Raw genomic sequence first — 57,671 nt, forward strand, 5'->3', positions numbered from 1 at the left:
TACTTCTAATGCGAAAACTGATAGTTGCCATTTTTTGAACATTTGAACATTGAACTAATAACGCTGTAAACATTTAAAAGCGCTTCTATAATTTTTTTTGACGCGGCTTTTGTTAACTCTATAAATCTTTTACATCAGCACCTTAGCATCATGCTTTGAATCCTGACCTAAGGCATATTTTTATAATTCCGACAAAAATCTTTAATTCATTGGGAAATACAGAAGATTAGAATATTTGTGTCATGCTAAACGGGTAAATCATAAATGAATGCTATTTGTCGAAAAAACTGCTTCCTCAAGGGAATCTAAAAAGTTAAAATCTCCTGAAGGCTCGAACCACTAAGCCAACTTGCTTAGGATGAGCGCCCACTTCGCCACTGCTAAAATCTTGAAATAAGGCTGCAGTCTCGAATGAGTTAGATCGCTCAGAAGAGCTCCAATACGGTAAGAACTGAAAGCCATTAATGTCTCCCAAAACTTCATTTACGATCTGAACATTGTTGTAACATTGCGCTAATTCACGTATTGCTGGCAAATACCAATCATTAAAACCGCCAGCATTATATGCTTCACATAAGCCAGCAGCATAACTTGTCCCCGTACCTGTTTGTGCAACAATTGCATTAGTATTACCGCGTCCATCTCGTAGACTTTCAGCTGTTGTTCCGATTGCTGTGTTTTGAAATTGTGGGGTTGTCCACGGTATTCCTGTATTTAAATCTGTTAAATCCGTTAAAGATGCAATTAAACCTCTTTCAACACCTTGTGCATCTTTCCAAACAGAAACTACGATACCACCTCCAAAAAGTTCTCCTATATAATGTGTAAAGCCAGCATTATTTTCAATTGTGCTTCCCGCAATATTGGCGTACAAAGCATACGGCACACTTAACAACTGCGTTGTTCCCATACTAACATAACCAGAACCTGTATTTAATTCAATACCTAAAAAGTAGTTGCCTGCTCCCCAGTTGATACTTGTGAAGGTGCCTAACGTAGCTGTTCCTGTGCCAATTACAAGATTTACTTGCCCTAAATCATCTGTAGGGGCTTGATGAGTTTCAGAATATATAGGTAAACTGGTTTGTGAATTAAACATAATATTGAACTTAAACAACACGTTTTGGTTAACTATTAACTCCCCTGTATTGTTTCTGACAGTGGCTTGATAGTTGAAGCCTTGCGGAGCTTGGGCAAATGTTGAGATTGTGATTACAAATGCAATTAGAGTAAGTAGTTTTTTCATTTTATTTTAGGTCTATTTTTTAATGATTTTATATGTGTTATTTTTTTTTGTTGCTGCATTTTCAACCGTTACAAGGTAAATTCCTTTGGTATAATTGGATACATCCAGCGCTTCCTCCTTATTGATGACGCCTTTATATAATTGTTTTCCATTCAAGTCAACAATAGTAATTCCAAATGAATTCATTTCTGGATGTGACAAAGACAGATATTGTGCGGTTGGGTTGGGATATACTTTGAGTCGCGCATAAAGCATGCTATCTTCAACACTTAGAGCTTGTAAATCCATTGCTTGATAATAACCATTACCCAATTGACTGCCGCCAGCGGTCATAAGACCAACAACGGGTTGGCCAACAGTATAATTTAATTTTAAGTAAGAATTGGATGAAGTACTGCCCGAGCTACCAATCACTTGTTTAGAGATAGACTGAGAGTAACTTGTAAGGGTAATCAAGAAAATGAATAGTGCTTTTTTCATGTTATATTGTAGATTTAGTTTAAAAAGCCACCCAACTAATTTTTAAGAAATCAAAATTTACTGATCGTAGTCATTGAGAGCATTGAACACTCAAATATAACTAATTGGAAAGTATTAAAAAATTCTGTTTTACTTATTGCCTAAATCGGACAAATCGAGCTACCTAAAAAAGGATAAAACAGAGCATTTTTAATATTGTTTGGCAAATGTTTGGCAAGTCAAAAATAAAAAACCCGAAAATAATTGTATTTCAATTACTTACGGGTTTTTGTTGTACTCAGAGCGGGACTTGAACCCGCACGAACATTGCTGTTCACTGGATTTTAAGTCCAGCGTGTCTACCAATTTCACCATCCGAGCGTATAGGTGGTTGAGCGAAAAACGGGGCTCGAACCCGCGACCTCGACCTTGGCAAGGTCGCGCTCTACCAACTGAGCTATTTTCGCATGAAATTGAAGAACTGCGCTACTTTTGTAATGCGAGGGCAAATTTACACCTTTCTGTGTTATTTGCAAGCACAAAATACAAAAAAATTGCAGCCGACCGCTAAAAGACTGACTAAAAATAGCTTAGCTCAATTCAATTTGTTTTCGACACCAAACGCTTTAACTCGTTAAGCTTCATTAAGGCTTCGATTGGTGTAAACGTATCGATTTGTATGGCTTGCAATTCCTCGCGTATCTCTTCCAATATTGGGTCGTCCATTTGGAAGATACTCAATTGCATGTCGTTTTCCATTTTTCGGATGTTATCCGATAAATTACCACCGTGTTCGCGTTCGAGCTTTGTTAGAATCTTTTTTGCTTTTTGCACGACCGTTTGTGGCATACCAGCCATTTTAGCCACGTGAATACCAAAGCTGTGTGCACTGCCTCCGGCTACCAACTTTCGCATAAACAGTACCGAATCTGGTAATTCTTTAACCGCAACATTGTAATTTTTGATGCGTTTGAAACGTTCCGACATTTCATTCAACTCGTGATAATGCGTAGCAAACAAGGTTTTCGGTGCAAACGGATGTTCGTGAATGAATTCGGCAATAGCCCAAGCAATCGAAATACCGTCGTAGGTGCTGGTACCCCGGCCAATTTCATCTAATAAAATTAAACTGCGATCCGACAGATTATTCAATATCGATGCGGTTTCGTTCATTTCCACCATAAAAGTCGATTCGCCAACCGATATGTTATCGCTAGCGCCAACTCGCGTGAAGATTTTATCACACAAGCCCATTTTTACTTGATCGGCGGGTACAAACGAACCCATTTGTGCCAACAACACGATTAAAGCCGTTTGACGCAATATTGCCGATTTACCCGACATATTCGGACCGGTAATCATCATGATTTGTTGCGTCTCGCTGTCTAGAGATAAATCGTTTGAAATATAGGGTGTTCCTGGTGGCAATTGTTTTTCAATAACGGGATGCCTTCCGCCGGTAATTTCTAGTCGGAACGATTCATCAATTTCGGGTCGGCTGTAATTGTTTTCAATCGCCAATAACGCAAACGAGCACAGGCAGTCGAGTTTTGCAACCAAACTCGCATTCAATTGTACGGGTTTGATGTAGGTACTCACCCATTTAATAAGGTCTTCAAAAAGTTGGGCTTCAATTTTAGAGATGCGTTCTTCGGCGCCTAAAATTTTAGTTTCGTATTCTTTGAGTTCTTCGGTAATGTAGCGCTCGGCATTAACTAGGGTTTGCTTTCTTATCCACGATTCGGGCACCTTATCTTTATGCGTGTTGCGCACTTCGATGTAGTAGCCAAACACATTATTAAATGAAATTTTCAACGAACTGATTCCGGTTGCTTCCGATTCGCGTTGTTCAATGCCTTGTAAGTATTGCTTGCCACTGCCTGAAATTTGGCGCAGTTCGTCGAGTGTTACATCAATACCTGAGGCAATAACATTCCCTTTGTTTAGTGCAACGGGAGCGTCGGGATTGAGTGTTTTTGCAATTTTCTCGCGCAGTACGTCGCAACTATTTAAGCTATCGCCAATGATTCGCAAAGCTTCATGTCCGCTCTTTTCAGCCAATTCTTTAATAGGAACGATTGCATCCAGTGAATGCTTGAGTTGCATTAATTCACGTGGACTAACGCGTCCGGTTGCCAATTTTGAAATGAGGCGTTCGAGATCGGATATTTGGCGGATTTGTGTTTGAAATTCTTGTAAAAGCGCTGTGTTCTTGGTGAGCAACTCCACAACATCGTGACGTTGTGTGATTGCTGCTAAATCTTTCAGCGGAAGCGCCAACCAACGCTTTAGCAAGCGACTTCCCATTGGCGAGAGCGTTTTATCAATTACATCCAGTAAAGTTACAGCATTGGGATTGTAAGAATGGTACAATTCGAGGTTGCGAATGGTAAATTTATCCATCCAAACATAAGCCGACTCCGAGATGCGTTGTATGGCATTAATATGTTGAAGCTTGTTGTGTTGGGTTTCGCTTAGATAGTGCAAAATGGCTCCTGCGGCAACAATACCTTCGTTAAGATCTTCGATTCCAAAACCTTTCAAGGTAATGGTTTGAAAATGCTGGGTTAATTTTTCAAAGGCAAAATCGTCTTTAAAAATCCAATCTTCTAAGAAAAAACTGTGGAACGACTCTCCAAATTGTGCGCGAAATGCCGCTTTATCGGGTTTGTTTACCAATACTTCGCTGGGCGCAAAATTCTGCATCAGCTTATCGATGTATTCTTGATCGCCTTGCGAAACGAGAAATTCGCCTGTAGAAACATCGAGAAAACTCACACCTATTCGCTGTTTACCGAAATGCAATGCGGCCAAAAAATTATTAGACTGCGCTTGCAGCACTTCATCGTTAAGCGAAACACCCGGCGTAACTAGTTCGGTAACGCCGCGCTTAACAATGGTTTTAGTGAGTTTTGGATCTTCCAACTGATCGCAAATAGCCACGCGCAAGCCTGCTTTCACGAGCTTAGGCAAGTAGGTGTTTAACGAATGGTGCGGGAAGCCCGCCAATGCCGTTTCGCTTTCGCTTCCGTTTCCTCGTTTAGTAAGTATGATTCCCAAAATTTTAGAAGCGCGAATTGCATCTTCGCCAAAAGTTTCATAGAAATCGCCTACGCGGAAAAGCAAACAAGCATCGGGATACTTTCGCTTAATTTCATTGTATTGCTTCATCAAAGGTGTTTCTTTGATGTCTTTAGTTTTTGAACTCAATCGAAAAAAGGTTTAGGATTTGAAAGGCTTGTTAACAATCATTAAATGAATTGTTAATCCCGGCCGATTTAACAAAAATTCTGTCTTCACAACGAAGGTATAAAGGTATAATTTATAAATTTGACCAAGAAATTAATTTTTAAAATTAAAAGAAATGAAAAAAAGTATAGTAGTATTAGCTCTTGCCTGCTTTGCATTTGCTGGGCATGCACAAGAATCGAGTAAAAAAGTAGCTCCGAAAGCTAAATCAGAAGTTAAAACTGTAGCTAAGCCAGTAAGTGCTGCTTCTAAACCAACTAGCGTACTTACAAAAACTAGTGGTCCGGGTATGGTTTTCGAAACTGAAGTGATTGACTACGGTACTATTGACAGAAATGCCGATGGAAAAAGAGAGTTTGTTCTTACCAACAATGGTACTGAGCCTTTGATTATTTCTGATGCAAAAGGTTCTTGCGGTTGTACAGTTCCAACCTTTCCTAAAGACCCAATCATGCCTGGTCAAAAGGCAGTAATCGGAGTTAAATACGATACGAATCGCGTTGGTGCTTTCCAAAAAACAGTTACTTTAACTACTAATTTACCGGAGGCTAACAAAACGCTTACTATTAAAGGTGTGGTTAACGATCCAAACCCAGCACCACCAGCACCGGCTCCAACTAAAAGCTAATTCATCTTATTTTTATACTTCAAGCCACCTTTAATCGGGTGGCTTTTCTTTGTTATTGAAGCAGCAACGTTTTTCAAGTACTGCTTCGCAAAAACAACTATATCCTTTGAAAATTATGCGCAAACTCGAGAATCACGAACTCAATCGAAAAGATGTTGAAGGCTTTAAAAATGCAGCTAAACTTCCTATCATTGTTGTCTTAGATCAAGTGCGAAGTTTAAATAACATCGGTTCCATTTTCCGTAGTTCCGACGCATTTCTAGTTTCCGAAATATTTCTTTGCGGAATTACAGCAACGCCTCCAAACAAGGAAATTCATAAAACGGCACTCGGCGCTACTGAGACCGTGAATTGGTCGTATTTTGAAACTACACTTGAAGCTGTCGCAGAATTAAAAAAAAGAAATGCCACTATTTTTGCCGTAGAGCAAACCGAGCAAGCTGCTTTCCTTCATCATGTAAATCCGAACCCAAAAGAACTTACCGCACTAATTTTTGGAAATGAAGTTTTTGGCGTCGAGCAGGAAGTGATTGATTCTTGCGACGGCGTTATTGAAATTCCGCAGCTCGGAAGCAAACATTCGTTAAACATCTCGGTATCCGCAGGAATTGTACTTTGGGAATTAGCTCGAAAATTAAACGCATTTTCCAACTAAACAATGTAATTTTTACAAAGTTATCTTTGTTGGATCAGTTGAAATTTGGGATTTAGCCGCTGTAAGAATAATTTATTGGGCAATGGCGTCGGCTATTTGATCGACAATCTGAAGATAGTCGCGCTGATTTTCAACAAAATCTAATTCGCTCACATCGATCACCAGTACACGCATTTGCGATTCCGATTTCAAAAAAGCCACGTAACCTGCATTGATCTTCTCTAAATACGACGCTTCTATATTTTGCTCGTACTCGCGACCGCGTTTCTTAATATTTTGAAGCAAACTTTCGGTGCTGCGATACAAATAAACGTACAAATCGGGTTTTGGAATTTCCTTGTACATAATGTCGAACAAGGTTTTGTACAATCGAAATTCGTCTTCATTTAGATTCACGTTGGCAAAAATAACCGACTTCAAAATGTAGTAATCCGCTACGATAAAATCTGAAAACAAATCAACTTGCAGCAAATCTTCCATCAACTGCCTGTAACGATCTGCCAAAAAAGACATTTCCAAGGGAAACGCATACCGCTGCGGATCGTCATAAAATTTAGGAAGAAACGGATTATCGGCAAAACGCTCCAATACTTGCTTGCCGTTGTAATCGGCCGCCAAACGAGCAGACAACGAACTTTTCCCTGCACCAATATTTCCTTCCACAACCAAATAGCGCAAATGCTCTTTCACTAATTTTTGAACGGGAAGATGAATTTGCTTTGCTGTTTTATGGATTTGCTGTTCGCGACACTTCGAAATAAGCTGATTGATGCTTTCGTTAATTCCTGGAATTTGTTGGGCATCGTAAACATCCGACAAAGGAAGCAAAACAAAAAGGCGTTCGTGCATGCGCGGATGCGGAACTATAAGCTCCGGTACATTTATATGCTGGTCGTTAAAAAGTAAGACGTCTAAATCGAGTGTTCTCGAACGATATCCTCCCGATGCGTCGCGCACTCTTCCATATTCTGCTTCTAGCGAAAGTAAACAACGGAGTATTTGCAAAGGCTCGTAAAACGTATGGACTTTGATTACTGCATTGAGAAATTCGGGGCCAGAAAATCCGACGGCAGCCGACATATAAATAGGTGAAATACCCACTACCGAACCTATTTGTTCGTGAATTTCGCGGACAGCCTGTTCGATAATTTCGAAACTATCGCCTTCATTACTACCAATCCCAATATATGCGGTGTGAATCATGATTTAATAACAGATGGCGAAATTACATAAAACCCGTTGGACAATTTGAGCTAATTTGCCGTAAAATTGTAACAGCGCCAGCAAAAAATCATCTAATAGGAAAAACATAGTATTAATGAAATTTTTAAGTAACGTTTTAGCTAGCATAGTGGGCATATTTGCCTTCTTCTTGCTACTTTTCTTTAGCTTTTTAGTGATCGGTGCCGTCTTTGGAAGCTCCGATGAAGGTGTTGTCAGCGTTGAAGAAAATAGTGTTCTCGAAATTGATTTATCGGATTTTTCTACTGATTATGTGGGAAAATACTCCGACCCGTTGGTAACTCTATTTGCTGGGAAAAATCGCGTAGGCGTAAGCGAGGCTTTAGAAGCGATTGCAGCAGCTGCCGACGATGACAAAATTGCGGGTATTTCGCTGTTAAATACTAAATCGGCACTAGGTATGGCGCAAACAAAAGCCTTGCGAGATGCATTGGTAGAATTCCGCAAATCCGGAAAATTTGTGTACGCATACAGCACCAACTACGACCAAAAAGATTACTACTTAAGTTCGGCTGCTCAGACCGTTTATTTGAATCCGGTCGGTTCTGTCGACTTACGCGGACTTTCCACAGAAGTGCTGTTCTTTAAAGATTTTCAAGAAAAAAGCGGTTTTAACTTTGAGGTTATTCGCCACGGAAAATACAAAAGTGCTGTGGAACCTTTTCTCGACAACAAAATGAGCGAGGCCAACCGAGAACAATTGACCGAAATGTTGCAATCGATTTGGGGAACCATGGCAACTGAAATAACACAATCGCGTAAAATTACAAACACAGATTTAAATCGAATTGCCGACAGTTTAGGTGGTACTTTTGCTACTGACGCGCTCCGTAACAAATTGGTAGATCAACTTATATACGAAGATCAATACACCGATATGCTCAAAAAGAAACTCGACGTACAAAAAGACGAAGAAATCAATAAGGTATCGCTTGCCGATTATGCGTTCTCAGTAACGAACACACCAAAATCAGTTGACAGTGACGATGTGATCGCGGTAGTTTACGCCCAAGGTGATATTTTACCTGGTGAAGGCGATGTAAACCAAATTGGCGATGGTGCCTTACGCAGAGCATTGCGCGAAGCACGAGAAGACGAAAACGTAAAAGCGGTTGTTTTGCGAGTGGATAGTCCGGGCGGCGATGCTACAACTTCGGAACTTATTTGGCGTGAAATTGCGCTCACTAAGAAAGTAAAACCAGTAGTGGTTTCTATGGGCAACTATGCGGCCAGCGGTGGATATTACATTGCCTGTGGTGCCAATAAAATCATAGCCGAACCCAACACCATTACAGGTTCTATTGGCGTTTTTGGTCTGCTACCTAACATGAGCAATTTAGCAGACAAAGCGGGAATTGATGCTGAACAAGTAAGTACGCACGCGCAATCGGCGAGTTACAGCGTTTTCACACCGATGAATGCACAAATGCGCAGTTATTACCAAAAACAAATTGAATTTGTGTACGATACGTTTATCACACGTGTTGCCGACGGTCGGAAAATGAGTAAAACAGCCGTAGATGCCATTGGGCAAGGACGTGTTTGGTCGGGCGTTCAAGCTAAAGAAAACGGCCTAGTTGATGCGCTTGGCGGTATGCCCTTAGCGTTAAAAGAAGCTGCGAAACTGGCGAAAATCAATGAATATAAGGTTCGAAATTATCCCGAATTCGATAAAACGATCGAAGACATGTTGGGCGCATTTGGTGTAGCTAAAGCTAAAGAAGATTTGCTTAGAAGCGAATTGGGTGAGCAAGAATATCAAGTTTACCAAAACTACCGCAAGCTTACAAAACAAAAAGGTATTCAGTTGCGTTTACCTTATGAGGTGAAGTTCAATTAACTTTGAATTCCTAACAAAAATAAAACCGCGACAAACGCCTTTGCGCTATAATTGACATTTAAAAGAAATTTTATGCTGAAGAAAATTCTGAAAATTACGGGTATAACGCTACTGATTTTAATCATCTTGCTTTTTAGTGCACCGATACTTTTTAAAGACCAAATCATTGAAAAAGTAAAAAAATCGATAAACGAATCGGTTGCTGCGGATGTGAATTTTAGTGATGTCGATTTATCGCTGTTGCGGAATTTTCCGAATGCATCGGTACGCCTAACCGATTTTAAAATCATCAATAAAGCGCCGTTTCAAGGCGATACGCTGGTCTCTATCGGTGAAATTTCTTTGAAGATGTCGATTTCCGAATTGTTCAAATCAGAAAACGAACCGATTGTTATTCAGTCTTTTGCAACAGAAAACGGCGTAGTTAACATTCGTTATAACAAAGACGGTATTTCTAATTTTGATATTGCTTTAAAAGACGAAAGTGAAAAAGATGACAAAGAAAGCAAGCCGCTGAATTTATCAATAGATAATTACGAAATCAAAAATTATAAAATCACTTACACCGACGAACGTTCGGGCGTTTTCGCGAAAATAGATAGCTTAAATCATTCGGGAATTGGCGACTTTGCCTCTGAAAAATTGGATTTAGAGACCAAAACTTCGGCAAAAATTACCGCTGGAATGAACAAAGACACCTATTTAAACAATGTGGCTTTCGGACTTGATGCGGTATTAGGTTTGGATTTGAAAAACAGTTTGTATCAATTCAAAGAAAATAAAGCTAAGATTAACCAATTGGAATTGAACTTCGACGGATCGTTGGCGATGAAAGAAAATCAACAGATTTACGATCTTACTTTCAGCACCTTAACATCCGATTTTGTAAACTTCCTCGCGTTAATTCCTGAGAAATATTCAGGCAATTTAAAAGATGTTTCGACCACAGGAAAGCTAGTACTAAAAGGATTTGCGAAGGGCGTTTTAAGCGAAACCGAAATTCCGAAATTCGCTGTAGAAATGAAAACCGATGGCGCTTCCTTCAAATACGCGTCGATGCCTAAATCGGTACAAAATATTTCTATTGATGCCAAAATTCAGAACGATAGCGGCAATACCGCCGACACGTATTTGGCGATAAATCAGTTTAATTTTCAGATCGATCAGGATGTTTTTTCCGCGAAAGCGACAGTGAAAAATTTAACTGGAAACCAGTTGGTAGACGCTGCCGTGAAAGGGAAAATCAACTTAAGCAATTTTGCAAAAGCGTATCCGGTGAAATTAGATACGCCGCTGAGTGGAATACTTACTGCCGATTTACAAGCTGCTTTTGATGTAGCTTCGGTACAAAACGCACAGTATGAAAAGGTAAAAAGCAGTGGTACGGCTTCGTTGAGCGGTTTTACCTACACGACCGAAGACAAAAAGAAATATTACATTAAAAACAGCAGTTTAGCTTTTAATCCGTCGCAAATTAAATTAGAGAATTTGGAACTAACGACCGGAAAAACCGATTTGCGTGCCAGTGGTGTGATTCAGGATTTTTACGGCTACGCTTTCGCGAATAAGAACTTGAAAGGAAATTTCACACTTTTCTCTAATTCGTTATCCACCAGCGACTTTATGTCGGCAACACCAGCCACAACAACTGCTTCGGCGCCAAAATCGGAATTAAAAATTCCCGCATTTTTAGATTGTAGTATTGCGGCAAAAATCAATACGTTGTATTACGACAATTTAACCTTGCGTAATAATTCGGCTACTGCAATTATTAAAGACGAGAAAATTCAGATTAAAGACTTCAAAACCAATGTTTTTGGTGGATCGATTGGTGCTAACGGTTCGGTTTCTACCAAAACGAAACAGCCGGTATTTGATATGGCTTTGAAAATGAATCAAGTAGACATCAACCAAACGTTTACGCAATTAGAAATGATGAAGAATTTAGCGCCGATTGCGGGTGCTGTAAACGGCAAAATCAATACCACGATTGATTTAAAAGGAGCATTAGACGCACAAGAAATGACTCCGGTTTTATCGACGATTACGGGCGATTTATTCGGGCAGTTTTTGTCGACGACTATTAATGAAAAGAATGCCGGCTTTTTAAATAGTTTATCGAGTTCGTTGAAGTTTATCGATGTATCGAAAATTAACCTCAACGATGTAAAAGCCAATTTATCGTTTGCCAACGGAAAGGTAAATATTAAGCCATTCAACTTGAAATACCAAGATATTTCGGCGGTTATTGGCGGTTCGCATGGTTTTGATCAGGTAATGAACTACGACCTGAAATTGAATGTTCCGGCTAAGTATTTTGGTTCGGAATTGAACAAACTCGCAGCTAAAATTACACCTGCCGACATGGCCAAGTTGGACAACGTACCGATAAATGCCGTTCTTACAGGATCTTTTAGCAAACCAAAGGTAAGCACCGACATGAAAGCTGCCGTTACGAACTTGACGAATCAATTGGTGAAAAAGCAAAAGGATAAGCTTATCGATAAAGGTACAACAGCCTTAGACAATTTGATTTCCGGCAGTAAGAAAGACACTACGAAGACCAATTCGACAAAGACTAAAGCCAAAAATTTGTTGAACGGTTTGTTGAACAAGAAGAAAAAGGAGTAAGTTGTTGAAAGTATTACTAGATTAGCATTGCTTTTAAACGCTATAAACCAATGCATGGATTTAGAAAGATTGCTTTTGTTTGCGCAGTAGCTGGCGCCGTTTTTTCGACGAGTAACTGCCATGCACAAGAGGTGCAAAAGACCTTATTTCAGGTTCAAACCGGATTTTTAGGGACGTGGGTTGGCGCTGAATTTCCCGTAACAAAAAACTTTATACTTCGGGCTGAGACAGGCTTAGATGCTGGTTTTTTCGGCGGAATAAGCAACGATGACAACGGTTTTGTTTTAGCTCCTGTGTTTACTATTGAGCCGCGCTATTACTACAATTTTGGGAAACGCACTGAAAAAGGAAAGCAAACAAGAAATAATTCTGGAAACTTTTTTGGAATCAAATCCTCGTATCATCCCGATTGGTTTTTGATAAGCGACGTTGCTGATGTAACAATCAATCAACAGCTAACGGTAATACCTAAGTGGGGCATTCGCAGAAACATAGGGAAAACGAACTTCAATTATGAAATTGGTTTTGGTATTGGAAGGCGATTTTACCGCAGCGAAAGCGAAACGGCTGCTGATTTACATATACGCATTGGATATACGTTTTAGGAAAATGAACCAATCTGATAAATGAAAAATTTCACAGGTTTTTTCGGATACTTTGTTATTCAAGATCGAGTATAATAGCGAGATTCATTTTAATAGTTTGAATTAAATCATGAGGTAAAACTCCTATTTTCTTTAACAATCTTCTGTTATCGACTGCTCGAATTTGATCAATCATCACGTCGCACTCTTCATGTAAATTACCTGTTCCTTTTTTCAAATAAACGCGCAAAATCTCAGAATCTCTATGAATCTTTGTTGTTAGAGGACAAATAATCGACGAAGGATGTTGCGTTTTATTTAGTAAGTCTGTTTGAACAATTAAGACAGGTCTTGTTTTTCCTGTTTCGGTTCCTATTTGTGGATTCAAATCTGCAATCCAAATCTCGTACTGCTTAATCAACATAGTCAATTCTTTCAAAATCTTCCAATACTCTCATGGAGTCATCTTTAACTAACGCCGACTCGACGCTAAGTTTCATTTCTATTATCTTTCTACGCTGTACCGTATTGTAATGTGCAATTGCTTCATTTATATATCGATTGCGAGAAATACTCATATTAGAAATAATTTTCTCTGTTTCTCCGAAAATAGAATCATCGATTTTTAAAGAAAGGGTTTTCATAACACAATTTTAATATTCCAAAAGTATGTCATTTTTTGAATGAAAAAGTAAAAAGATATTGTAATTTTTTTTAAAGAATCGACACACCGGTAACTCATGCCGCGGCCGCGATTGAAACGAAAAGCCGTGACGCCGAAAAGCGCTTGAAACCCGAGTTGTAGCGGCGACCAACGGAAGCCCCAACAACGCGCGGTTGAAACGTTTTTTGGCGACGCGCCTTGCAGTGTAAAGCGCGAAATGCCGCCCAAAAAAAATACGCTGAATTAAATTTCGATTTCCACTACGTAACCTTCGTTGCTGCGCACATTGAAGACATCGCCGTTTTCGAAAAGCAGATACTGCCCTTTTATTCCGCTGAGAACGCCTTCGATTTGTGGCGTTTTTTCTAAACTTTGCGATTGCAGCTTTTCGGGATACTTCAAAACCGGATAGTGCAATTGCGTAACTTCTGTAGACGTGTTGTTGATGAACGCCTGCGCTTCTGCGGGAATGAGCGATAAGGCCTGCGCTGCGAAATCGGGTAAGGAAATGTCGGCCACATCGTTTTGCAACATTTTTCGCCAATTGGTTTTATCGGAAAAAGCGGTTTTGAGGGCAACTTCGCAAATTCCTGCCAAGTATCGATTGGGCACTTCAAGCAGAGACATTGCTGCCGACGCACCTTGATCGATCCAGCGTGTGGGTACTTGCGACTTGCGCGTTACGCCCACTTTTACGCTTGAGGAAGCTGCCAGATATACGACATGAGGTTGTAATTGCACCTTTTGTTCGTAGGATAAATCACGATCGGCAATACCCAAATGCGCTTTGGAGAGCTCTGGGCGCATGATCCAATCGCCCGCAGCCGGCGCCGCAACAAAACAATCGTAGCAAAAACCTTGGCGAAAAATGCGTTTGGCTTTTCCGCAATTCAAGCATTGAAAACCTACCGCTTTGATTGATAGCTTTTTACCCAACTGCGAATTGAGTTGCAAAAAATCGGATTCGAAAACCAGATAATAGTTTATGGGATTCGAAAATTCAGTCTGCATTTTCTGCAAAGTTCCTCGATAAAGCATAGCTTAGCGTTTGTTGGATTGCTGTTGTGATTGCAAGCAAAGTTGACATTTTTTTTTATTTTTGAAAGCCTTGAAAGCAATAATACTGTTGTTGCTTTTTTAACCCAGAGCCCTATGCCCTTACCTATTATCAATTCTGTTGCCTCGTGGATTCTCAAAAAGCGCATTCACCAGATTGAATTGTTTATCAAGTATCCGCACGAAGTTCAAGAAGAGCTTTTGCTTTCGTTGGTTCGAACTGCCGAACACACGGTTTTAGGGAAGAAATACGGTTTTGGTTCTATAAAAAGTTATGCGCAATTTGCGCGTCAGGTTCCGGTGGTGCAATACGAAGATTTCGAGCCGGAAATCGAGCAATGTCGGCAGGGAGCACACAATGTTTTTTGGCCGACTCCGATAAAATGGTTTGCGAAATCGAGCGGTACTACCAATGCCAAGAGCAAGTTTATTCCGGTGTCGAACGAAGCGCTCGAGAACTGTCATTACAAAGCGGGAAAAGATTTATTGTGTTTGTATTTGAACAACAACGAAGATTCGCAGCTATTTGTAGGTAAAAGTTTACGCTTAGGCGGAAGTAAGGAATTGTACGAAAGCAACAATACGTTTTTTGGTGATTTATCGGCGATACTTATTGAAAACATGCCGTTTTGGGCGGAATTTAGTTCGACTCCGAGCAACCGAATTTCGTTAATGAGCGACTGGGAAAGTAAGTTACCGGCCATTGTAAACGAAACGATTAATGAAAATGTAACGAGTTTGGCCGGTGTTCCGAGTTGGATGATGGTTTTGTTGCATCGCGTTTTGGAAACAACCGGCAAAAGCAACTTGCTGGAAATTTGGCCGAATTTAGAAGTGTATTTCCACGGCGGTGTGAGTTTTGATCCGTATCGGGTTCCGTATCGCAATTTAATTCCGTCGAATTCCTTTCAGTATTACGAAATTTATAATGCTAGCGAAGGTTTTTTTGCCATTCAAGATTTGAATAATTCGCAGGATTTGCTTTTGATGCTCGACTACGGAATTTTTTACGAATTCATTCCGATGTCGGATTTTGGAACTGCCGAAGCTACGATTATTCCGTTGTGGGAAGTGGAAGTAGATAAGAACTACGCGATGGTAATTACCACGAATTCAGGTTTATGGCGTTATCAAATTGGCGACACGGTTCGTTTTACATCGGTGAATCCGTATAAAGTTCGCGTAACGGGGCGTACCAAACACCACATTAATGTTTTTGGTGAAGAATTGATAGTAGAAAACTCGGATCGCGCTATTGCTGCAGCTTGTAAAGGAACGAGCGCTGAAGTAGTTGATTACACGGTGGCGCCGATTTTTATGGACGGAAAATCGAAAGGTGCTCATGAATGGATTATTGAATTTCGAGCAGAGCCAACCGATTTCAACGCTTTTTGTTTGTTGCTCGACGATACGTTGAAATCGCTTAATTCGGATTACGAAGCCAAGCGAAATATGAATATGACGTTAAATCCGCCGGTGATTCACCAAGCGCGTAAGAACTTATTTTATGATTGGCTGAAAGCGCAAGACAAGTTGGGCGGACAACATAAAATCCCCAGATTATCGAACCACAGAGGCTATATTGAGCAACTCATGGAACTTTAAGTGCAGTATATCGATTTTATAACCTAGTGCGCAATTGACGGCGTAACTTAGTGGAAAATTAAAATTAATGCTACGTAAAGGTTTGATTATCGCAGTAATTGCTATTGGGGTTAGCAGCTGCGGCAGAAGTGGATGGAGTTGTAAGAACAGATATTGTCAGACTCCCGATGGTACACCTTATCAAGAGGTTTCACAAAAAACGAAAGTTTCAGAATAATCCCGGCTTGTCCGGGTTTTTTTGTGAATCTAACCGAGTGCCTGTTTTGGGTTTGCGACTCGAGGTTGCGTGCAAACGAAATTTCAAGTCGCGCAAAATCGGCATTTAGCTCTTCTTCAATTGCTTGATATCTTTTCGCAAATCGAGCAACACTTCTTTTAAATTCACGTTCGAAAGATCGTCGGGAATGGCTTCTTTGGTGGTTATGCTGCAACCGAATTCCCAAATTTGAATAATTTCGGAAAGCTTGATTTTATACGGCGCATAAATAACGTTATCTGAAGCCACGGTAATGCTGTCGTCTTCCTTGTCGGCTAAGCGTTTGTAAGTAATTCCTTCGTTGGCGGTAACTACGATATACGTTTTCCCTTTTCTGATTTCGCCCAAATTATCGATATAGCGCCCAATTACATACGTATTGTCGTTGTGCGGCGGCATGGAGTCGCCCGAAATCGGGAACGCCCGATATTTCCCAGGACCCAAAAACGGAATCGAAATTTGCGGTAAACTCTCAATGTATTCCGGATCGCTGTAGCCACTCAAATAGCCCGCTCGTGCCCGATGCGACACCAACTCGATGCTGTTTCTTCCGAACGAATCGACCGTAATGGGCAAAACAATTTTATTGTCGTCGAGCTTAATCAACGACTCAATGTCCACCTTCTTCACGTCGAGCGCCAACAGCAAATCAATGCTAATGTTGTACAAAGCAGCAATACGCCTGAGCACATCGTAAGGCGGTTCTGCTTTTCCTTCTTCATATTTAGCGTATCTGCCGCGTGTAATAAACAATGCTTGCGCAACCTTGTCTTGCGACAAGTTTTTCTTGATGCGTAAGTGGCGAATGTTGTCTCCGAAAAGGGTCATAAAATTGAGATAATTTATAGCAACAAATATACAAAAGTTTGCTACAAATCGTATTAATTTTGTTCGGTACAAAAAAGAATGGTTATGATAGAACGAGCAATTGTACATATGGATTTAGACGAATTTTTTGTCTCTTGTGAGAAACGAAACAACAGTCAACTTGCTAATATTCCGTTAATTGTGGGCGGTGGAGACCGCGGTGTGGTGGCTTCTTGTTCGTATGAAGCGCGGAAGTTTGGTGTGCGTTCGGCCATGCCCATGCGAATGGCACTTAAACTGTGTCCGGATGCGAAAGTAATTCGCGGCGACATGGAATTGTACTCCAAACTTTCCCGAGAAGTCACTCAAATTATAGAAGAAGAAGCGCCGCTTTTTGAAAAGGCCAGCATCGATGAACATTACCTCGACATTACCGGAATGGATCGCTTTTACGGTTCGTATAAATGGACCACTGAGCTTGCGCAGAAAATTGTTCGCGAAACCGGTTTGCCAATTAGTTTTGCACTTTCCATAAACAAAACCGTTTCCAAAATCGGAACCGGACAAGCCAAGCCCAAGGGAAAAATCCAAATTCCTCAGTCCGATGTGCGTAGCTTTCTCGATCCGCTTCCCATTCAAAAAATTCCGATGTTGGGCGATGTTACTTACCAATTGTTGTCGCGAATCGGTGTTCGAAACATCAAAACCTTGGCAGAAATGCCCGTGGAAGTCTTGCAGCAACTCATCGGAAAAAACGGCATCGAAATTTGGAAGAAAGCCAACGGTATCGATTACAATCCGGTGGAACCCTATCGCGAACGGAAATCGCTTTCCACCGAACGCACGTTTGAACAAGACAGCATCGATTTAAAAGCCATGCGGTCTTTGCTTACCGCGATGTGCGAAAAGTTAGCACACCAATTGCGTACCGAGCAGTGGCTTACTTCGTGCGTGGTCGTGAAAATCAAATACGCCAATTTTGATACCGAAACCCGGCAAGCGTCTCTGCCTTACACCGCTGCCGACCACGTAATCATTAAAACGGCGCACGAACTCTTCGAAAAAAATTACCAACGGCGCATGCGCGTTCGTATGCTCGGCGTAAACTTAAAAGGTTTAGTGCACGGCAATTATCAAATCAATCTTTTTGAAGATACGCTCGAAATGTTAGCGCTTTACCAAGCCATGGACAAAATCAAACTCCGATTCGGATTTAAAGCTGTAGGTCGGGCCGAAACCATCCTTAAAGACAATTTGTAATGTACCTCAACTGCCACTCGTTTTACAGCCTTCGCTACGGAACTATTCCGCTGGAAGAATTGGTAAACCTTGCCGTAAAACAAGGCGTTAAAGCTTTGGCACTAACCGACATCAACACCATTACAGGTATTTACGATTTCAAAAAAGCTTGCGATCAGGCCGGAATCCAAGCGGTAGTTGGTGTCGAGTGTCGTGCCAATAACCAACTTAAATTCATTGCATTAGCACAAAATACTACCGGACTTACCGAAATCAATCGGTTTATAACGCATTGCAATCTCAACAACATCGAAATTCCCGACAGCGCACCGGAGTTTAAGAACGTTTTTGTGATTTATCCGCTCGAAAACCAACCCGAAACCCTGCGCGATTTCGAATTTCTAGGCTTCAAACCTTCGCAAATTTCACAATGCTATAAATACGACCGTGGTTTTTTGAGCAGTCGAGCCGTAGTGCTGCAACCGGTAACGTTCCGAAATAAAACCGAATACGAACTGCATTGCATACTCCGCGCCATCGATCTAAACACCTTGCGTTCGAAACTACAACCGCAAGATCACGCACACTTTTCCGAACAACTCGTGCAACCGGCACGTTTAGAACGCTACTTCGCCGATTATCCCGAACTCGTGGCAAATACGTACAAAATTTTATCGGCTTGCCAGTTCGAATTCGAATTCAGAACACCTAAGAACAAGCAAAACTTCACCGAAAGCAAAGAAAGTGATGCACAGCTGTTGCGAAAACTCGCCTACGAAGGTCTAGAAAAACGCTACGGCGCCAAGCATGAAGCGGCACAAGCTCGAGTCGAAAAAGAACTAAAAGTAATCGACGAGCTGAACTTCAACGGCTATTTTCTCATTACGTGGGACATCGTACAATTCAGCAACAGTCGGGGTTTTCTGCACATTGGTCGCGGCAGCGGAGCCAACAGTATCGTGAGTTACTGTCTCGGAATTACAGATATTTGTCCCATTGAACTCGATTTGTACTTCGAACGTTTCCTGAATTTGAATCGGAAAACACCACCCGATTTCGACATCGATTGGTCTTGGAAAGAACGCGATACGATTCTCGAATACATTTTCGAAAAATACGGCCCCAATCATGTGGCGTTTTGCGGAACCAATGTCGAATTCAAATACCGTTCGATTATTCGAGAAGTGGGAAAAGTGTACGGACTTCCGAAAGAAGAACTCGATTTCCTAGCTACGCATCCGCTTACGGTACACGACAAAAATCAGGTAGTACAACTGGTGCACGAATTCGGGACCCTGCTCGAAAAATACCCCAACCAACGCAGCATGCACGCCTGCGGTATTTTGATTTCCGAAGAACCCATCACCAACTACAGCATTTTGGAACTGCCTCCCAAAGGTTTTCCAATTGTACAATTCGACATGCATATCGCCGAAGACGTGGGTTTCGATAAATTCGATATTTTGAGTCAGCGCGGTATCGGACACATCGACGATTCGGTGAAGTTAATTGCCAAAAACCAAGGCATTACGGTAAACATCCGAGATACGCGCTTGTCGAAAAACGAAGCAAAAGCCAACGAATTTTTGAGTCGCGGCCAAACTATCGGCTGCTTTTATATCGAAAGTCCGGCTATGCGTGGGTTGCTGCGTCGACTCAAGTGCGACAACTACAAAACGCTCGTTGCAGCTTCGTCGATCATTCGCCCGGGAGTTGCCCAATCGGGGATGATGAAAGAGTACATTTTCCGACACAATTTTCCCGACAAGTTCGAGTACTTTCATCCCGTTTTCGAACAGCAGCTCGGCGAAACTTACGGCATTATGGTGTATCAAGAAGACGTGATCAAGATTGCGTTACACTACGGCGGTTTGCCTGCTACCGACGGCGATGTGCTGCGCCGAGCCATGAGCGGAAAAGGACGTTCGAAGGCCGCGTTGCAAAAAGTAAAAGACCATTTTTTTGAGTGCTGTGCCAAACAAGGACATCCGCTGGAGTTGAGCAAAGAGATTTACCGACAAATCGAATCTTTCGCCGGCTACTCGTTTTGCAAGGCACACTCGGCTTCGTACGCGGTCGAAAGTTACCAAAGTTTATACCTCAAAGCCTACTTTCCGATCGAGTTTATGGTGGCCGTAATTAACAACCAGGGCGGCTTTTACCGTACCGAAGTATATGTGCACGAAGCCCGAATGGCGGGAGCGCAAATCGAAAATCCCTGCGTGAACAACAGCGAAATTCAAACCACCGTTTACGGAAAAGTGGTGTACTTGGGCTTCATGCATTTGGAAGGTTTACACGCTAAAGTGGCGGCCGATATCGTTGAAAATCGCACGCAGTTTGGTCCGTTTCAATCGCTCGAAAATTTTATCGAACGCGTTCCCATCGGCATCGAAAACCTACAAATTCTCATATTTATTGGGGCGTTTCGCTTCACCAAACTTTCCAAAAACGAGTTGCTTATCCGCGCACGCATGATTTTAGTGAACTTCAAACCGGAAGACCGCAACTGGAAACTTCTTGCCGAGCCCATCAAGCCTTTTAAACTTCCGGATTTGCCGCGCAGTGTTTTTGAAGACGCCTTCGACGAGATCGAACTGCTCAACTTTCCGGTGTCTTGTAGTCCGTTCGACTTACTCAAAACCAAGTACAGAGGCGATGTGCTGGCGCGCGATCTCAACGCCTATCACAAAAAAACGGTGCGCATGTTGGCGTATCTGGTTTCTCGAAAACACGTTCCGACCAAATTGGGGTCGATGTATTTCGGAACTTGGATCGATGTAGAAGGTACTTTTTTCGATACGGCACATTTTGCCGATTGCCTGCAAAAATACCCGTTTCAAGGCGGCGGCTGCTATTTGTTGTTGGGCTTTGTGGAAGTCGACTATCATTTTCCCACCATCACCGTTCAAAAAATGGCCAAAATGCCGTTTATTCCCGATCCGCGCTTTTCGGCAAGCAATTCCCGAGCGTACACAACGCAGCAAAACATGCGCGAAGACGTGAGCCTCACACACCGAAAACCCTATCCGCAGGAACACGAAATAAATTTACCGAGACAACGGATGAAGATTTAAGCGCTGTAAATCGCTTGAAAATACGCTAATTCGGCTTTGCGATATTTCATTTGTAATATTGCAATATTACCTCGGGTAATATAATTGAAAATCAATTATTTAATTAAAATCAGCAGCCGCAAATTTCACTTATTTTCATCGAATATAACTCTAACGTTTATTTTTTTAATTTGGGCGTTTCGGCGGCTCATTTACTGGAAAAACCGAGACAGCCGCCGCCGGTTGCTTGCTGCAATAAAAACGCCAAATCGCTTTTCGGCTAGGCAGTAAACGGGCTTCCGTTGGTCGCCGTTTAAGCGCAAGATCAAAAAATCATTTCGAAAAAAATGGTGTAAACAAAACAACACGCCAAGCCTCAATAGCTATTTGGCGTTTTAATTTTCGCGCCGCCACCTAACGCGAAAATCGTTACCGGCGTTCGTTCCCGAGCATAAAAAACCCGGCGATTGGCCGGGCGTGCTATTATTTCTCTTTGTTAACTTTGGTAATGTACTTTTCCAAAGCCATCGTCATCGAAGGCGCTTCTGGTGATGGTGCCATAATGTCGACACGCAAACCGTGATCCAAAGCTTCTTTTTGGGTAGTCGATCCGAAAACGGCAATACGCGTGTTGTTTTGTTCGAAATCCGGGAAGTTTTTAAACAACGATTTAATTCCCGTCGGACTAAAAAACGCCAATACATCGTAGTACACATCGGCTAAATCCGACAAATCGCTCATTACTGTTTTGTAGAACGTGGCTTGTGTCCAATCTACTTTCAAACTGTTTAAAACCTGCGGAGCATCGGCATTCAACTGATCTGAAGCGGGCAACAAGAACTTCTCGTCTTTATATTTCTTAATCAAAGGCGACATGTCCACAAAATCCTTCTGACCCACATAAATCTTGCGCTTGCGGTACACCACATACTTCTGTAAGTAGTATGCAATGGCTTCCGACTGGCAGAAATACTTGAGCGTTTCCGGGATTTTATATCGCATTTCTTCGGCAACACGGAAAAAGTGATCTACCGAATTTTTACTCGTCAAAATGATTGCGGTGTAATTGTTGAGGTCTATTTTCTGCAAACGAACATCCTTTGCACTAACACCTTCAACATGAATAAAAGGCCTGAAGTCAATCTTTACTTTTAACTTTTGCTGAAGCTCAAAATAAGGGGAATTTTCTACCTTAGGCTCAGGCTGAGAGACCAAAATCGTCTTCACTTTCATACTAGAAAATTTGTAAATTTTAACTTCTTATAAACCAAGAATAAATAAAAAAATAGGGCGCTATTTCAAGAGCGCAAAGATACAAAATAAAATAAAACACTTTTCGGCTCAACACGTTTTGATAAATCTTCAAAGAATTGAAGTACGTAAGCACGTTTATTGCGATAAACAAGCCCAAAACAATGTAAATGACTGTATTTGTGAAATTATCAAAGTAGAACAAAACGATGTTTACCGGAAGCAATAACAACCCAAGATAGGTCCGATAACTCACTTTTTGCAAGTTAAAGCCGTCTACAATTTCATCGATGTTAAATGCCGCACCAATGATTTTCTCCGTAAGGAACTTGCCCAAAACAAACACACTCAACAACGTAAACAACCGAATGAACATCACGTAGTCGTAGCGCGAAGCCAAACCAAAATAGCTTAAACAAAGTTGTATAAAATAACTGATAGACAACAATTGAACTACAAACAAGGCTATCGTAAACCAGTTCATCAAGTTCGACGGATCTCGGTAAATTTTTAGGTATTTGTCGTTCACCAACAGCTTTAAAAAGTCGGAAAATCGACCCGAAAAGTTGGTTTTTACTACTGTAATTAAAATCAAGCACAACAAAAAGACTAAGGTAACCCAGTCTTTGGCAGCTAAAACGCGCTCTTGAAATACTACAGCCGCTATCATGCCGCAAAAGTACATCATTTAAAGCTTCGTTTATTATCAAATTATTATGATTATGCCCGAACAAATCGTTTATTTTTGCCCCGTAACTTGAAACAAATGCCGGCGGCTCTCGTAATTATACCGACATACAACGAAATCGAAAACATCCATCCGATTATTCGGGCTGTTTTAAACCTACCCGAATCCTTTCATGTACTGATTGTCGATGATAATTCGCCCGACGGAACCGCCAACGCTGTTCGTACGCTCCAACAAGAGTTCCCGCATGCGTTGTTTCTCGAAAATCGCAAGGGAAAATCAGGTTTAGGAACCGCTTACGTGCACGGCTTTAAATGGGCGTTGGAGCACAAATACGAGTACATTTTTGAAATGGACGCCGATTTTTCGCACAATCCGAACGATCTGCAGTATCTTTATAATGCCGCTCTCGAAGGTTCAGATGTAGTAATAGGCTCACGGTACATCACCGGCGTTAATGTTGTAAACTGGCCGCTGAGTCGAGTTTTATTGAGCTACTTTGCCTCGATGTATGTGCGTTTCATCACGGGCATGACCATCAGAGACGCCACGGCAGGCTTCATGTGTTACAAAGCTGCAGTGCTCGAGAAAATCGATTTCAATCGCATCAAATTTGTGGGTTATGCCTTTCAAATCGAAATGAAATACCGCGCATATTGCAAGAATTTTAAAATAACCGAAGTCCCAATCATTTTCACCGATCGCGCCAACGGCGTATCAAAAATGAGTGGTTCCATCATAAAAGAAGCCGTATTTGGCGTCATTAAACTTAGAATCAGACACTTGTTTAACCGCTTGTAAACCATGAACACAACACTTATCAAGAATGCAAGAATCGTAAACGAAGGACGTATCCTGGAAGGCGATTTGCTTATCGAAGGTGGTTTAATCGCGGAAATCGGAACGTCCATCTCTGCAAAAACCGCCGCTACAAAAATTATCGATGCGGGAGGAAACTACCTCATCCCAGGTGCCATCGACGATCAGGTTCATTTTAGAGAACCCGGATTAACGCACAAAGGCAATTTATTTACCGAATCGCGCGCAGCAGTTGCCGGCGGAATTACTTCGTTTATCGAACAACCCAATACTGTTCCCAACGCTGTAACACACGAAATTCTCGAACAAAAATACGCTCGTGCCGCCGAAACGTCGATTGCAAACTACTCGTTTATGCTCGGCGGAACCAACAACAACCTCGAAGAAATTTTACGAACCGACTCCGAAAAAGTAGCAGGACTCAAATTATTTCTCGGATCTTCCACTGGAAATATGCTCGTTGACGACGAAGTAGCGCTCGAACGTATCTTTTCTTCAACGCCTTTACTCATCGCCACACACTGCGAAGACGAAGGAACCATAAAACGAAATCTCGCACAGTACAAAGAAATGTACGGCGACGATATTCCCGTAAAATACCACCACCTCATTCGCAGCGAAGAAGCCTGTTACCTATCTTCTTCAAAAACCATCGCTCTAGCGCAAAAAACGGGCGCACGACTGCATGTGTTCCACCTCAGTACAGCTAAAGAAATGGAACTTTTCACCAATAAAATTCCGCTGGCTGAAAAGAAAATTACTGCTGAAGTATGTATTCATCATTTGTGGTTTTCGGAAGAAGATTACGACACCAAAGGCAATTTCATTAAATGGAATCCGGCGGTGAAAACGGCTGCCGATCGCGATGCGCTGTGGAAAGCCTTACTCGACGACACCATCGACGTAATTGCCACCGATCATGCACCGCATACTTTGGAAGAAAAAGCGCAACTCTATACCTCGGCACCTTCCGGCGGACCGCTCGTACAGCATGCCGTTGTAGCGATGTTCGAAGCCTACCACCAAGGAAAAATATCGATTGAAAAAATCGTTGAAAAAATGGCGCATAATCCGGCTATTTTGTTCAAAATCAGAAATCGAGGTTTTATTCGCGAAGGCTATGCGGCCGATTTAGCTTTGGTAGATATCGGCTCACCGTGGACCGTGAAACGCGAGAACGTTTTGGCCAGCTGCGGATGGTCGCCTTTTGAGGGACAAACGTTTAAATCGAGAATAACCCATACTTTTGTGAACGGAAATCTGGTGTACAAAAACTTTAAGATTTTAGAAGCCGCTTTGGGTAGTCGTTTATTGTTTGATCGCTAATATGAAAAAACTCGTTATTGTTTTATTGCTGGGTACGTGGCTGTATGGATGCCAATCGAGTTCTGTTCCGGAGCCTGAAAACCTCATCGATGAAGAGGATATGGTAGAAATTTACTACGATATGCAGGTTTATCAGGCCATTGATAACAACATGCCCGGAAAATTAGCGGAGGAAAACATCGTTTTGCCGGAATCGGTTTTCAAAAAACACCAGGTTACGAAAAAGCAATTCGAAGACAGCGATTATTACTACGCGCAAAACATCAAAAAGTACAAGAAGATTTTTGAAGAAGTAAAAGCTAAACTGGAAGAAAAGAAAGAAAGTTTGAAAGAAGTGCCTCAAAAGCCGCTTCCGAAACCAAAATCTTAGTTTTTGCTGTAAAATTCGGTCATAGTAGCCACCGTAGTGTCTATGTTTTCGAAGGTAAAGCCGAGCTGTTCTCGTACACTGTCGTTGCTATACTGTTCGAGGCTTAGGGCCGAACGTACCATAGCAAAACTCAAGCGTCGGCGTTTTAAACCAAACAAAGCAGGCAGGTATTCGAGTACCGAAGCGGTCCAGAGCATGCCGGCAGAAAGCTGTTTGTTCACTGTAGCCAATTTTGCTGCTGCTCGTATTTTATTTCCGATTTCGAACACACTGTAGTTTCCGGCGCTCAGGATAAATCGTTTTCCGAACAGTTGTTTTGCTTCGAGTTCGAGTAAGGCAGCAACCACATCGGTAACCGACACAAAAGCGGTGGTTCCTGGAGGAAATCCGTAGGTGTTTTTCGTTGCAAAATTTGTTAGTAAACGGCCGGAATTCGTTCCGAAACCAATTCCTAAGATAACACCGGGAATTACGATTAATACGCGCAAACCTTCTTGTTCGCCGCGCCAAACTTCGATTTCGGCACCGTATTTTGAAATGGCGTAATCGCTGTTTTTGAGCTCCCGATTCCATTCGGCTTCTTCGTTAATAGGTAAGTCAGGCAGCGGCATAGCACCTAAAGCGGCGATACTGCTCACGTGAATGAAGGTTTCTATACCCAAATGCAAGGCACAGTTTACCAAATTGGCCGTTCCTTCGATATTGATTTTCAGTAACTTTTGGTAATCTTTCGGTTCAAAACTCACAAATCCGGAGCAGTTGTAGAGTGTGGTTATGTCGGTTAAGGCTAATTCTAAACTTGGGATGTCGGTTACATCGGCGTAGCGCCAACTAATTTTCTCGAAATCGGCTTGGCGGTTCTCGTGTGTAAACAAGGCTTTAACTCGTGTAATCTTATCCGACTTGCGGTAAGTGGCAACAACTTGCTGTTCGCGGGCTGTTAGTGCTAACAGCAAATGCGTTCCTACAAAGCCTGTACCGCCAACGACAATTTTCATAGCGTAAAAATACGAGTTTTAGCGCAATAGTTTTGTACGCTTGCGTTTTGCTTTTTAAGAAAATGATCTCCGGTTGGGGCTTGCCGGCGCTTTTGCGGATGCCGTGAAAAGAAATGCCCGTTTGGAATTAGGTTGAGGAGTTTGGGCGTTAGGAGCTTAATGTTGGAGCACAATGTTTCGCCATGTTTTTTCTCAATGGACACAATGTTGCCTCAGGCAGGCTCAGGCTCCGACGAATTGCGGGTTGAGGAGGCGATATGATACGTAGAGTGCTGAAATCATCGAAGTCTAGCTTCTCGTGTCTAGCTTCTAGCTTCCCCAAGAACATACGTTAAGTGGTAAACGTCGCAAAGTCTTAATACTTAATACTCCAATCTTAATACTCCAATCTTAATACTCCAATCTTAATACTAAAAAAATCGCACAGAAACCGCCGAAGCTCACAGAATTTTGTGGAATATTTGGCTGTTGAGGAAACCACAGAACGTAGCAAACCGCCTGAAAAAATTGCATCTGGTAATTGAGAACTGGCTGATGTTGTTGTGTTTTGATTTACTGCTACAATTTGTTAACCTCAAAGTTGGGAGCGTTTGAGGAGCGGGGGTACTAAAATGCGAACTCTTTTTCAAATTCAGAGGGAGTCAGTATTTTAGCTGTTTTGAAAGGATTGTGTTCTAGAAGATCTTTGTCTCCGGTTACCAAATAATCTGCTTTAGAAAAGTCAATTAAATCGAGTAAAAAATTGTCTTTGGGGGTCGCGACAGATGGAGTATTTTGGCGTGATAGCAACTTTTTCTGCAATTGTTTCTAATAGGTCTAATAGTTCGGCAACATTTTCTTTAGGAAAGTACTTCTGCAGTTTTTCTCGACTCGTAACCAGCTTAATTTCCAGCAGTAGCTGCTCGGTTGTTACTACAATAATAGATCCTTTTGCAATTTGATGTTTTACCGTAGCCAGCTGCTTCCCAATTAGGAAGCTAATCCAAACATTAGTGTCAAAAATTACTTTAGCGCTTTTTCTGGTCATAGATTTGCTGCCTTACGCGCTCAACTTCTTCATCTATCAAATTCATATCTAGGTCTTCTGAATTGAACGTCTTAAGCAGTTTTGAAAGGCGCGTATCAATGGCCTCTTTCTCCAATTCTTTTGTCAATCTAATTTTTTGCTGTCTTGGAAGTTGTTTGACAACAGCTAATATCTGATTGAAACTTAAATCTATTTCTATTGAAGCCTTCATTTTTGTGCTTTTTTTCGAACTCCTAACTTACGAAATTTTTAATTGTCTGAAAAGGTTTAGACAAAAAGTAGCACCGCTGGATTTGAAATAGCGTATTATTTTTTGTCTGTTGTTGCAGAAATGGGAATTCGCATACCGTCCTTTTTTGTCTTTCGCTAAACTACAAAGACGACGAAGCTCAAGAGACCCGAAATTTTCACAGAATGTAATTGAAATTGCCAACTATAGACTGCCTTCGACACGCTCAGGCTCCAGTGAATTGTGGGTTAAGCCGAGAACATGAAACGTGAAAGGGTGAACGTCGCAAAGTCTTAATACTTAATACTCCAAACTTAATACTAATAAATCCGTCTTTGCGTACTTTGCGTAAATCTTTGCGCTCTTTGCGTTTAAACCTTCAACAAGCTGCTGCTCCGACGGTACGTGTGGGTTCGGGCAGCAAAACGATACGTGAAGTGGTGAACTTATTTTAGGGACGTACACTTCAAAATGAAATTTTGTACGTATCAGTACGTAGTAAACTTAGTCGGCTACTCAGTTGTGTAGGTTCTTAACCTTGTTTTGAGGGTCGCCTACTCCATTACATGGGTTTCGCACCTTGTTTTGTAGGTCGGCGACCTAGTAAACTGATACGCCGACTATGTTTTATTTGTTTCAAACGTAATTTAATGGGTAGCCAACCACGTAAACTGATAGCGCGGCATACTAAACTAGGTAGCCCACTAGGTTGTGTACGTCTGTATACGTACACATGTTAATATATTACGCATTTTTCGATGAAAATTGATGCATAAAAAAACCGCTTCGTTACGGAAGCGGTTGTGTTATTTGTTGGCGTGTTGTGTTATGCAGTTGGGCTTGTTGGTGCATTGTACTTTCGAGGTAACCTTAAAGTTGGGAGCGTTTGCGGAGCAAAGTGTAGGATACCTCGAATTTTTAAGACATTATTTGGCAGTTCGACATTATTCAATTGCCTTTATAGTTTCATCACCGCTTATGTTTCTTACTTTTATTCTCAATGGTTTTTTGTCGCTGATAATTTTACCGTCCCAAAATTCTTTTGTTTTTACTCCGTCTTTTATCACATAACCGAGTTTGTCAATTTTAATTTCGGTTGTGCTGTGCCATTGTTCTTCGATGTTTTGACAGTCAACGGCAATGAGTTCAATGAGTTCTAAACCTCCTTCGCTGATGCTGATTGGATTAAATGTTTTGCCTTTGGCGACGGATTGTAAATTTCCTTTTTGGTTGAACTCATTAATTTTTTGAATTAAACGGTCACTGATGAATTTAATTATTTCTGTTTCGTAACCGTCTTTGGTTTTGGTTGTTTTAAAATCTATGATGTCTTCAATTACTACATCGTGTAATAGATTTTTAAGGTCTTTTAATTCAACTTCCATTTCGGTAGCGTTATTGTCTTTAATAAATTTCTCTAATGCCTTCTGGTCGTCAATGTCTATGTAATATAAAATTACTTTTTTGGCGTTGACTTCTAAGTTTTGTAATTCCTGATTGATGATAGTATTTATAGTTGGAATGTCCAAAACCTTTTCTTGTGTGTTGAGTAAATTAGGAACATAAACTGGCACAATACCTATTTTGCTTTCAGTAATTGCTCCAAACCAAAAATTACTAATTCCTTTTACTCCTTTTTGTAAACCCGGAATAAGTGTTGCCAACTTATCCATAGTTTGTTGTGGGTTGCGGAATAAACTTACTCCGTCTTTTATTTCTAAAATCTGAAAGTTGGCTTTGCTTTCTTTCAATCTATCTCTAACAGTTTGTATGCTATTGATACCAATATCAACGTGAATAAATTTTCTTCCTAAATCATTGGATACTTTTGCTGTCACTCCGCTTCCTCCAAAAAAATCAACAACTGTCAATCCTTCATTACTGCTTGCATTAATTATTCGTTCCAATAATGATTCTGGTTTTTGAGTTGCATATTCATAGTCTTGTCTTTCTTTTGCCATTGAATTTAATCGAGCAATATTCCAAAGTGTACCTACTATTTTATCCTCAGATTGATAATAAATAACGTTTCCATCAGCATCTTTTTTAGTAACCATTTTTCCTCTTTCTTTATCCCATGTTACTTCATTCTGCATTCTTTTATTCTTTACAGGTATTTTGATATGCTTGAAAATATGTTCTTGATTTTTACGGTAAAGAAAAATTGTTTCAGTATCACGGTTAAATGAAGTTGTAAATTCAAATTTGAATTTATTCTCATAATGCCAGATTATTTCATTTAGAAAATTGTCTTGCCCGAAAACCTCATCCATTAAAATCTTTACATAGTGGCCAATATTTGAATCAAGATGAACATATATACTTGCAGTTTCACTCATTATAGATTTTATGGCAAGTAAGTTCTCATACATCCAATTCAAATAGTCTTCTTTCTGCCAAATATCCCCATACATTTTCTCCTCAAATGCTTTGAGTTCGTCAATGTCCATTTCCTGCTCGGCTGCTGCAAATTTTTCAGCCAATTTCGGGTTTCTACGCAAGTAAACTTTTTTGGCATAGTCTGCACCGCTGGCAAAAGGTGGGTCAATGTAAACTAAGTCAACCTTTATGCCTTTTTCTTTCAGGTAAGCACAAGCCGAAATACATTCGCCACGAATAACCAAATTTTCGGATTGCTCGCCTACGGTTTCCAAAGTTTCTACTTCGTAATAAGGCATACCTCTTTTTATGCGATCGTAAACCTTATCGTTTTCACGGTAACGCAGTACTCGCTGTGTTCGGGTAATGTTGTCTAATATTGCTTGTCCTTCAACCGTGTTAGGGTAATATGGAATGTATTTTATTGGCATAGTCTAATTGTTGTTTTGTCTGTAGTAATTGAAAAACCATTTGTATTGAAAAATAACCGCCACTTTTGAGGATTCACCTGAAAATGTTTCAATATACTTTTCACCTTCATTTACTATTATCTCATCTACTACATTTTGAAGTGCATTTGCGTTAATAATTTCCTCAAGAGATTCAATTTTATCAGCTATCAGGTGCCAAAGTCTCCTAATCATTTTCAAAAAGTCATTATTTAATTTTAAAGCATCTAATTCTGCCAAAGTAGTGAACACACTTCCTGTTGGCTCATAAGAAATTGATTGAATCATTTCATCATCATAAATAAATGGTGATATTGGAGCATTTCCTCTTTTATTGTTGCAGTGTGTTGAGCTTTTACAAGAAGCAATAAGGTTATTGTAGCCTAAATCGTGCGGGTATCTCTGGGGTGGTATATTATGAGTATTTCTATCAAAGGTATTTTTATGGACAACGTTTTCAGTTAGTTCAGGCACTACTAAGTAGGTATTAAAATCTTCAGTGGATATGTTCTGTGGTATAATATGTTCAATAGACATGTCATCTGCTGTTATATCTTTTAGACAATAGCAACATTTACTGTTCTGTTCAACGAGAAACAAGTTTTTAAGTTGAATTCTGCTTACGTCATTTAATAAGCCGTAATAAATTTTACCCTCATATCTCTGTTCATCTTGGCTCCACGCTGAATTCAATACTACATCAATAATTTGATTGCCAGTAGGAGTGTTTTTATTAATTCTCTGCATAACTATTTATTGATAGGACTTAAGTTTAGTTTTTATCTCATCTTGAATAAATTGGTTAGGCTCTCCGTCAAAAAACATTTTCAGCCTTTCATAAGCCATATTTGCTTCTTGTTCCTTATTCCTTGCTTTTAACGCAACATATAAATCAATCAACTTATCAACTGTTGATGGTCTGTATTTTGCATCCATTACCTCCATCAAACTTGTTATGTAATCAATGCCATAAATATTGTCTACATCTGTATTCCAATATTTATTTCCATCGTGCTCTAGCTTTATTATTTTATTGTTATTATTTGCTTTTAAATTAGATATCACGAGGGCGGAATGAGTAGTTACAATGAATTGAATATTTGGAAATGCTCTCTGTAATCTTTGTAATATTTCTTGCTGTAATGTAGGGTGCAAATGGAGCTCAACTTCATCTATTAAAACTATACCTTGACTTTCGATACCTTCATTAAGGATGTAGCTTCTATAGGCTAGGTCAATTACAATTGAGAAAATTCTTTTATAACCCATTGGTAAGGTTTCAAATGCAATATTTCTTTCATCTACAAATGAAAATTCTAAACTGTTTTTTTTCTTATCGGGTTTGTTTACAGCAAGCCTATATAACTCAAATTCTCTATTTACAGTGTTATGTTTTTCAGACAAAGGCTTTGTGAATTCAATCAGTTTACCTTCGATAAAGACCCTCTCTTTTGTAAAGGCTTGATTTCTTTTGTCATTCTTTAATAGTTCAATTTTAGATTTCAAATCTTTGAATTTTCGTTCAAGTTCTTCGATTTTTTCTTCCCATTGTGGAACTTCATGCTCATCGTGTTCGTCTTTCCAGTCTATTCGCTTTTGGTAGAAAAAAATCTGTTCTTCAACTTCTTCAATTTCATTTTTTAAGTCTTTAATGTATGTAGCAACTTTGTAAAATCTCGTAAGCCAAAGTTCAATGCAATTAGTTCTTTCATCCCAAGCATAGTAACCAAAGTCTCTTGGAAGAACTTCTTGATTTATTATTTTTTTTACCTTGGCTCCAAAATTGATTTTTTCGTGAGGAAATGAATCAGAAAAAACAGCCAAAAGAGGAAGCTCCGAATTAAGGTTACTATTATAGTTGCCCAAAACTTCATTTAAAGCGTTATTGTAACGAGTAGTTGTCAATCCACCACTCATAGCTTTTTTAACAAGTGACCATTGAATAAAACTATCTTTAAACTTTCCCTTGAAAGAGTTCTCTATTGGATAGTTATATGACCTTGAAAGTGAGTCGAAGTTAGCTTCTAAACTACCGAAGGATTTTACTTTTGCATTATTAGATATCGCAAGATTTTTTGGAAAGTCTTTCGGTTTTGCGAACATAAAGCTTAAACCTCTCCTCAAAGCGGAAAGAATACTAGATTTTCCAGTCCCATTTTTACCAATAAAAACGGTTGTTTGAGTACCGAATTTAATCGTGTATTCTTTGAAACAACGAAAGTTGTTGAATGTGGTTTCTAAAATTTGCATATTCTAATCGTTAAAAAACTGATTTAACTTGTTATTCAATTTTGTGATGTTGGCTGCAATGTTTTTACTGTCTTCCAAATAGAGGAAGTCGAAACGTTGATAGCCGAATTTATCTTGGTTGAGTTTTAAAAACTCGGTTTCTACATAGTTTTTCTTTTTTTGAAAAACCTTGTCTTCTGCATACAAAGCACCTTTGGTTTCAATGAGCAAGGCCTTGTGAATTTTGTCTTTGGCTGTTCTTTTTACAATTAAAAAGTCGGTGGTGTATTTGCCTATGTTTTTCCAATACTTACCTTCTTTGGCAAAACAGTTTATTACAAATTCAGTTAAGCCTCGTTCACCATTGTAATAGATTTCCAACTCTTTAGTTTTGAAATCAGCTAATCTCAAAGTTTCTTGAAGTGCTTGTATTTCAAAACCACTGCTTCCGCTTCCGCCAAAATTGTAAGGCAAATAATGGAAGGAATTATTTTTAGATTTTACAACTGATGAATATTCTTTACCTGACTTAAAACTGTCGAAAGACATAACCATACTTCCCATTCCTTGGGCTTCCAATGTTTCTTTCATAAGGTTATACGCCTTTTCAACTTCGGTCATATCAACTTCAACACTTTCATTTGTTTTATCTAATTCAAGAATTTTGTTTGTGTCTGCTTCGGTTGGATAGAGTTTAGGATTTTTCTCTACATCGGTCAAACGTTCTGCAATCAATAATTCCGCTTGTTTCGGAATTACTTCTGTGTCGGTTTGTAAATCTCTTTTGATGCTAAAGGCAACACGAATTTTAGATTGTATCAAATGCAAGTCATACAACTCATTGAAAAAGCGGTTTCCGTCTTTTTCAAAAGAAACGGTATCGAAAATTGCGTTTAGTTCTGTGTCGTATTGGTGCAATTGTGTTTCCGAAATCAACCCAAAACTTTGACGGCTTATTTCAAAAAGCCATTGATTGTAATTGGCAAATGCAATTCCTGTTTCGTTAATGATGTCAATAGTTCCAGTATCAATGTTTGAAATTTCGCTGGTGCTTATCAAAGCCGAAGCCTTGTAGTCTTCCATCTTTTTGATGATGGCTTTTAACTTGGCTTTTGTGTTTGCAGTTTCTTCTTCATCAATGCTTTGATAAGTAACTTTCATTTGATAAAATTCCACTTTCGGCAATTGCAAATATTCCATACGGCTGTGGCGTTCCACCATTTCCGCTTTCCCAATTCGTTTGGTGCTGTTCAGCTCATCAATGCTGCTGTTTTGTTCTTGCTTTAACTGTTTGTTCAGCGTATCGGCATTGTCTTTATTCAGCCAAATCAAAGCTGTTTCTTCTTTTCCTTTGTCCACTTGGCGTAAGCACCTGCAAGATGTTTGAAGCACCATATTTTGTGGGCTGTCGCCCTTTTGCGAAAGGATTACGCCTGTTAAACTTGGACAGTCCCAACCTTCTTTTCCTACTTGAACTAAAAGAATGTAACGCTTTTTTGAAATAGCCAAATCCAATGAACGAAACTCTAATTCATTCTCCTTTGGCAAAGTATATTTTTTATTTCCTCCGTGAAATTTCAAAATCTCGGTAGGATTGATTTTCAATTCACTTGTCAGAAACGGATAAACTTCTTCTTCTAAAACCTCAATGTTGCTGCAATAGATGGCTATTTTGGCTATTGCTCCATTCTCGTAAACTTTGGTTTTGTATAGGCTATCAAAGTCCTCAATACCTTTTTTGATGATTTGAAAACGGTCAAGGTTTTGCCCGATTTTTACCGTTGGCGTTTTCAGGAATTTCTTAATAGCTGTGACCAACGGATAATAATAAACTGTGTTGGTGATTTGCGAAAACTTAAAAGCGTAATCACCTGCTTTGATGGTTTCCTGTTTTTGCAAATATGGTGTTCCTGAAAACCCTAATACAGATGTGATGTTTCCTTTGCTATGCCAATAGTTTACGGCTTGTCTTAGTTTTATGTCATCAGTTGCTGCGTGGTGAACCTCATCTATCAAGATTGATAAATTCGGGATTTGTCCGAATAATCGTTTAAGGTCGTTGCTGGTGTCTTTTTCTTCCTCGTCCAATTGTAACTCGGTTTGAGCATTGAATTTGAAACTCTCCAAAATCACTTTCTCTGCATTCACCACAAACACATGCCCGAATGGATTAGGCAAACAAGCATTTACTTTTTGTGCATTAGGGTTTCTTGCTTTGTTGCTTTTCTTAGCCGATTTCTGTTCATCTAATACATCAAACTTCAATAGCTTTTTCAGTTTGCTTGCCGATGGTTCGGGCAAAACCCAAGAAGGGTCGTAATTCTCAATCGTTTTTAAACTCGGTACGATAGAAGATTTTAAGCCCGAAGGAATAAGTACCAAGAAATTATGCGCAAATGCTTTGTTGTTCGGTTCGTTTTCTGCAAAATACAAGTCCAAATAAATGAAAGCAGCCATCAGGAAAGTTTTACCTGCCCCCATTGGTAAACTCATTAAATAGTCGGCATAGCTTACATTGTAAAAAATACTTTTAATAATGGTATCGTAATCTAATTCAGTTGGCTTGTCAACAATTAATTTTTCCAATTCAGGAAGCAATGTTCCTTTGTCAGTCTTGGTTCTTGCAAAGTCATACAATGCAAAAGCGTCTTGATGTTCACTTAAATATTCCCTAGCCGTTTGGTTGATATTCAATTTTAAAAGGTCAGTCCCGTTGGTGAAAAAGCCCTCTGAAAATAATTGCCAAAGCGGTTTGTTCTGTCCTTCAATTTTCAAAAAAAGATAGGTTTCTATCGCTTCAATTTGCGTGTCACGAAGTTGTCCTTTGTCACGGATATATTTAACCAAATCACGAATGGTACAGTCGTCAGACTGCAACCATTTATTTTTTTTGTCTTGTATGATTTTGTGAAGCATTACTTTTTGTTACGTTTAATTTTTTCTTCGGCTGCTTTCAAAGCTTTTTCTGCTAGTATTTCGTCTTGTAAATCATAAACAACCCTGTCGCTTAGCCAAGCAACTAAAAGATCGTCCTTATCTAACTTATAAAATTTAGCAAACTTTAAAACATGTTCCTTTGTAGGCTTGCGTTCATTTCTTTCAAACTTACTAATAATTGCCTGATCAATATCCAACTCAGCTGCTACCTGTCTTAGAAACAGTCCTTTGTTTTCTCTTGCTATTCTTATTAAGTCTCCAAATGTATTCATTAGACAGATTATGTTTTGACAAAACAAGTCAAATGTCGTTATTTTTTCGGAATGTTGCGCAGTGCGGCGAAAAAAACAAGCACTTCTGGCATTGCGAATTGTTGTCAAAAGGCATTTATAATTTTATCTGCTTACAACTATATAGTATCTGTACAGACGCTAAAAGATACTAATGTATAGCTTTCCGAAAGTTATTAAAATAATCGTTCAGCACATAATAAAAACATATGCTTTTGACGCTAATAAGTATAATTTTAGTGTTAATGCATTGTTTTTTTTGTGCACCAAAAAATCCCTCTTTGCTTGTTAAATCACAGTTGTCTTTCTACCCAAATAAATCTACACACTTCTCCTCCCAACACCACCCACTCATCACTATTTTTCCACCAAACGCCAGTAACGTCCCGCCCCAGCCCCGGTTGCAGCGGCAGCCCGCAGAAAAAGACGCTAGTTTGAATTGGGCTAGAAACGGCGACCCAAGAAGCCGGGTAAAGCCCAATGAAAAAAGCGTATTTTTTGAGGACTACAGCGGAAAACGGGAATAGCTGCCCAGAAACAAAAACTGTAAACCACTTTCGTTAGGAGTTTGGCTTCGTAAAATAGGTTGGGCGGGTGCTGCGGGCAATTGGGTAATTGTTTGCGAAAATGCAGGCCCAGTTTTTGGCAATTATCCTTATCCGGTTGCTTATATTTGCGCAAATTTTTTGAGATGAACAATTTAGTAGCAGAATTGCAATGGCGCGGCTTGGTGCACAACATTATGCCCGGAACGGAAGAACAACTTTTAAAAGAATCGACTACCGCTTATATCGGGTTTGATCCTACTTCCGACTCGCTGCACATTGGCAGTTTGGTGCCCATTATTTTGTTGGTGCACTTGAAAAATTTTGGTCACAAACCCATCGCGCTCGTAGGCGGTGCTACGGGCATGATTGGCGACCCATCGGGGAAATCAGACGAACGGAACCTGCTCGACGAAACTACCCTGGAACGCAACGTGGCCGGTATTAAAGCTGTTTTGAGTCGGTTTTTAGACTTTAACGCTACCGACGCCAACGCCCCAATCCTAGTAAACAACTACGATTGGATGAAGGAGTTTAGCTTTATTAGCTTTGCGCGCGACGTGGGTAAACGCATCAGCGTAAACTATATGATGGCCAAAGAATCGGTTAAAAAACGCATTCAAGCCGAAGGCGATGGGATGTCGTTTACCGAATTCACCTACCAACTTATTCAAGGCTACGACTTTTACCACTTGCACAAAACCCACAACTGCATGCTGCAAATGGGCGGATCCGACCAGTGGGGAAATATTACCACCGGAACCGAACTCGTGCGCCGCATGAACGTGGAAAACCAACCCGATGCCAAAGCATTTGCTATGACGTGTCCGCTGATTACCAAAGCCGACGGCAGCAAATTCGGAAAATCGGAAGGCGGCAACATCTGGCTCACCGCCGATAAAACATCGGTGTATAAATTCTACCAATTTTGGCTAAACACCGCCGACGATGATGCCGAGAAATACATCAAGATTTTCACGTTTCTAGACCAAACTACCGTTACCGCTCTCATCGACGAGCATAAACAAGCGCCGCATTTACGCATCCTGCAAAAACGCCTCGCCGAAGAGGTAACCGCTTTTGTACACGGCAAAACCGAACTGCAAAATGCTATCGCCGCCTCGGAAGCGCTCTTTGGAAACAGCACCGATGCCCTAAAAACACTCGATGCGCAAACGTTTCTGGAAGTTTTTGAAGGCGTTCCGCAAAAGGAATTACCGCGGGAACTTTTTGAAAACGGCGTTGAAATCATCCGACTTTTAGCCGAACACACCGGATTTTTAGCCTCGAACTCGGAAGCTCGTCGCGCCTTAACGGAAAATTCAATTGCCATTAACCGCGAAAAAGTAGGTTTAGACAAAGTTGTAACTACCTCGGATTTCCTCACCGACGGCCTGCTGCTGTTGCAACGCGGGAAGAAGAATTATTTTGTGGTGCGGGTTAGAAGTTAGAGGTTAGAAGTTAGAGGTTAGAGGTTAGACTTTGATGAATTCACCCTTTGACGTTTCATGTTCCCTCCCGAACCCACAATTCGTCGGTGCCTGAGCCTGTCGAAGGCAGCCTGTCGAAGGTAAGAGAATTATTTTTGGGAAATGACACGTTCTGTGTTTTCCTCAGCGGCGTCGTATTCAGCAAAATTCGGTGTGGTTCGGTGTTTTCTGTGCGCTAGAGAAGTTCGGAACGTCAGCCTCTCGAAGGCAGCATGGTGACCATTGTGGAAAACATTGCGAAACATTGTGCTCCCTTGGTGCCTGAGCGTGTTGAGGGTAACCGCAAAGTTCGAGAAGATTTTCGCAAAGTGGTTTTTTAAGTATTAAGACGGGAGTATTAAGTATTAAGATTTTGATGAATTCACCCTTTGACGTATCTTTTTCGGGAAGCTAGACCCGATAGCTATCGGGATCGTGACGTTCACCCTTTGACGTTTCATGTTCCCTCCCGAACCCACAATTCGTCGGTGCCTGAGCCTGTCGAAGGCAGCCTGTCGAAGGTAAGAGAATTATTTTTGGGAAATGACACGTTCTGTGTTTTCCTCAGCGGCGTCGTATTCAGCAAAATTCGGTGTGGTTCGGTGTTTTCTGTGCGCTAGAGAAGTTCGGAACGTCAGCCTCTCGAAGGCAGCATGGTGACCCCGTATCAATAATTTTTTGGGCGGTCCGGCGGTACGCGTTCGGTGGAAGTACATCACCGCCGTCAGGCCATACGCTGCAAGTTTTACCCGGAATTTTTCAAGTGTCAGGCGCTTGCAAGTGCTGTCGCATTGCCACTGCCGTCACTTGTAAAAATTCCGTGCAAAAGCTTTCCGCTGCTGTCCTTACCGCAGCAATCGTTTCCAGAAAATACGTTATGTTTTATATTGGGAAAATTAAGAAATTTGGGTCTTTTTTTAAATCATTTAATTGTTTTGTTTACAGTATTTTACTCGGGGTAATATTGCAATATTACGGGTAATTTTTCGCACAGCCGTCTCACCCAATTTATCCAAAAATCGAGTCGCTAAACACCAACAATTCGGAGCAACAAGCCCACGCTTTTATAGCCTAAGATTGGTAATCGGCATACCGAAATAGCTAAAAGCGATATAAATTTTGAATCCATTTCGTTGAATCCTTGTACTTTTGTACAGAAAATATATAATTATGGCAATAGCAATTACAGACGCGACTTTTGAAGAGATTGTATTAAAATCAGATAAGCCTGTTTTGGTTGATTTCTGGGCAGCTTGGTGCGGGCCATGCCGTATGGTAGGTCCGGTAATCGAAGAATTAGCAACCGAGTACGAAGGAAAAGCTGTAGTAGGCAAAGTTGATGTTGATGCCAACCAAGAGTTCGCAGCTAAATACGGAATTAGAAATATACCAACTGTTTTAACGTTCAAAAACGGCGAAGTAGTGAACAAGCAAGTGGGGGTTGCTCCAAAACAAACCTACGCTGAGTCGCTCGACGCACATTTGTAATTCATACAGTTGTATACAAACAAAAATCCCGCCTGTGCGGGATTTTTTTGCTTAAAACAGTAACTTGCAGCTATGAAAATAGAGCAAAATTTTGAAAAAATAGCCGCTTTTCAACATCTGGAATTGCTCGCCAATCAGATTGTAGAAGGCTTTATCAACGGCATGCATAAAAGTCCGTTTCACGGTTTCTCGTCCGAATTTGCCGAACATAAATTGTACAACAAAGGCGAATCGACTCGACATATCGATTGGAAACTCTTTGCGAAAACCGATCGACTCTACACCAAACGCTACGAAGAGGAAACCAACTTGCGCTGTCATTTTATCATCGACAACTCCTCTTCGATGCATTACCCAAAACTGCGCGACGATCAGCCGTTTTATCAATCAAAAGCTGGTTTTGCGATTTTGGCGACCGCTGTTTTAATGAATCTACTCAAACGCCAGCGCGATGCCGTTGGTTTGAGTTTGTTTTCAGATCAATACGACTATTACGCACCGGAAAAAGGCAGCGATCGCCACCATCGCATGATTTTGAACATCCTCGAAGAAACGCTCGCCTCAGCAACCGAACGCAAACAAACCAATACACCTAAAATCTTACACGAAATTGCCGAGAAATTGCACCGTCGTTCGATGGTAGTTTTGTTCACAGATTTGTTTCAACTCTCAACCGACGAAAAATTGATTACCGCTTTGCAACATTTGCGTCACAATAAGCACCGCGTAATCGTATTTCATGTGTTTGATAAACAAACGGAAATCGATTTTGACTTCGATACCACGCCTAGAAAATTCATTGATTTGGAATCTGGCGACGAGATAAATCTCTTCGCAGAGCAGTTTCGAACCGAATATAAGACCAAAGTCGAAAAAAAGTTTAAAGAATTGGCAAGCTCGGCTGCGCAAAATAAAATCAGATATGTTCCTGTAAATGTTGCAGATAGCTTCGAGCAAATTTTAACCACCTATTTAGTGGAAAAACAAAAGTTCGGTTAATTCGAGTTTTTTTCGAAAAACGCTTGCGAATTACGAACAAGCTTGTATATTTGCAACCGCAATTATGCGATGGTTTGGTAGTTCAGTTGGTTAGAATGCCGCCCTGTCACGGCGGAGGTCGCGGGTTCGAGTCCCGTCCAGACCGCAAAAAGTAAAGAAGCCTTTCATTCAAGAAAGGCTTTTTTGCCCAAGATATCAAAGATAGTTGTGTTGTTTTCCGCTGAGAGGCGGAAGGTTTAGTAGTTAGACCAATGAAAAGCTTTCCATTAATTTGGAGGGCTTTTTTGATTTTGGTACCTAAAGAAACAAGCGTATCAATTCGTATTGGTAAAACTTCCAAACGAAAATCAACAAAAACAAGATCGAACAAAGCACCTTGATTACCATCGATCCCATTAATGCGATAAAACTGCCAAAAGCTGCTTTAATTGCTATTGAAATCGGTGCTTTGGCAAAGATAAATTCGCCAAGAAAAGCGCCCAAAAACGGACCGATGATAAATCCCAGCGGAATCGGAAAGAGAATTCCTACCAGCAAACCGACGTTGGTTCCGTAAACCGCATAACGACTTCCGCCCGCCGCTCTCGTTCCGCGACTCGGCAAGTAGTAATCCAAAAAAGAAATGAGCAGCGTAAGCACCAACGTTGTTGTGAGCAAATAGTAATTGTCGGGCGATTTACTCGTAAAATGCAGCAACAACAAACCAATCCAACTAACACTTACGCCCGGTAAAGCCGGCAAAACACTGCCAACAATTCCCGCCAAACAACAGACAAAACCCGCGATAACCAAAAAAATATCCATCACTGTTAAATTTGTACTTTTGAAACCACCGAAGTTAAACGAAGTTACTATGAAATGGAATAAGTTCGCACTGCTATTTTTCTTGTTGATGACAACTTTGTGCTTTTCGCAAGCAACCGACGAAGATGCGGCTATTAAAGAGCGATTATATCAAAAATACAAGAAAGAAGTGCTGGCATACACACACAAAGATTTCGACGAACTGTTTTTTAGTTTTGTTGAACGTACCGGAAAAGATCCGCTGCTAACCAAGGAAGAATACTATACCTTTACTTGTAAAATTGCGGCATACTCCGAACGTTTGGGCAAATTGTACAAATCGGAACGCGAAACTGCCGAAAAATCGAAACAAGAATGGCTGGCCAAATCGTACCAAGATTACGTGAACTCTCGAAAAACAAAGCCGTGAGAAAGTCGCTGCTTCTCCTACTCGTAAGTTCCCTGTTCCTTGGCTGCACCGATTGGCCCAAAAAAGTTCCATCGGAAACCGAATTATTGGAACAAGAATTAAAACAGGTAAATTGGCGTCAAGTCGACGAATATCCAACGGTTGCCGATTGTGAAGCACTGACCGAAAAATTCGAGCGGCAGCAATGCTTTTTCGATTTCATAACCACGCTTATTCAGCAAAAATTAAGTGCCGATACGCTGCAACTCTCGGCTTCAAATTCAGACACACTCAAACTAAAAATTACCATTACCAACAAAGCCGAATTAAAATTTGAAGTAGCGCACCGCGACAGTATTCCCGAAATGCAACAAGCCGTAATCGATTCGGTCTTGCAAGCGCGTTTGGTCGACTTCCCTCCGATCACTCCCGCACTAAAACGAGGCGTTCCGGTTACATCGTCGTTTGTTGTTCCTGTAAAAATCAACGGGAATTAAAACCAGTTTATCTATTTATCGATCGATTTTTCCAAGTTGTTTTTCCAACCAGCGCCCGTAAACTGAGGTAAGCCGTTATGAACGGATATGCCAACACCACATCAACGCGAAAAGCTGGCCGCTGCCCAACAACCGATGCATGTTTGCAAACCAGTAAAAAATCGATTGTAATCTTCGCAAAAAGTAAAAACAGCTCTAAACCATTTATAACTCCCAAAAGCAGCGCGCCCAGCACCCAAACTTGCAACCACACCGCAGCGGCAACGAGGAGCGTAAAAGCAATCACGCTGACATCTTTATACACCACCGACTTTGCACCCCACCGAATGCGCTGCGCCAAAACCGCCTGTAAATTAGTTTGATAGTTCAACAAAGCCGAGCTGCTCTGCCCCGATGCCAAGACTATTTTTAGTTTCAATTTCTTTGCCGCTTGTAGCAGAAACATATCGTCGCCACTTTCCAGTTCGAAATCGGTTCGTATGGCACGCGTTTTTACGTAGGTTGCTTTCGTAAATCCAAGATTCGCGCCGCTACACAGCAAACTGTTTCCGAACAAAACCGACGCTTGCGTAACGGCCTGCATGCCGTAATACTCGTAATATTCAAAATAGTTCGAAAAATTTTTGGGTAGTTCGTTGTAATGAAGCACGCCAACGACTACATCATTTCCGGCAGCAAACGCCTGTGAAAATCCGCTTAGGTGTGTGGCTTTTAAACGAACATCGGCATCCAGAGACAAAATATGTTCGTTTTTGGCTGTCGAAACTCCCAAATCGATGGCTGCTTTCTTACCCTTCCGCGCAAGCGAATCGATTATTTGCAAAGAAAAACGAAATGACTTGGTTGCTAGATGTAGCGGCTGCTCACTGTCGTTTATAATCAAAACCTCCACGTTCTCTAATGGATAATCTTGGTTGTTGAGGTCGTTTAACAAACCGCTCAGTTCAGAAACCGAACCTCGAAACGGAATTAAAACACTCAGCGGAAGCGCTTGCTCTGGATTTGTTTGTTCGTACTTTATTGTCTGCTTTCGCAGAAAAACAAACATAACGGCAACATAACTAATCAGAATTGCTGCAATCATGTGTCGAGAGGTTTAAAGCGAAGTACGTAAAAAGTTCCAATCAGTAAAGGAACCACCACATTGAGCAACCACATGAACAACGTGATGAGTAATATCAATTGCGGATCGATTCCCAATTCACTAAAAAACAGCAAAGCAACACCTGTTTTCACTGCAAAATCGAATAATTGAAAAGCAGGCAACGACGATGCTAATAAGTACGTTGCGGCAACAGCTGCATAAAGAGCGATCACGCTGGTTTGCGGATTTCCGACGTGCAAAAAAAGCACATATTGCGAGGTAAACGTGGCGTACCGCAACAATCCATAAAAGAAATTTCGCTGATGCACCCGCGAAGAAACCGAAAAGCCTGCTTTGAAAAAATCGTGCACTTTTGATTGAAAACGCCGACTCACTTTTTGCAGTACAAAAAGCAGTGCCGCAGCTGCAACAAGAATTCCTGCCAATTGCAAAAAGCTTACAAAACCGAGAAATGCAAACGCCAGCAAGCCAAAAAGTACGCTGTAAAACATTTGCACGCCGTTACAAACCAAATTGAGTGCAACAATTTTTAATCGTACTTGCTTTGGATAAAATAAGGCTTTTCCCGCGTATTCGCCCAAACCGTTTGGTGTGAAACTTCCTAAAGTAAAGGCTGCGAAAACTTCTTCGGCCGATTTATGTATGGAAAGTGGTTTTACAGTTGCACCCAAATTTTGCCATTTCACAATTTCCAAAAAGCGGTTCTGAAAAGAGAGATACACCAAAAAAACGATAAGAAACGGACTCAGTTTTGCAAAATAATCTAACGCGAATTCCTGAATTTCGGAAAAGTTGTTGTTTTGCAGTTTGTAAATCGTAAAACCGATTGCCAAAGAAACTACAGCAATTTTAAGGCTTACGGTGAGTAATTGCTTAGTTTTGTTTGTCGGTGCACTCATGCTACAAAGAAACGCAATTGTGCCATAGCCTTCAAAGAAACGCGCCTTTAGAAATGGAGAAAATCATTTTAGGAATCGATCCCGGAACAACCATTATGGGTTTTGGTGTAATTGCCATTGAGCGCAAGAACATGAAGTTTATTCAGCTTAATGAATTGGTGTTGTCGAAATACGACGATCACTACAAAAAGTTGAAACTTATTTTTGAGCGAACAATTGAATTAATCGACACGTTCAACCCGGATGAAATTGCCATTGAAGCACCTTTCTTTGGTAAAAACGTACAGTCGATGTTGAAGTTGGGGCGTGCGCAGGGTGTAGCCATGGCAGCAGGTTTATCACGCGGAATTCCGATTATTGAATACGAACCGAAAAAGATAAAAATGGCCATCACCGGAAACGGAAACGCCAGCAAAGAACAGGTAGCCAAAATGTTGCAGCAATTGCTTGGCCTAAAAGAATTACCCAAAAATCTGGACAGCACCGACGGATTAGCCGCTGCCGTTTGCCACCATTTCAACTCTGGAAAAGTTACAGGCGGAAGCAGTTACAGCGGTTGGGACGCTTTTGTGAAACAGAATTCGGGGCGCGTTTCCTAATGTCGGGCATTTACATTCACATACCGTTTTGCAAGCAGGCATGTCATTACTGCGACTTCCACTTTTCGACCAGTTTGAAGCACCAAACGTCGTTGGTTGATGCGTTGGTAAAAGAACTTGAACTGCGTCGCGACTCGTTTTTGGCTGTTAGCGAAACCGTAGATACCGTTTACTTTGGTGGCGGAACACCATCGATTTTACCCGTTTCGGAATTAGACCGCATTCTCGAAAGCATTCGAAAAAACTATCGCTTGCATGCTGATGCAGAAATTACGCTCGAGTGCAATCCCGATGATTTGGTGGGAAGCAACGGACGTACGTATTGTAACGACTTGATACAATTGGGTTTTAACCGACTAAGTTTGGGAATACAAAGCTTTCAAGACGCCGATTTAAAACTGATGAATCGGGCGCACGATGCAAATATGGCGTTCGATGCTTTGAAAAACAGCACCGATTTTTTCAAAAATATTTCGGTGGATTTGATTTACGGCATTCCCGGTTCGGAAAGTGCCGATTTAGAACGCGCCTTGCAGTATTTTATTGATTATTCGATTCCGCATATCTCGGCTTACGCCTTAACCGTGGAGCACAAAACCGCTTTGGAAAAACTCATTGCCAAAGGAGAAATTCCGGCACCCGACGAAGCAGCATTGGAACAACAGTTTTTATTGGTGCGAAATACACTGCGAGAAGCCGGTTACGACCATTACGAAATTTCGAACTTTGGAAAACCCAATTTTCACTCGCGCCACAACAGTTCGTACTGGTCGGGAAAACCGTATTTAGGCATCGGGCCCTCGGCGCACAGTTATTTGGGAAACACACGCCTGTGGAATATTTCGAATAATGTGTTGTACGTGAAGGCGCTCGCGGCAGAAAATTTACCTTCGACTTCGGAAAAGCTGTCGACTTACGATCGGCATAACGAATTTGTAATGACGCAATTGCGATTAGAAAAGGGTATTTCGCTCTCGGCATATGAAACAGATTTTGGTTTGGAAGCAAAGGCCGTTTTGTTAAAGCAGGCGAAAAAGTACTTGGCTGTAAATCAGCTTGAAATGAGCGATACGCATTTGAAAATCAGCGAAAAAGGACTTTTCTTTGCCGATGGCATAGCCGCCGATTTCTTTTTAGACGCCAGCGACGGAATTTTAAACGAAAACGCATGAAAGTAACGATACAACAGCAATACGAAATAGATTTGAATAAACCTATTGATATTTCGATGCCGTTAGCGGCTACGCCAGAGAATCCGGTAGCTTGGTATCAGGGTGCGCCGCGATTCGAACCTGTAGTTATGGGCGATTTTATCGGCAGTGTACGCAGCGGAAAATCGAGTACCAATTTTTACGATTTGCATATCAATCCGCATGCCCACGGAACGCATACCGAATGTTTGGGGCACATCACGGCGGAGCACTACAGCATAAACGATTATTTAAAGACGTTTCATTTTTTCTGTACGCTTATTTCGGTTACGCCCGATTTAATAGACGAAGATTTGATTATTACGCGAGAACAAATTGCTGCTGCGGTAAACAACAATTGGCAAGAAGCTTTGGTTGTTAGAACTTTACCCAACGACGATTCGAAATTGCAGCGCAAGTACTCGAATACCAATCCGCCGTATTTGCATACCGATGCGGTGGCGCTTTTGGTTGAAAACGGCGTGAAACATTTACTACTCGATTTGCCGAGCGTGGATCGGGAACAAGACGGCGGCGCCTTACGCGGACACAAAACTTTTTGGCAGGTGACCGATGTGCAACAAGTAAACGCCGATGCCCGATTTGATGCCACAATAACCGAACTCGTGTTTGTACCTAATACCGTAGCTGATGGTATGTATTTTTTGAATTTGCAAATCTGTTCGTTAGAAAACGACGCTTCGCCGAGTAAACCCGTTTTATATGAATTAGTTGCGCTATGAATATCGAAGATTTTGTAAATTTTTGCTTGTCGAAACCCGGAACGTCGGAACATTTTCCGTTTGATGAAGATACTTTGGTTTTAAAAGTAGCCGATAAGATGTTTGCAGCCACAGGTTTAGGAAGCTGGGAAGGCGGGCAACCCACAATCAATTTAAAATGCGATCCGGAGTTGGCCGTTGAATTACGCGAACGGTATCAAGCTGTGATGCCGGGTTATCACATGAATAAAACGCATTGGAATACGGTGGCAGCTAATCAGGATGTTACCGACAAAGAAATTGTACAAATGATTAACCACTCGTACGATTTAATTGTAGCTAAATTGCCAAAGGCTGTTCGAGAGCAGTTACAATCGTAATTGCGTTTACCACAAGTTCCAACCCAAAATATTGATCTCAAGCACAATACCTTGTGGTTTTGGGTTTTGCGAATTTGGCAGCAACCAGCCGCTACATATTTGAACGCGTTTAGAGATGTTGTACATGCCTCCAATAACAGCCGCACCTTCATTGTTCGAGCCCGAAATCCAATCGCCCATAAGATAAAAGCGTTTAGATAGTTTAAACTCGTAGCCAACCAAAACGCCTGTATCGTTGCCATTGCCCAAAAACATTCGATTACCGTGATACAAACCAACTGCAACTTTTGAACCTTCGCCAATTTTATGACTTAGCAAACCGTAACTGAAAAAATTCAGGTTTTTGTTGTTGAGTTTATTACTCAGGTTCCAACCAATTTGCGTGCCTGCATTGAGGTACAATTTGTCGGTTAATTTAATTTGTTTTTGCAACGAAGCCAGCAAATTTGGGTATACGGAGCCGCTGTTGGCATCGCTGTTGTAACTCAAACGCCAATCTTCGGTAAAGTACGCGCCTTTACCTACTAAATTAACACCGGCATCCCAACCTTTGCCTAAACCATACACAAAGTGTCCTTTGCTTTCGAGCTTGTGTTGATAGACGTTTAACTGATGTTGATAGAAAATCTTTCCTTCGGGTGTAACATCGCCAGACGGAATGTTAAATAAATTTTGTTGTGCGTAAAGCGAAAAAGAGCTTAAAGAAAAAAGGAAAGTGAAAAAGAAAATACTTGAAATTCGATTAACACGTGACAATGTTGTTTGTTTTTAGTGCTGCAAAATTAAATCCCGATTTTCTTCAGAACACATCATTTAACAAATCTTATAGAGGCGTTTGCGCATATTTTTTTCCAAATGCCTGAATTTTTCCAGACAGAATTTCTTTTCCTGTTTTTTTGCTTTCGGAAGCCAATTGTTCGTCGGTTTTTAGTGCGGCAAACGATTCGTTTTGGATTTGCTCGTAGGTTTTTTCGAGGAGTTTTAATTCGCGAATTTGTTCTTCCACGCGCGATTTAACGGCGAGTTCGCTTTCTTCGAGTAGATAGTCGTACGTGCCTTTTGGTGCAAGTAGTTTTGCTAAAATCGGTGCGGTTTCTACACACAAGAAAAGAAGCATGATAAATAGCGACGGCAGTGCGGGCAAATCGTTTAAGGCACGGATGCGCGCCATGAGTCCGTCGTACTTATTGATAATCGGTTTTCCCTGTGCGATTTTCGACTCTTGTTCGGTTTCGAGTTTTTGTTTGTTCTCGTTTAGTGTAGCGAGTTTAGCGGCGGTTATTTTTCGCAACGAATCGAGTTCGGATTTAGCCGTATTGTGTTTGGCGATTTTCTCTTTAAACACGGGGCCTTTTCCGATTTTAAGTGTGCCTTTGGTTCCTTCGGCTTCGGCGATGTAGGTGCTATACAAATCGTTTACCTCTTTTTCTTTGGCGGCAAGTTGCGCTTTCAGGCTGTCGGTTTCGGATTTGATGTCTTGCAAATTGGCTGCGAAATAGGTTTGTACTTCTTTTTTGTTTTGCAAGGCGAGTTTGTTTTGTTCGGAAAGCAGTACGGCATCGATTTCTTTTTCGAATATTTTAATTTCGAGTGGTTTTGAAATCACAACGGCGATGATTAAGGCGAGTACGAGTCTGGGAACGGCTTGTAAAACTTCGTTGGTAAAGCTGTCGCGTTTTTTGAGTGTAGAAACAATGTAGCGGTCGAGATTAAAAATGAGTGAAGCCCAAACCAAACCAAAGATTACGGCTGGATAGATGCTATCGAACACCGTGAATAGTGCGTAAGTAGCGGCAAGAAACGCCATTACTGCGGTAAAGAAAACGGTGGCGCCAATTCCCACGTATTTGGTTTGTTCGCCTTCGCTGCATGTATCGAGCAGCTGACGGTCGGCACCGGAACACAGAATAAAAAATCGTTTTAACATGATTGATGAGATTGATGATGCACGAAATACAAATAGCGCGCCAAATTTTTTTGCACAATTGTTGCAGCCCCGATTGCAATGGAAAGGCAAGGAAGTTTGGGCAGACTGCGGTTTGGCGGAAAAGAGCGACCAAAGGAAGCTACTTTACTGCCTTAACCGAAGCTGCCCAAACAACTTGACTTGCAATGAAAAGCGGGAATTGCTGCCCTAAAAATCTATAAACCTGAGTTCGATTAAAAATCTTTGTCAGATCGCTTGAAATCAACAAATTGTAAAATCAAATAGCAATGGAAAGGAACAACATCCAAGCTAAACAAATAAACGGCTGCCTACTTCGTTAGATTTTTTTGCGATACTACAGTATCCCAATAAAAATCCGCCTTGTAATCAACCATTTATCTGTTTTCTGACCGCAATTTTTAAATCGAACACAGGTTGGAAATTATTTTAACAAACCACCGCCTGAATTTATTTTATCGGTGTTGATGTCGGTATTGTCTTTTTGCAATTTAAGGTTACCGAAATTATAGGTTAGCGAAACGCGGAACACTCGTGAATCGCGCTTTTCGTAAAAAGTTGAGCGAATATTTTCACCGGGAATTAGGGCTGTTGTTTTATTGATGTTGAACAAATCGAAACAATGCACGCCTAATTTTAACCTTTTGTTCATAAAATCGCGGTTGAGTGAAATATCGAACTGTTGAATTGGTTCTGTAACCTTATAAATTTCCCAAATTCCTGTTGGAACATAGAAATAATTAAGCGTTGAAACGATATCATACGGCAATTGAATTTGCGCTTGACCGCCGTACGTAAATACTCCGTCGTTTTTAAAACCTGTTGAAAATCCGTCGGTTGTAGTTTTTTGATACGCGATATTGGCATAGATGTAGTTCATTTTATCCGGATTTGCCATTCGGGTATTGAACTCGTTTTTACCTTTAAAGATGTAATCGAGTGGAATAGGGAAATTGATATACGACGAGAAGGTTTTAAAGCGATCGATTTGCACGAACGTTCTGTTGGCAACGAGTTCGCCGGGTTCGGCAGCGATTACAAACTGGTTGGCATCTTTAGAAACGCTGTAGTTTACACCCAACTGAATGTAGTTGAAAGCGGAGAATGTAGCGCTGAAGTTGTCGAAGAATACAGGTGCGAGCAGCAAGTTTCCTTCGCTGGCGTTGTAGCGGTTAAAAAGCGAATTGTTGTTTGGATCGATGTTGGTATATCCGGGCTGATTCACTTTTCGGTTGTACGACGAGTTAAGGTTTAGCTGATCGTTGAATCGGTAGTTTAGGGAAATACTCGGAAACAAGTTGGTGTTGGTAAATTTAATTTCGTTGGCAACGGTTGATGCATTACGGGTTACGTTAAAATCTTCGAATCGAATACCTGCTGTAAACGAGAATTTCTTGATGCTTTTGGTGACTTGGGCATAGAAAGCGAGGTTGGTTTCTAGGTAGTCGAAATCGATCGCATCGGTGAAAGTTCCGTTATCGAAGATGTCTTCGTTGGTGCTTTCAAAATTGTAGCGACCGAAGTTAGTTACCTTTAAGTGATTGAATTTACCTCCGGTTGTAAAATTGAGTTTTAGTTTGGTAATTGGGAGGTTGAAATCGTACTTAAGATAGTAGTTGTAAAGATCGAAGTTGAGGTCGCTGTTGTTAAAGGTACGCGCGCCGTCTTCTTGAGAAATCGATTTATTTTTAGGAGTTCTTCCGAAGTAATTTCCGTAGGCGATAACATCGACGGTACTTCCGATGGTGTCGAGTTTGAGTTTGTACTGTGTACTGGCTTCGTGGAAATTTGTTCTTTCTTCGGTAAGACCGTTGTTAAGGAAGTCGATACTGTTGCCTGTTGCCGTGCTTGTATTGTAATTATCGTCGTTCGAAGCCGACATATTGTAATTGAACAGCAAGTTTGATTTATTGTTTATGCGGTAATTCAGACCGGTTCTCCAATACAGATTTCGGTTAATGGTTTGCGTAAAGTTTTTCTGATCGAGCGTAACCGGTGGCGTTAAAGTGGTGAAGGTTTGCGTGCTGTTATTTTGGTTTTCGCTTTCGATGTAGTTTACACCGAACATGGTTTGCCAGCTTACTTCTTTAACTTTTCCATTAAGTAGTATTTGCGGGCTGGGTTTTTGGTACTCGTTGAAGTTGTAATTGATGTTAAAGCTTGCGTTAACACCTTTCATTTTGCGTGAAGCGGTAACGATATTGATGATAGATCCGCTGGCATTTGCGTCGAATGCAGCGCCTGGGTTATAAATAAGTTCGATTTTTTCGATAGCGCCCGCTGGCAAACTGTTAAGGTAGTTTTCTAAATCCTGGCCTGTTAAGGTGCTTGGCGCTCCGTCGATGTAAATTTGAACGCCACGTCCGTTAAGTGTGAGTCCGCCGCCAGGCGATTTCACCACACCGGGAATACGTCGAACCGCGTCCATGGCATTACCGGAATTGAGCATGCCGTTGTCTTTTACATTGACGGTTGTTTTATCGGGATCGATTTTAATGAACTTCTTTTGTTTGGCAGTGATGGTAACTTCGGCGAGTTGCTGTGTTTTTGTTTCGAGTTTTAAGTCGGGCAAAGCGATGGTAGTTTCGCCGGCTTTGACAGCAAATTTTTGCGACTGAATGGGGCTGTCGAGTGCGGTAACGTCGATTACGTAGTTGCCTGGTTCGAGATTTAGTTCGCGTTCGATTTTACAGCCGAGTACGTTAAAGATAATGGGTGAAGAACCGTCGGCTCGCGCGAGCGTTACGGTTCGAAGTTCTTCGTCTTTTTCACAAGAGAGGTTAGAAAGCGGTGCGTTAACCGTAATTTTAACCGGCGTTTTCTGTGAAAACACACTGGCTGAAACGAGCAAAAATAGCCCTAGTACGAGTGATTTCATGAGGATTGATTTGATTGATGATGTGGAATAGACGCTGCGCTTTAGAAAATGTTACAGCTATTTTGAGATTTTTTTAGGAAATGTCGTCGATAGCGAATTTTGCGCAAAGTAGGCTACTGCTGCAGCCTAAGCTATTTTTTGAATAGCTGAAGATTGATTTGAAGAATAGATCGCTGAATTTTAAAACCTACGAGCTAAATCAGATGTGCGTAGGCGAAAACATGTGCCTTTTTTAAAAATCTGAGGGCATGGGTGGTTGCCAAAAGACACTTTCGAAATTTTGTACTTGATTATCTACGACGCGAATTCCTTCGTTTTCAAGCAATTGTTGCATGAGATTGGATCCTGGAAAATGATGTTTCCCGGTGAGTAAACCAATGCGATTTACGACGCGATGGGCAGGAACGTCGGGCAGATTGTGCGCGGCGTTCATGGCATAACCTACAACACGAGCCGACTTGGCCGATCCTAAACATTTGGCGATAGCGCCGTACGTACTTACCCGACCTTCGGGAATTTGACGTACAACTGCATACACACGTTCGAAAAAAGGATCGTCTTGACTCATCCGAAATAATATTCCAATATATTAATGATGGTAAAGATGGAAACCAAACCTGTTACCGAGCCAATGATGTAATTCATGTTTTTAAGAATTACTGCTGTTTTGCTTTCCAACTTCGAAAACAAACTGATGTAGCAATAGAAAGCCATAAAAGAACCAACCGCTGCTCCGGTAACAAAATTTCCAATCTCGGAGTTTTCAAAGTCAAAATACCCAAAAGACGACAAGCTAACGCTAACAATTACGTAGAATGGTATCGGAAAGAAATTGATGGCCGAAAGCAACATACCAAAAAAGAATCGGCCTTTTTTTGAACGCACTTTCACCTCTTTAGCCGATTTTGGTTTGTGCGTTCCACGACTAAAAAAATAGATGGTTAGCAGAATAAAAATAGCTAATCCGATTTCGCGCAACAGGATGACAACTTCGGGATGTGCATCGATAAAGCGTGCAAAAATCAATGCAATTACCGTTTGGAAAATCACTGTGAGTGTAGCTCCAAGCGCAAACATAACTGCACGTACTCTTCCTTCATCGAGGGCGATACGCGCTGCGGTCATGTTTATGAGTCCGGGTGGAATGATACCAATAACTGCCGCTACAAAACCGAAAGTAATGGGTAAGACTATTTGTTGTGCTACAAATGCCGGCAATAAGAGAGGGAGTGCGGCGTACAAAATTATTGGTTATTAATGGGTTACAAGCTAAACCGAAGATACGTAATTGCTTTGTTAATTTCCAAATATTGTTGCTCGTAAAACGTCTGAATTTCAGTAACCTCTGCCGGAGCACCTTCGTTTTTATAGATATTGTGGTTGGCGTAGTGTACTGGTAAGCCGAGACCATGGAGCAAACCCAAGGTATATCCGTGCATAAACTCAGAGTCGGTTTTTAGGTTTACAAAACCGTCTTTCACGAGCACTTTGCGGTATTTTTCGAGGAAATCGCTGTTAGTCATGCGGTGTTTGGTTCGCTTGTATTTTATTTGAGGATCTGGAAAAGTAATCCATATTTCGGCGATTTCGGCTTCAGCAAAAATCTGATCAATTAATTCGATGTGTGTTCGAACGAAAGCTACATTCGGAAGGTTGTTTTCGATTGCCGTTTTAGCACCACGCCAAAACCGTGCTCCTTTCACATCTATTCCAATGTAATTCACTTCCGGATTTCGTTTGGCCAAACCAATCGTGTATTCACCTTTTCCGCAACCTAATTCCACTACAATCGGATTGTCGTTTCCGAAGAATTCTTTACTCCATTTTCCTTTCAAAGGAAAATTTCCTGCAACTACTTCTTCTCTTTTTGGCTGTAGTACATTATTAAATGTTTCGTTCTCTTGAAATCGCTTCTGTTTATTTTTGCTTCCCACGCTTTTGCTTAAAGTTTTGATAAGATTAAAGAAATGCAAAGTTATCAAAGCAAACCTACCTTTGCACAAAAATAAAGATGCCAAATACCGTAATTGTTGCACCGTTAAACTGGGGATTAGGACATGCCACGCGCTGCATCCCGATAATTAAAGCTTTGCAAGCGCTCGATTACGAACCAATCATTGCCTCCGACGGCATGGCTTTGGAACTACTCACCAAAGAATTTCCCGACTTGCAAAAGCTGGAACTCCCTTCCTACAACATTGAATACGCCAAAGAAGGAAGAAATTTCAAATGGAAAATGCTAGCGAATTTACCCGCGATGATCGACGCTATTTTAACGGAGAAGAAAATCATTAAAGCTTTTCTGAAAGAAAATGAAGTTTCGGGGATTATTTCCGACAATCGATTAGGAGTATACAGTAAAAAAATTCCGTCGGTTTTCATCACGCATCAACTGAATGTTTTAAGCGGTAACACCTCGTGGTTGAGCACGGCCTTACATAAAAATGCGATTAGAAAATTTACGGAATGCTGGGTTCCCGATTTTCAACACGGGCAAAACCTTTCGGGGAAACTCGGCAAAAGCAACGACCGTTCGCTGCGCGTAAAACATATTGGTGTTTTGAGTCGATTTGAAAAAGTGGATACTGAAAAAATCTACGATTTAGGCATAGTGCTTTCGGGTCCGGAACCGCAGCGCAGCTTACTTCAAGAACATTTGGAAAAGCAGCTTCCGGATTTCAACGGTTCGGTTTTACTCGTACGTGGCATTATTGAAGCCGAGCAAAAAACACAGATTGCCGGAAATGTGACAACCTATAATTTTATGACTTCGGAACAGCTCGAATTTGCGTATCAGCAATGTAAATTATTGATTTGCCGTTCGGGTTATACTTCGCTGATGGATTTGGCGAAGCTTGAACTTTCGGCATTTTTAATTCCAACGCCTGGGCAATTTGAGCAGGAGTATTTGGCAAAGAGATGCAAACGTTTGGGAATGGCGCCGATGGAAAAACAGGAACGCTTCGAGCTTAAACAGCTCAACGAAATAAAGTTATACGCTGGGTTTCCGAAGGTTGATGGCGACGTAAATTGGAAAAAATTATTCCGCCTTTTCGATAGTAAATGAGAACTCGGAACCTTTTCCGAATTCACTTTCAATGTAAATTTTCTCGTCGTGTGCTTCGATGATGTGTTTTACAATCGACAAGCCCAGACCCGAACCGCCTTCGGCACGTGCCCCGCTTTTATCTACGCGGAAAAATCGTTCGAATAAACGCGGAATGTACTGCGGTTCAATGCCCTCACCATCGTCTTTGATGCGAACAATAATTTTATTGTCGGTTAGGCTTTCAATACCTACTTCGGTCGAACCGTTGACTTTTCCGTATTTAATGGAATTCACAATCAGGTTTACAAGAACTTGTTGAATTTTCTCTTGATCGCCAAAAACACGAATCGGACGCGGATATTTTCTGTCGAAAGACAAAAGAATATTCTTTTCTTCAGCTTTCATTTCCAACAGATCAAACACGTTTTGCACTAACTCGACAATATTGAACTTACTGAGATTGAGGTTTAAATCGCCCGACTCCAACTTCGAAATCATATCTAAATCTTGCACGATAAAAATGAGTCGTTCGACCCCTTTTTCGGCGCGTTCGAGGTATTTTTTGCGGATGTTTTTATCGTTCATAGCGCCGTCGAGTAGCGTGAGTAAATACCCTTGTACAGTGAACAGCGGAGTTTTTAGTTCGTGGGAAACGTTTCCGAGAAATTCGCGTCGGTATTCTTCGCGTACTTTCAAGGTTTCGATTTCCATCTTTTTGTCCATGGCAAATTTCTTCACTTCGCGCGTAAGCGTAGCCATATCGGTAGTGATGGGTTGGTTTCGAAAAGAACTCGACTCGAGGAACGACACGTCGTCGTAGATTTTTTTTACTCTTCTATAGATAAAGACTTCAACGCGGTATTGAATAACAAAAAACGAGAACGTATAAACGGCCAGTGCAAACAATAGCAAAAACCACAGGAACGGCAGCGCTTTTGGAAGGAAAAAAAACCAACTGAGAAAACCTACAAAACCAGTTGCAAATAAGGTGATGTACAAGGACGACTTACCTGCAAAGCGATACGTTTTCTTGAAAGTAAGATTCATGCTGTATTAAAAGAGTTGGTGCAAAGGTGCAAAGTTTTATTATACTTCGAACTTGTACCCTACTCCTTTTATGGTTTTAAAGAAATCTTCACCGATTTTTTCGCGCAGTTTTCGGATGTGAACATCAATGGTTCTGCCACCAACAATCACTTCGTTGCCCCAAACTTTATCGAGAATTTCTTCTCTTTTAAAAACTTTGCCTGGCTTGGACGCTAGAAGGTAGAAGAGTTCGAACTCTTTTCGCGGAAGTACAATTTCTTCGCCGTCTTTGACAATTTTGTATTCCTCGCGATTAATTTCGATTCCGCCTACGTTGAGTTTTTCGGAATTGGTATCGCTTTCCTTCAATCGGCGTAACAAGGCTTTTACTTTCGAAACGAGCAATTTCGGTTTTATGGGTTTGGTGATGTAATCGTCGGCACCGGCATCGAAACCTGCTACTTGCGAGTAGTCTTCGGAGCGCGCTGTAAGAAAGGTGATAATTACGTTGGCGAGTTCTGGTGTTTTGCGAATGATTTCTGTAGCTTCCATCCCGTCCATTTCGGGCATCATCACATCCATAATAATTAAATGGGGCAACTCTTTCTTGGCTTTTGCAACGGCTTCTTTTCCGTTGGCAGCCGTACTAATTTGATATCCTTCTTGCGATAAATTGTAACCTACAATCTCAAGTATATCTGCCTCATCATCAACGAGTAAGATTCGAATATCTTTCTTTTTCATACGTGAACTTTGGTTTTAGCGATTGTAAATGTAAAGATAAAAAAGAGCTCAGCAGAAGGCTTTACTGTAATTTAAAGACTTAACATTCTGTTAATATTTAACAAATGTATTGGTAACGCTGTCTTAACGTGGAGCTAAAACGATAAGCATTCCTTTGCACCAAATTTAAACAACACTTCCATGAGGAATTTTTTAAGCGTATTTTTTCTGTTAGTTGGAACTGTGGCTTTTGCGCAGAAAGGAACTATTGCAGGAAAAATCACCGACAAAGATGTGAACAACGAACCGATGTCATTTGCAAATGTTGTGCTTAAAGGTACAACAATTGGCACGGCCACGGACATCGACGGAAATTTTGAATTAGCTGTTGACCCGGGGAACTATACTGTAGAGATTAGTTTTGTGGGTTACGAAACAATATTGGTTCCGGTAACTGTTGTCGCAAACCAAACGGTAACGATAAACCGCGCGATGAGTACGGGCAGCGTTAAGTTAGAGGATGTGGTGCTCGTTCAGCAGGTTAATAAGGAAAAGCAAAATGCACTAATCTTAGACCAAAAGAACGCCATAGAAATTAAGCAAAGTATTGGCGCTCAAGAGATGCAACGCAAGGGTGTATCGAACGTTGAACAAGGAGTAACAAAAATTAGTGGTGTATCAAAAGTTGCCGATCGAGGTATTTTTATCCGAGGATTAGATGACCGTTACAATTATTTACAAATCAACGGATTGAAT

Annotated in this window: 52 protein-coding genes and 3 tRNA genes (1 of these 55 running past the window's edge); 24 read left to right on the forward strand and 31 right to left on the reverse strand. The window is 41.0% G+C overall.

The annotated features are described in order from the left end of the window. Positions 1 to 313 precede the first annotated feature (313 nt). The 5 genes from ACOVQQ_RS08910 to mutS all read right to left on the reverse strand — a co-directional run bounded on the left by ACOVQQ_RS08910 (position 314) and on the right by mutS (position 4,876). A complete protein-coding gene (locus ACOVQQ_RS08910) occupies positions 314 to 1,246 on the reverse strand; it encodes a DUF1566 domain-containing protein (protein WP_421817894.1) in 933 nt (310 codons plus the stop codon). A gap of 12 nt (positions 1,247 to 1,258) precedes the next feature. Beyond that, positions 1,259 to 1,726 (reverse strand): T9SS type A sorting domain-containing protein, encoded by a 468-nt coding sequence (locus ACOVQQ_RS08915; RefSeq protein WP_421817895.1) that lies wholly within the window; start codon positions 1,724 to 1,726, stop codon positions 1,259 to 1,261. 274 nt (positions 1,727 to 2,000) lie between these two features. After that, positions 2,001 to 2,086 (reverse strand) — tRNA-Leu (locus tag ACOVQQ_RS08920). Between the two features lie 13 nt (positions 2,087 to 2,099). After that, positions 2,100 to 2,172: transfer RNA gene (locus ACOVQQ_RS08925), tRNA-Gly, on the reverse strand. 133 nt (positions 2,173 to 2,305) lie between these two features. Next, on the reverse strand, positions 2,306 to 4,876 hold the full coding sequence (gene mutS, locus ACOVQQ_RS08930; protein ID WP_421817966.1) for a DNA mismatch repair protein MutS: 2,571 nt from the start codon (positions 4,874 to 4,876) through the stop codon (positions 2,306 to 2,308). 193 nt (positions 4,877 to 5,069) lie between these two features. Here mutS and ACOVQQ_RS08935 point away from each other — a divergent pair, with 193 nt between their 5' ends. Together ACOVQQ_RS08935 and ACOVQQ_RS08940 are read left to right on the forward strand one after the other, a co-directional pair. Continuing rightward, on the forward strand, positions 5,070 to 5,582 hold the full coding sequence (locus tag ACOVQQ_RS08935; RefSeq protein WP_421817896.1) for a DUF1573 domain-containing protein: 513 nt from the start codon (positions 5,070 to 5,072) through the stop codon (positions 5,580 to 5,582). Between the two features lie 115 nt (positions 5,583 to 5,697). Beyond that, a complete protein-coding gene (locus ACOVQQ_RS08940) occupies positions 5,698 to 6,237 on the forward strand; it encodes an RNA methyltransferase (RefSeq protein WP_421817897.1) in 540 nt (179 codons plus the stop codon). Between the two features lie 72 nt (positions 6,238 to 6,309). Here ACOVQQ_RS08940 and folK read toward each other — a convergent pair whose 3' ends face one another. Beyond that, positions 6,310 to 7,440, reverse strand: a complete 1,131-nt coding sequence (gene folK / locus ACOVQQ_RS08945; protein WP_421817898.1) for a 2-amino-4-hydroxy-6-hydroxymethyldihydropteridine diphosphokinase — start codon at positions 7,438 to 7,440, stop codon at positions 6,310 to 6,312. Between the two features lie 115 nt (positions 7,441 to 7,555). Between folK and sppA the strand changes: the two genes are divergently transcribed. From sppA to ACOVQQ_RS08960, 3 genes are all read left to right on the forward strand, one after another. Then, on the forward strand, positions 7,556 to 9,319 hold the full coding sequence (gene sppA, locus ACOVQQ_RS08950) for a signal peptide peptidase SppA (protein WP_421817899.1): 1,764 nt from the start codon (positions 7,556 to 7,558) through the stop codon (positions 9,317 to 9,319). A 72-nt stretch (positions 9,320 to 9,391) separates the two neighbouring features. Continuing rightward, positions 9,392 to 11,950 carry an AsmA-like C-terminal region-containing protein gene (locus tag ACOVQQ_RS08955; protein ID WP_421817900.1) on the forward strand — a complete coding sequence of 853 codons (2,559 nt, stop codon included), beginning with the start codon at positions 9,392 to 9,394 and terminating at the stop codon, positions 11,948 to 11,950. 50 nt (positions 11,951 to 12,000) lie between these two features. Next, entirely contained in the window at positions 12,001 to 12,555 is a 555-nt protein-coding gene (locus tag ACOVQQ_RS08960; protein ID WP_421817901.1) for a hypothetical protein, read from the forward strand. 55 nt (positions 12,556 to 12,610) lie between these two features. On the opposite strand, the gene ACOVQQ_RS08965 is transcribed toward ACOVQQ_RS08960, so the two are convergent. From ACOVQQ_RS08965 to ACOVQQ_RS08975, 3 genes are all read right to left on the reverse strand, one after another. Beyond that, positions 12,611 to 12,958 (reverse strand): type II toxin-antitoxin system PemK/MazF family toxin, encoded by a 348-nt coding sequence (locus tag ACOVQQ_RS08965; RefSeq protein ID WP_421817902.1) that lies wholly within the window; start codon positions 12,956 to 12,958, stop codon positions 12,611 to 12,613. Next, positions 12,948 to 13,178, reverse strand: coding sequence for a hypothetical protein (locus ACOVQQ_RS08970; RefSeq protein WP_298142758.1), 231 nt, complete (start codon positions 13,176 to 13,178; stop codon positions 12,948 to 12,950). Before ACOVQQ_RS08970 ends, ACOVQQ_RS08965 begins: the two co-directional genes overlap by 11 nt. 263 nt (positions 13,179 to 13,441) lie before the next feature. Then, complete coding sequence (locus ACOVQQ_RS08975; RefSeq protein WP_421817903.1) at positions 13,442 to 14,236, reverse strand: DUF2797 domain-containing protein; 795 nt, start codon at positions 14,234 to 14,236, stop codon at positions 13,442 to 13,444. 114 nt (positions 14,237 to 14,350) lie between these two features. Between ACOVQQ_RS08975 and ACOVQQ_RS08980 the strand changes: the two genes are divergently transcribed. Together ACOVQQ_RS08980 and ACOVQQ_RS08985 are read left to right on the forward strand one after the other, a co-directional pair. Continuing rightward, complete coding sequence (locus ACOVQQ_RS08980; protein ID WP_421817904.1) at positions 14,351 to 15,859, forward strand: GH3 auxin-responsive promoter family protein; 1,509 nt, start codon at positions 14,351 to 14,353, stop codon at positions 15,857 to 15,859. Between the two features lie 67 nt (positions 15,860 to 15,926). Then, positions 15,927 to 16,076 carry a hypothetical protein gene (locus ACOVQQ_RS08985; RefSeq protein ID WP_421817905.1) on the forward strand — a complete coding sequence of 50 codons (150 nt, stop codon included), beginning with the start codon at positions 15,927 to 15,929 and terminating at the stop codon, positions 16,074 to 16,076. A gap of 105 nt (positions 16,077 to 16,181) precedes the next feature. Here ACOVQQ_RS08985 and ACOVQQ_RS08990 read toward each other — a convergent pair whose 3' ends face one another. Next, positions 16,182 to 16,943 (reverse strand): XRE family transcriptional regulator, encoded by a 762-nt coding sequence (locus ACOVQQ_RS08990; RefSeq protein ID WP_094486090.1) that lies wholly within the window; start codon positions 16,941 to 16,943, stop codon positions 16,182 to 16,184. 87 nt (positions 16,944 to 17,030) lie between these two features. On the opposite strand from ACOVQQ_RS08990, the gene dinB reads away from it, so the two are divergent. Both dinB and ACOVQQ_RS09000 read left to right on the forward strand, forming a co-directional pair. Beyond that, positions 17,031 to 18,182: a DNA polymerase IV gene (gene dinB / locus ACOVQQ_RS08995; protein WP_421817967.1), complete on the forward strand. Its 1,152-nt coding sequence runs from the start codon at positions 17,031 to 17,033 to the stop codon at positions 18,180 to 18,182. After that, positions 18,182 to 21,238, forward strand: coding sequence for a DNA polymerase III subunit alpha (locus ACOVQQ_RS09000; RefSeq protein ID WP_421817906.1), 3,057 nt, complete (start codon positions 18,182 to 18,184; stop codon positions 21,236 to 21,238). Before dinB ends, ACOVQQ_RS09000 begins: the two co-directional genes overlap by 1 nt. 462 nt (positions 21,239 to 21,700) lie before the next feature. Here the strand turns inward: ACOVQQ_RS09000 and ACOVQQ_RS09005 are convergent, their stop codons facing one another. Then, positions 21,701 to 22,450, reverse strand: coding sequence for a uroporphyrinogen-III synthase (locus tag ACOVQQ_RS09005; RefSeq protein ID WP_094486087.1), 750 nt, complete (start codon positions 22,448 to 22,450; stop codon positions 21,701 to 21,703). 19 nt (positions 22,451 to 22,469) lie between these two features. Beyond that, positions 22,470 to 23,156: a DUF4271 domain-containing protein gene (locus tag ACOVQQ_RS09010; protein WP_421817907.1), complete on the reverse strand. Its 687-nt coding sequence runs from the start codon at positions 23,154 to 23,156 to the stop codon at positions 22,470 to 22,472. Positions 23,157 to 23,234: 78 nt separating this feature from the next. Here ACOVQQ_RS09010 and ACOVQQ_RS09015 point away from each other — a divergent pair, with 78 nt between their 5' ends. From ACOVQQ_RS09015 to ACOVQQ_RS09025, 3 genes are read left to right on the forward strand one after another with little or no spacing between them, the layout of a single operon-like run. Further along, on the forward strand, positions 23,235 to 23,957 hold the full coding sequence (locus tag ACOVQQ_RS09015) for a polyprenol monophosphomannose synthase (protein ID WP_421817908.1): 723 nt from the start codon (positions 23,235 to 23,237) through the stop codon (positions 23,955 to 23,957). A gap of 3 nt (positions 23,958 to 23,960) precedes the next feature. Then, positions 23,961 to 25,301, forward strand: a complete 1,341-nt coding sequence (locus ACOVQQ_RS09020) for a dihydroorotase (RefSeq protein ID WP_421817909.1) — start codon at positions 23,961 to 23,963, stop codon at positions 25,299 to 25,301. A 1-nt stretch (position 25,302) separates the two neighbouring features. Next, on the forward strand, positions 25,303 to 25,671 hold the full coding sequence (locus tag ACOVQQ_RS09025) for a DUF4296 domain-containing protein (RefSeq protein WP_421817910.1): 369 nt from the start codon (positions 25,303 to 25,305) through the stop codon (positions 25,669 to 25,671). Here the strand turns inward: ACOVQQ_RS09025 and ACOVQQ_RS09030 are convergent. The 8 genes from ACOVQQ_RS09030 to ACOVQQ_RS09065 form a co-directional block, all read right to left on the reverse strand. Further along, positions 25,668 to 26,669: an NAD-dependent epimerase/dehydratase family protein gene (locus ACOVQQ_RS09030; protein ID WP_421817911.1), complete on the reverse strand. Its 1,002-nt coding sequence runs from the start codon at positions 26,667 to 26,669 to the stop codon at positions 25,668 to 25,670. The genes ACOVQQ_RS09025 and ACOVQQ_RS09030 overlap by 4 nt on opposite strands. A gap of 721 nt (positions 26,670 to 27,390) precedes the next feature. Next, on the reverse strand, positions 27,391 to 27,696 hold the full coding sequence (locus tag ACOVQQ_RS09035; RefSeq protein WP_421817912.1) for a putative toxin-antitoxin system toxin component, PIN family: 306 nt from the start codon (positions 27,694 to 27,696) through the stop codon (positions 27,391 to 27,393). Beyond that, a complete protein-coding gene (gene vap15, locus ACOVQQ_RS09040) occupies positions 27,677 to 27,907 on the reverse strand; it encodes a type II toxin-antitoxin system VapB15 family antitoxin (protein ID WP_421817913.1) in 231 nt (76 codons plus the stop codon). The genes ACOVQQ_RS09035 and vap15 overlap by 20 nt, the downstream gene beginning before the upstream one ends. A 962-nt stretch (positions 27,908 to 28,869) precedes the next feature. Then, positions 28,870 to 30,735: a DNA-methyltransferase gene (locus ACOVQQ_RS09045; protein WP_421817914.1), complete on the reverse strand. Its 1,866-nt coding sequence runs from the start codon at positions 30,733 to 30,735 to the stop codon at positions 28,870 to 28,872. Between the two features lie 3 nt (positions 30,736 to 30,738). Beyond that, complete coding sequence (locus ACOVQQ_RS09050) at positions 30,739 to 31,500, reverse strand: HNH endonuclease (protein ID WP_421817915.1); 762 nt, start codon at positions 31,498 to 31,500, stop codon at positions 30,739 to 30,741. Positions 31,501 to 31,506: 6 nt separating this feature from the next. Further along, entirely contained in the window at positions 31,507 to 33,003 is a 1,497-nt protein-coding gene (locus ACOVQQ_RS09055) for an AAA family ATPase (protein WP_421817916.1), read from the reverse strand. Between the two features lie 3 nt (positions 33,004 to 33,006). Further along, complete coding sequence (locus tag ACOVQQ_RS09060; RefSeq protein ID WP_421817917.1) at positions 33,007 to 35,898, reverse strand: DEAD/DEAH box helicase; 2,892 nt, start codon at positions 35,896 to 35,898, stop codon at positions 33,007 to 33,009. Further along, complete coding sequence (locus tag ACOVQQ_RS09065) at positions 35,898 to 36,191, reverse strand: helix-turn-helix domain-containing protein (RefSeq protein WP_421817918.1); 294 nt, start codon at positions 36,189 to 36,191, stop codon at positions 35,898 to 35,900. Before ACOVQQ_RS09065 ends, ACOVQQ_RS09060 begins: the two co-directional genes overlap by 1 nt. 709 nt (positions 36,192 to 36,900) lie before the next feature. Here ACOVQQ_RS09065 and tyrS point away from each other — a divergent pair. The 4 genes from tyrS (at position 36,901) to ACOVQQ_RS09085 (ending at position 40,855) form a co-directional block, all read left to right on the forward strand. After that, positions 36,901 to 38,205: a tyrosine--tRNA ligase gene (gene tyrS / locus ACOVQQ_RS09070; protein ID WP_421817919.1), complete on the forward strand. Its 1,305-nt coding sequence runs from the start codon at positions 36,901 to 36,903 to the stop codon at positions 38,203 to 38,205. A 1,188-nt stretch (positions 38,206 to 39,393) separates the two neighbouring features. Then, positions 39,394 to 39,711 (forward strand): thioredoxin, encoded by a 318-nt coding sequence (gene trxA / locus ACOVQQ_RS09075; protein WP_094487538.1) that lies wholly within the window; start codon positions 39,394 to 39,396, stop codon positions 39,709 to 39,711. Positions 39,712 to 39,783: 72 nt separating this feature from the next. After that, the gene (locus tag ACOVQQ_RS09080; RefSeq protein ID WP_094487537.1) at positions 39,784 to 40,710 is read left to right on the forward strand and encodes a DUF58 domain-containing protein; all 927 of its coding nucleotides are present in this window, start codon (positions 39,784 to 39,786) and stop codon (positions 40,708 to 40,710) included. A 71-nt stretch (positions 40,711 to 40,781) separates the two neighbouring features. Further along, positions 40,782 to 40,855 (forward strand) — tRNA-Asp (locus ACOVQQ_RS09085). A 152-nt stretch (positions 40,856 to 41,007) separates the two neighbouring features. Here the strand turns inward: ACOVQQ_RS09085 and ACOVQQ_RS09090 are convergent. Then, positions 41,008 to 41,514, reverse strand: coding sequence for a DUF456 domain-containing protein (locus ACOVQQ_RS09090; RefSeq protein ID WP_421817920.1), 507 nt, complete (start codon positions 41,512 to 41,514; stop codon positions 41,008 to 41,010). Between the two features lie 49 nt (positions 41,515 to 41,563). Between ACOVQQ_RS09090 and ACOVQQ_RS09095 the strand changes: the two genes are divergently transcribed. After that, positions 41,564 to 41,923, forward strand: coding sequence for a hypothetical protein (locus ACOVQQ_RS09095; RefSeq protein WP_133063493.1), 360 nt, complete (start codon positions 41,564 to 41,566; stop codon positions 41,921 to 41,923). Beyond that, positions 41,920 to 42,399 carry a hypothetical protein gene (locus ACOVQQ_RS09100; RefSeq protein WP_421817921.1) on the forward strand — a complete coding sequence of 160 codons (480 nt, stop codon included), beginning with the start codon at positions 41,920 to 41,922 and terminating at the stop codon, positions 42,397 to 42,399. The genes ACOVQQ_RS09095 and ACOVQQ_RS09100 overlap by 4 nt, the downstream gene beginning before the upstream one ends. Positions 42,400 to 42,406: 7 nt before the next feature. Here the strand turns inward: ACOVQQ_RS09100 and ACOVQQ_RS09105 are convergent, their stop codons facing one another. Next, the gene (locus ACOVQQ_RS09105) at positions 42,407 to 43,483 is read right to left on the reverse strand and encodes a glycosyltransferase (RefSeq protein ID WP_421817922.1); all 1,077 of its coding nucleotides are present in this window, start codon (positions 43,481 to 43,483) and stop codon (positions 42,407 to 42,409) included. After that, positions 43,480 to 44,403: a hypothetical protein gene (locus tag ACOVQQ_RS09110; protein ID WP_421817923.1), complete on the reverse strand. Its 924-nt coding sequence runs from the start codon at positions 44,401 to 44,403 to the stop codon at positions 43,480 to 43,482. Before ACOVQQ_RS09110 ends, ACOVQQ_RS09105 begins: the two co-directional genes overlap by 4 nt. A gap of 53 nt (positions 44,404 to 44,456) precedes the next feature. On the opposite strand from ACOVQQ_RS09110, the gene ruvC reads away from it, so the two are divergent. Genes ruvC through ACOVQQ_RS09130 form a run of 4 tightly spaced genes read left to right on the forward strand, consistent with a single transcriptional unit; the run spans position 44,457 to position 47,294 of the window. Then, positions 44,457 to 45,002, forward strand: a complete 546-nt coding sequence (ruvC, locus tag ACOVQQ_RS09115) for a crossover junction endodeoxyribonuclease RuvC (protein WP_421817924.1) — start codon at positions 44,457 to 44,459, stop codon at positions 45,000 to 45,002. After that, a complete protein-coding gene (hemW, locus tag ACOVQQ_RS09120; RefSeq protein ID WP_421817925.1) occupies positions 45,002 to 46,174 on the forward strand; it encodes a radical SAM family heme chaperone HemW in 1,173 nt (390 codons plus the stop codon). Before ruvC ends, hemW begins: the two co-directional genes overlap by 1 nt. Next, a complete protein-coding gene (locus tag ACOVQQ_RS09125) occupies positions 46,171 to 46,935 on the forward strand; it encodes a cyclase family protein (RefSeq protein WP_421817926.1) in 765 nt (254 codons plus the stop codon). Before hemW ends, ACOVQQ_RS09125 begins: the two co-directional genes overlap by 4 nt. Then, complete coding sequence (locus ACOVQQ_RS09130) at positions 46,932 to 47,294, forward strand: MmcQ/YjbR family DNA-binding protein (protein WP_421817927.1); 363 nt, start codon at positions 46,932 to 46,934, stop codon at positions 47,292 to 47,294. Before ACOVQQ_RS09125 ends, ACOVQQ_RS09130 begins: the two co-directional genes overlap by 4 nt. A 6-nt stretch (positions 47,295 to 47,300) precedes the next feature. Here ACOVQQ_RS09130 and ACOVQQ_RS09135 read toward each other — a convergent pair whose 3' ends face one another. The 6 genes from ACOVQQ_RS09135 to trmB form a co-directional block, all read right to left on the reverse strand. After that, positions 47,301 to 48,050 carry a hypothetical protein gene (locus ACOVQQ_RS09135; protein WP_421817928.1) on the reverse strand — a complete coding sequence of 250 codons (750 nt, stop codon included), beginning with the start codon at positions 48,048 to 48,050 and terminating at the stop codon, positions 47,301 to 47,303. Between the two features lie 67 nt (positions 48,051 to 48,117). After that, positions 48,118 to 49,221: a DUF4407 domain-containing protein gene (locus ACOVQQ_RS09140; protein WP_421817929.1), complete on the reverse strand. Its 1,104-nt coding sequence runs from the start codon at positions 49,219 to 49,221 to the stop codon at positions 48,118 to 48,120. Between the two features lie 442 nt (positions 49,222 to 49,663). Then, positions 49,664 to 52,117 (reverse strand): TonB-dependent receptor domain-containing protein, encoded by a 2,454-nt coding sequence (locus tag ACOVQQ_RS09145; protein ID WP_421817930.1) that lies wholly within the window; start codon positions 52,115 to 52,117, stop codon positions 49,664 to 49,666. Between the two features lie 232 nt (positions 52,118 to 52,349). Further along, positions 52,350 to 52,685 carry an MGMT family protein gene (locus ACOVQQ_RS09150; RefSeq protein WP_421817931.1) on the reverse strand — a complete coding sequence of 112 codons (336 nt, stop codon included), beginning with the start codon at positions 52,683 to 52,685 and terminating at the stop codon, positions 52,350 to 52,352. After that, positions 52,682 to 53,359, reverse strand: coding sequence for a LysE family transporter (locus ACOVQQ_RS09155; protein ID WP_421817932.1), 678 nt, complete (start codon positions 53,357 to 53,359; stop codon positions 52,682 to 52,684). The genes ACOVQQ_RS09150 and ACOVQQ_RS09155 overlap by 4 nt, the downstream gene beginning before the upstream one ends. A 20-nt stretch (positions 53,360 to 53,379) precedes the next feature. Next, positions 53,380 to 54,051: a tRNA (guanosine(46)-N7)-methyltransferase TrmB gene (gene trmB / locus ACOVQQ_RS09160; RefSeq protein WP_421817933.1), complete on the reverse strand. Its 672-nt coding sequence runs from the start codon at positions 54,049 to 54,051 to the stop codon at positions 53,380 to 53,382. 77 nt (positions 54,052 to 54,128) lie between these two features. Here trmB and ACOVQQ_RS09165 point away from each other — a divergent pair, with 77 nt between their 5' ends. Next, complete coding sequence (locus ACOVQQ_RS09165; protein WP_094486431.1) at positions 54,129 to 55,184, forward strand: glycosyltransferase; 1,056 nt, start codon at positions 54,129 to 54,131, stop codon at positions 55,182 to 55,184. Here the strand turns inward: ACOVQQ_RS09165 and ACOVQQ_RS09170 are convergent. Then, the gene (locus tag ACOVQQ_RS09170) at positions 55,158 to 56,213 is read right to left on the reverse strand and encodes a sensor histidine kinase (RefSeq protein WP_421817934.1); all 1,056 of its coding nucleotides are present in this window, start codon (positions 56,211 to 56,213) and stop codon (positions 55,158 to 55,160) included. The two genes, ACOVQQ_RS09165 and ACOVQQ_RS09170, sit on opposite strands and share 27 nt — an antisense overlap. A gap of 39 nt (positions 56,214 to 56,252) precedes the next feature. After that, positions 56,253 to 56,936: a response regulator transcription factor gene (locus ACOVQQ_RS09175; protein ID WP_094486429.1), complete on the reverse strand. Its 684-nt coding sequence runs from the start codon at positions 56,934 to 56,936 to the stop codon at positions 56,253 to 56,255. Positions 56,937 to 57,116: 180 nt separating this feature from the next. Between ACOVQQ_RS09175 and ACOVQQ_RS09180 the strand changes: the two genes are divergently transcribed. Beyond that, positions 57,117 to 57,671, forward strand: partial view of a TonB-dependent receptor domain-containing protein gene (locus ACOVQQ_RS09180; RefSeq protein ID WP_421817935.1) — the start only. Its footprint extends 2,229 nt past the window's final position; only the first 555 of its 2,784 coding nucleotides appear in the window; the start codon lies at positions 57,117 to 57,119; its stop codon lies off the right edge, out of view.

This window comes from Flavobacterium sp. (assembly GCF_049240005.1).
Classification (GTDB): Bacteria; Bacteroidota; Bacteroidia; order Flavobacteriales; family Flavobacteriaceae; genus Flavobacterium.

Coding starts and splice junctions, on each gene's coding strand:
- hemW (WP_421817925.1), top strand. CDS start 45,002: ATGTCGGGCATTTACATTCACATACCGTTTTGCAAGCAGGCATGTCAT.
- mutS (WP_421817966.1), bottom strand. CDS start 4,876: ATGAAGCAATACAATGAAATTAAGCGAAAGTATCCCGATGCTTGTTTG.
- ACOVQQ_RS09150 (WP_421817931.1), bottom strand. CDS start 52,685: ATGAGTCAAGACGATCCTTTTTTCGAACGTGTGTATGCAGTTGTACGT.
- ACOVQQ_RS09065 (WP_421817918.1), bottom strand. CDS start 36,191: ATGAATACATTTGGAGACTTAATAAGAATAGCAAGAGAAAACAAAGGA.
- ACOVQQ_RS08980 (WP_421817904.1), top strand. CDS start 14,351: ATGCCCTTACCTATTATCAATTCTGTTGCCTCGTGGATTCTCAAAAAG.
- ACOVQQ_RS09080 (WP_094487537.1), top strand. CDS start 39,784: ATGAAAATAGAGCAAAATTTTGAAAAAATAGCCGCTTTTCAACATCTG.
- ACOVQQ_RS09015 (WP_421817908.1), top strand. CDS start 23,235: ATGCCGGCGGCTCTCGTAATTATACCGACATACAACGAAATCGAAAAC.
- ACOVQQ_RS09045 (WP_421817914.1), bottom strand. CDS start 30,735: ATGCCAATAAAATACATTCCATATTACCCTAACACGGTTGAAGGACAA.
- ACOVQQ_RS09020 (WP_421817909.1), top strand. CDS start 23,961: ATGAACACAACACTTATCAAGAATGCAAGAATCGTAAACGAAGGACGT.
- ACOVQQ_RS08990 (WP_094486090.1), bottom strand. CDS start 16,943: ATGACCCTTTTCGGAGACAACATTCGCCACTTACGCATCAAGAAAAAC.
- ACOVQQ_RS09005 (WP_094486087.1), bottom strand. CDS start 22,450: ATGAAAGTGAAGACGATTTTGGTCTCTCAGCCTGAGCCTAAGGTAGAA.
- ACOVQQ_RS08910 (WP_421817894.1), bottom strand. CDS start 1,246: ATGAAAAAACTACTTACTCTAATTGCATTTGTAATCACAATCTCAACA.
- ACOVQQ_RS09035 (WP_421817912.1), bottom strand. CDS start 27,696: ATGACCAGAAAAAGCGCTAAAGTAATTTTTGACACTAATGTTTGGATT.
- ACOVQQ_RS08975 (WP_421817903.1), bottom strand. CDS start 14,236: ATGCTTTATCGAGGAACTTTGCAGAAAATGCAGACTGAATTTTCGAAT.
- ACOVQQ_RS09130 (WP_421817927.1), top strand. CDS start 46,932: ATGAATATCGAAGATTTTGTAAATTTTTGCTTGTCGAAACCCGGAACG.
- ACOVQQ_RS09175 (WP_094486429.1), bottom strand. CDS start 56,936: ATGAAAAAGAAAGATATTCGAATCTTACTCGTTGATGATGAGGCAGAT.
- ACOVQQ_RS09025 (WP_421817910.1), top strand. CDS start 25,303: ATGAAAAAACTCGTTATTGTTTTATTGCTGGGTACGTGGCTGTATGGA.
- ACOVQQ_RS09050 (WP_421817915.1), bottom strand. CDS start 31,500: ATGCAGAGAATTAATAAAAACACTCCTACTGGCAATCAAATTATTGAT.
- ACOVQQ_RS09110 (WP_421817923.1), bottom strand. CDS start 44,403: ATGAGTGCACCGACAAACAAAACTAAGCAATTACTCACCGTAAGCCTT.
- folK (WP_421817898.1), bottom strand. CDS start 7,440: ATGATTCACACCGCATATATTGGGATTGGTAGTAATGAAGGCGATAGT.
- ACOVQQ_RS09030 (WP_421817911.1), bottom strand. CDS start 26,669: ATGAAAATTGTCGTTGGCGGTACAGGCTTTGTAGGAACGCATTTGCTG.
- ACOVQQ_RS09090 (WP_421817920.1), bottom strand. CDS start 41,514: ATGGATATTTTTTTGGTTATCGCGGGTTTTGTCTGTTGTTTGGCGGGA.
- ACOVQQ_RS09055 (WP_421817916.1), bottom strand. CDS start 33,003: ATGCAAATTTTAGAAACCACATTCAACAACTTTCGTTGTTTCAAAGAA.
- ACOVQQ_RS08915 (WP_421817895.1), bottom strand. CDS start 1,726: ATGAAAAAAGCACTATTCATTTTCTTGATTACCCTTACAAGTTACTCT.
- ACOVQQ_RS09165 (WP_094486431.1), top strand. CDS start 54,129: ATGCCAAATACCGTAATTGTTGCACCGTTAAACTGGGGATTAGGACAT.
- sppA (WP_421817899.1), top strand. CDS start 7,556: ATGAAATTTTTAAGTAACGTTTTAGCTAGCATAGTGGGCATATTTGCC.
- ACOVQQ_RS08955 (WP_421817900.1), top strand. CDS start 9,392: ATGCTGAAGAAAATTCTGAAAATTACGGGTATAACGCTACTGATTTTA.
- ACOVQQ_RS09170 (WP_421817934.1), bottom strand. CDS start 56,213: ATGAATCTTACTTTCAAGAAAACGTATCGCTTTGCAGGTAAGTCGTCC.
- ACOVQQ_RS09000 (WP_421817906.1), top strand. CDS start 18,182: ATGTACCTCAACTGCCACTCGTTTTACAGCCTTCGCTACGGAACTATT.
- ACOVQQ_RS09060 (WP_421817917.1), bottom strand. CDS start 35,898: ATGCTTCACAAAATCATACAAGACAAAAAAAATAAATGGTTGCAGTCT.
- ACOVQQ_RS09010 (WP_421817907.1), bottom strand. CDS start 23,156: ATGATGTACTTTTGCGGCATGATAGCGGCTGTAGTATTTCAAGAGCGC.
- ACOVQQ_RS08985 (WP_421817905.1), top strand. CDS start 15,927: ATGCTACGTAAAGGTTTGATTATCGCAGTAATTGCTATTGGGGTTAGC.
- ACOVQQ_RS09095 (WP_133063493.1), top strand. CDS start 41,564: ATGAAATGGAATAAGTTCGCACTGCTATTTTTCTTGTTGATGACAACT.
- ACOVQQ_RS09105 (WP_421817922.1), bottom strand. CDS start 43,483: ATGATTGCAGCAATTCTGATTAGTTATGTTGCCGTTATGTTTGTTTTT.
- ACOVQQ_RS09140 (WP_421817929.1), bottom strand. CDS start 49,221: ATGTTAAAACGATTTTTTATTCTGTGTTCCGGTGCCGACCGTCAGCTG.
- vap15 (WP_421817913.1), bottom strand. CDS start 27,907: ATGAAGGCTTCAATAGAAATAGATTTAAGTTTCAATCAGATATTAGCT.
- ACOVQQ_RS09125 (WP_421817926.1), top strand. CDS start 46,171: ATGAAAGTAACGATACAACAGCAATACGAAATAGATTTGAATAAACCT.
- tyrS (WP_421817919.1), top strand. CDS start 36,901: ATGAACAATTTAGTAGCAGAATTGCAATGGCGCGGCTTGGTGCACAAC.
- trxA (WP_094487538.1), top strand. CDS start 39,394: ATGGCAATAGCAATTACAGACGCGACTTTTGAAGAGATTGTATTAAAA.
- ACOVQQ_RS09145 (WP_421817930.1), bottom strand. CDS start 52,117: ATGAAATCACTCGTACTAGGGCTATTTTTGCTCGTTTCAGCCAGTGTG.
- ruvC (WP_421817924.1), top strand. CDS start 44,457: ATGGAGAAAATCATTTTAGGAATCGATCCCGGAACAACCATTATGGGT.
- ACOVQQ_RS08970 (WP_298142758.1), bottom strand. CDS start 13,178: ATGAAAACCCTTTCTTTAAAAATCGATGATTCTATTTTCGGAGAAACA.
- ACOVQQ_RS08935 (WP_421817896.1), top strand. CDS start 5,070: ATGAAAAAAAGTATAGTAGTATTAGCTCTTGCCTGCTTTGCATTTGCT.
- ACOVQQ_RS08940 (WP_421817897.1), top strand. CDS start 5,698: ATGCGCAAACTCGAGAATCACGAACTCAATCGAAAAGATGTTGAAGGC.
- ACOVQQ_RS08960 (WP_421817901.1), top strand. CDS start 12,001: ATGCATGGATTTAGAAAGATTGCTTTTGTTTGCGCAGTAGCTGGCGCC.
- ACOVQQ_RS08965 (WP_421817902.1), bottom strand. CDS start 12,958: ATGTTGATTAAGCAGTACGAGATTTGGATTGCAGATTTGAATCCACAA.